51 protein-coding genes (1 of these 51 running past the window's edge) are annotated in these 57671 nt (G+C 37.0%); 14 read left to right on the top strand and 37 right to left on the bottom strand.

The window, feature by feature from the left end:
- Positions 1-1449, bottom strand: partial view of an OmpA family protein gene (locus ACUNWD_RS18210; protein ID WP_445589287.1) — the 5' portion only. Its footprint begins 489 nt before the window's first position; only the first 1449 of its 1938 coding nucleotides appear in the window; it begins with the start codon at positions 1447-1449; the stop codon falls past the left edge of the window.
- 181 nt (positions 1450-1630) lie between these two features.
- Between ACUNWD_RS18210 and ACUNWD_RS18205 the strand changes: the two genes are divergently transcribed.
- Positions 1631-2845, top strand: coding sequence for a hypothetical protein (locus ACUNWD_RS18205; RefSeq protein ID WP_445589286.1), 1215 nt, complete (start codon positions 1631-1633; stop codon positions 2843-2845).
- Here the strand turns inward: ACUNWD_RS18205 and ACUNWD_RS18200 are convergent.
- The 16 genes from ACUNWD_RS18200 to ACUNWD_RS18125 all read right to left on the bottom strand — a co-directional run bounded on the left by ACUNWD_RS18200 (position 2823) and on the right by ACUNWD_RS18125 (position 18693).
- The gene (locus ACUNWD_RS18200; protein ID WP_445589285.1) at positions 2823-3209 is read right to left on the bottom strand and encodes a response regulator; all 387 of its coding nucleotides are present in this window, start codon (positions 3207-3209) and stop codon (positions 2823-2825) included. The two genes, ACUNWD_RS18205 and ACUNWD_RS18200, sit on opposite strands and share 23 nt — an antisense overlap.
- Before the next feature lie 39 nt (positions 3210-3248).
- Complete coding sequence (locus ACUNWD_RS18195; RefSeq protein ID WP_445589284.1) at positions 3249-4829, bottom strand: response regulator; 1581 nt, start codon at positions 4827-4829, stop codon at positions 3249-3251.
- 5 nt (positions 4830-4834) lie between these two features.
- Positions 4835-5896, bottom strand: a complete 1062-nt coding sequence (locus ACUNWD_RS18190) for a protein-glutamate methylesterase/protein-glutamine glutaminase (protein WP_445589283.1) — start codon at positions 5894-5896, stop codon at positions 4835-4837.
- A gap of 9 nt (positions 5897-5905) precedes the next feature.
- The gene (locus tag ACUNWD_RS18185) at positions 5906-6370 is read right to left on the bottom strand and encodes a chemotaxis protein CheD (protein WP_445589282.1); all 465 of its coding nucleotides are present in this window, start codon (positions 6368-6370) and stop codon (positions 5906-5908) included.
- 2 nt (positions 6371-6372) lie between these two features.
- Entirely contained in the window at positions 6373-7257 is an 885-nt protein-coding gene (locus ACUNWD_RS18180; RefSeq protein WP_445589281.1) for a sensor histidine kinase, read from the bottom strand.
- An 11-nt stretch (positions 7258-7268) separates the two neighbouring features.
- Positions 7269-8108: a CheR family methyltransferase gene (locus ACUNWD_RS18175; RefSeq protein WP_445589280.1), complete on the bottom strand. Its 840-nt coding sequence runs from the start codon at positions 8106-8108 to the stop codon at positions 7269-7271.
- A 40-nt stretch (positions 8109-8148) separates the two neighbouring features.
- The gene (locus ACUNWD_RS18170; protein ID WP_445589279.1) at positions 8149-10167 is read right to left on the bottom strand and encodes a methyl-accepting chemotaxis protein; all 2019 of its coding nucleotides are present in this window, start codon (positions 10165-10167) and stop codon (positions 8149-8151) included.
- 10 nt (positions 10168-10177) lie between these two features.
- A complete protein-coding gene (locus tag ACUNWD_RS18165) occupies positions 10178-10663 on the bottom strand; it encodes a chemotaxis protein CheW (protein WP_445589278.1) in 486 nt (161 codons plus the stop codon).
- A complete protein-coding gene (locus tag ACUNWD_RS18160; protein ID WP_445589277.1) occupies positions 10663-12675 on the bottom strand; it encodes a chemotaxis protein CheA in 2013 nt (670 codons plus the stop codon). Before ACUNWD_RS18160 ends, ACUNWD_RS18165 begins: the two co-directional genes overlap by 1 nt.
- A complete protein-coding gene (locus ACUNWD_RS18155; protein ID WP_445589276.1) occupies positions 12672-13043 on the bottom strand; it encodes a response regulator in 372 nt (123 codons plus the stop codon). The genes ACUNWD_RS18160 and ACUNWD_RS18155 overlap by 4 nt, the downstream gene beginning before the upstream one ends.
- A gap of 5 nt (positions 13044-13048) precedes the next feature.
- Positions 13049-13363, bottom strand: coding sequence for a hypothetical protein (locus ACUNWD_RS18150; protein ID WP_445589275.1), 315 nt, complete (start codon positions 13361-13363; stop codon positions 13049-13051).
- A 43-nt stretch (positions 13364-13406) separates the two neighbouring features.
- The gene (locus ACUNWD_RS18145) at positions 13407-13589 is read right to left on the bottom strand and encodes a hypothetical protein (RefSeq protein WP_445589274.1); all 183 of its coding nucleotides are present in this window, start codon (positions 13587-13589) and stop codon (positions 13407-13409) included.
- 1 nt (position 13590) lies between these two features.
- Entirely contained in the window at positions 13591-13932 is a 342-nt protein-coding gene (locus tag ACUNWD_RS18140; RefSeq protein ID WP_445589273.1) for a hypothetical protein, read from the bottom strand.
- A 192-nt stretch (positions 13933-14124) separates the two neighbouring features.
- On the bottom strand, positions 14125-16932 hold the full coding sequence (locus tag ACUNWD_RS18135) for a M16 family metallopeptidase (RefSeq protein WP_445589272.1): 2808 nt from the start codon (positions 16930-16932) through the stop codon (positions 14125-14127).
- 49 nt (positions 16933-16981) lie between these two features.
- Positions 16982-17812 carry an HAD family hydrolase gene (locus ACUNWD_RS18130; RefSeq protein ID WP_445589271.1) on the bottom strand — a complete coding sequence of 277 codons (831 nt, stop codon included), beginning with the start codon at positions 17810-17812 and terminating at the stop codon, positions 16982-16984.
- 5 nt (positions 17813-17817) lie between these two features.
- Positions 17818-18693, bottom strand: coding sequence for a pyridoxamine kinase (locus tag ACUNWD_RS18125; protein ID WP_445589270.1), 876 nt, complete (start codon positions 18691-18693; stop codon positions 17818-17820).
- 237 nt (positions 18694-18930) lie between these two features.
- Between ACUNWD_RS18125 and dapB the strand changes: the two genes are divergently transcribed.
- The 5 genes from dapB (at position 18931) to ACUNWD_RS18100 (ending at position 23338) form a co-directional block, all read left to right on the top strand.
- Positions 18931-19647: a 4-hydroxy-tetrahydrodipicolinate reductase gene (dapB, locus tag ACUNWD_RS18120; RefSeq protein WP_445589269.1), complete on the top strand. Its 717-nt coding sequence runs from the start codon at positions 18931-18933 to the stop codon at positions 19645-19647.
- A 13-nt stretch (positions 19648-19660) separates the two neighbouring features.
- On the top strand, positions 19661-21001 hold the full coding sequence (gene lepB / locus ACUNWD_RS18115; protein WP_445589268.1) for a signal peptidase I: 1341 nt from the start codon (positions 19661-19663) through the stop codon (positions 20999-21001).
- Between the two features lie 86 nt (positions 21002-21087).
- The gene (locus ACUNWD_RS18110; RefSeq protein WP_445589267.1) at positions 21088-21417 is read left to right on the top strand and encodes a LapA family protein; all 330 of its coding nucleotides are present in this window, start codon (positions 21088-21090) and stop codon (positions 21415-21417) included.
- Between the two features lie 6 nt (positions 21418-21423).
- Positions 21424-22059: a WbqC family protein gene (locus ACUNWD_RS18105; protein ID WP_445589266.1), complete on the top strand. Its 636-nt coding sequence runs from the start codon at positions 21424-21426 to the stop codon at positions 22057-22059.
- A 64-nt stretch (positions 22060-22123) separates the two neighbouring features.
- Positions 22124-23338, top strand: a complete 1215-nt coding sequence (locus ACUNWD_RS18100) for an OmpA family protein (protein WP_445589265.1) — start codon at positions 22124-22126, stop codon at positions 23336-23338.
- Between the two features lie 30 nt (positions 23339-23368).
- Here the strand turns inward: ACUNWD_RS18100 and malQ are convergent, their stop codons facing one another.
- Both malQ and ACUNWD_RS18090 read right to left on the bottom strand, forming a co-directional pair.
- Entirely contained in the window at positions 23369-24850 is a 1482-nt protein-coding gene (gene malQ / locus ACUNWD_RS18095) for a 4-alpha-glucanotransferase (RefSeq protein ID WP_445589264.1), read from the bottom strand.
- Entirely contained in the window at positions 24850-25932 is a 1083-nt protein-coding gene (locus tag ACUNWD_RS18090; protein ID WP_445589263.1) for a Gfo/Idh/MocA family oxidoreductase, read from the bottom strand. Before ACUNWD_RS18090 ends, malQ begins: the two co-directional genes overlap by 1 nt.
- 136 nt (positions 25933-26068) lie before the next feature.
- On the opposite strand from ACUNWD_RS18090, the gene ACUNWD_RS18085 reads away from it, so the two are divergent.
- Positions 26069-26899 carry a CvfB family protein gene (locus tag ACUNWD_RS18085; RefSeq protein ID WP_445589262.1) on the top strand — a complete coding sequence of 277 codons (831 nt, stop codon included), beginning with the start codon at positions 26069-26071 and terminating at the stop codon, positions 26897-26899.
- Between the two features lie 53 nt (positions 26900-26952).
- Positions 26953-29160, top strand: coding sequence for a DNA topoisomerase 3 (locus ACUNWD_RS18080; protein ID WP_445589261.1), 2208 nt, complete (start codon positions 26953-26955; stop codon positions 29158-29160).
- Between the two features lie 158 nt (positions 29161-29318).
- Here the strand turns inward: ACUNWD_RS18080 and ACUNWD_RS18075 are convergent, their stop codons facing one another.
- From ACUNWD_RS18075 to ACUNWD_RS17990, 18 genes are all read right to left on the bottom strand, one after another.
- Positions 29319-30833, bottom strand: a complete 1515-nt coding sequence (locus tag ACUNWD_RS18075) for a GDSL-type esterase/lipase family protein (RefSeq protein WP_445589260.1) — start codon at positions 30831-30833, stop codon at positions 29319-29321.
- Between the two features lie 358 nt (positions 30834-31191).
- Positions 31192-32409 carry an aminotransferase-like domain-containing protein gene (locus tag ACUNWD_RS18070; protein WP_445589259.1) on the bottom strand — a complete coding sequence of 406 codons (1218 nt, stop codon included), beginning with the start codon at positions 32407-32409 and terminating at the stop codon, positions 31192-31194.
- A 414-nt stretch (positions 32410-32823) separates the two neighbouring features.
- Positions 32824-35946, bottom strand: coding sequence for a cytochrome c biogenesis protein CcsA (gene ccsA, locus ACUNWD_RS18065; protein WP_445589258.1), 3123 nt, complete (start codon positions 35944-35946; stop codon positions 32824-32826).
- A gap of 129 nt (positions 35947-36075) precedes the next feature.
- Positions 36076-36567 carry a multiheme c-type cytochrome gene (locus tag ACUNWD_RS18060; RefSeq protein ID WP_445589257.1) on the bottom strand — a complete coding sequence of 164 codons (492 nt, stop codon included), beginning with the start codon at positions 36565-36567 and terminating at the stop codon, positions 36076-36078.
- A gap of 144 nt (positions 36568-36711) precedes the next feature.
- Complete coding sequence (locus tag ACUNWD_RS18055) at positions 36712-38214, bottom strand: cytochrome c3 family protein (RefSeq protein WP_445589256.1); 1503 nt, start codon at positions 38212-38214, stop codon at positions 36712-36714.
- A 189-nt stretch (positions 38215-38403) separates the two neighbouring features.
- A complete protein-coding gene (locus ACUNWD_RS18050; protein ID WP_445589255.1) occupies positions 38404-41253 on the bottom strand; it encodes a cytochrome c3 family protein in 2850 nt (949 codons plus the stop codon).
- A 116-nt stretch (positions 41254-41369) separates the two neighbouring features.
- Positions 41370-41984, bottom strand: a complete 615-nt coding sequence (locus ACUNWD_RS18045) for a cytochrome b/b6 domain-containing protein (RefSeq protein WP_445589254.1) — start codon at positions 41982-41984, stop codon at positions 41370-41372.
- Positions 41985-41988: 4 nt separating this feature from the next.
- Complete coding sequence (locus ACUNWD_RS18040) at positions 41989-42921, bottom strand: cytochrome c3 family protein (protein ID WP_445589253.1); 933 nt, start codon at positions 42919-42921, stop codon at positions 41989-41991.
- Between the two features lie 125 nt (positions 42922-43046).
- Positions 43047-43979 carry a DUF5777 family beta-barrel protein gene (locus tag ACUNWD_RS18035; RefSeq protein WP_445589252.1) on the bottom strand — a complete coding sequence of 311 codons (933 nt, stop codon included), beginning with the start codon at positions 43977-43979 and terminating at the stop codon, positions 43047-43049.
- Positions 43980-44004: 25 nt separating this feature from the next.
- The gene (locus ACUNWD_RS18030) at positions 44005-44406 is read right to left on the bottom strand and encodes a c-type cytochrome (protein WP_445589251.1); all 402 of its coding nucleotides are present in this window, start codon (positions 44404-44406) and stop codon (positions 44005-44007) included.
- Between the two features lie 71 nt (positions 44407-44477).
- Positions 44478-45557, bottom strand: a complete 1080-nt coding sequence (locus ACUNWD_RS18025; RefSeq protein ID WP_445589250.1) for a collagen-like triple helix repeat-containing protein — start codon at positions 45555-45557, stop codon at positions 44478-44480.
- Positions 45558-45691: 134 nt separating this feature from the next.
- Positions 45692-46306 (bottom strand): Crp/Fnr family transcriptional regulator, encoded by a 615-nt coding sequence (locus ACUNWD_RS18020; protein ID WP_445589249.1) that lies wholly within the window; start codon positions 46304-46306, stop codon positions 45692-45694.
- Between the two features lie 482 nt (positions 46307-46788).
- Positions 46789-46998: a zinc ribbon domain-containing protein gene (locus ACUNWD_RS18015; RefSeq protein ID WP_445589248.1), complete on the bottom strand. Its 210-nt coding sequence runs from the start codon at positions 46996-46998 to the stop codon at positions 46789-46791.
- Between the two features lie 11 nt (positions 46999-47009).
- On the bottom strand, positions 47010-47186 hold the full coding sequence (locus tag ACUNWD_RS18010; protein WP_445589247.1) for a hypothetical protein: 177 nt from the start codon (positions 47184-47186) through the stop codon (positions 47010-47012).
- Positions 47187-47241: 55 nt separating this feature from the next.
- Positions 47242-47457 carry a hypothetical protein gene (locus ACUNWD_RS18005; RefSeq protein ID WP_445589246.1) on the bottom strand — a complete coding sequence of 72 codons (216 nt, stop codon included), beginning with the start codon at positions 47455-47457 and terminating at the stop codon, positions 47242-47244.
- A gap of 16 nt (positions 47458-47473) precedes the next feature.
- Positions 47474-48319, bottom strand: a complete 846-nt coding sequence (locus tag ACUNWD_RS18000) for an SPFH domain-containing protein (RefSeq protein ID WP_445589245.1) — start codon at positions 48317-48319, stop codon at positions 47474-47476.
- Between the two features lie 101 nt (positions 48320-48420).
- Positions 48421-48648: a hypothetical protein gene (locus tag ACUNWD_RS17995; RefSeq protein WP_445589244.1), complete on the bottom strand. Its 228-nt coding sequence runs from the start codon at positions 48646-48648 to the stop codon at positions 48421-48423.
- 69 nt (positions 48649-48717) lie between these two features.
- Positions 48718-49311 carry an RNA polymerase sigma factor gene (locus tag ACUNWD_RS17990; RefSeq protein ID WP_445589243.1) on the bottom strand — a complete coding sequence of 198 codons (594 nt, stop codon included), beginning with the start codon at positions 49309-49311 and terminating at the stop codon, positions 48718-48720.
- A 162-nt stretch (positions 49312-49473) separates the two neighbouring features.
- On the opposite strand from ACUNWD_RS17990, the gene uvrA reads away from it, so the two are divergent.
- From uvrA to ACUNWD_RS17960, 6 genes are all read left to right on the top strand, one after another.
- A complete protein-coding gene (gene uvrA, locus ACUNWD_RS17985) occupies positions 49474-52275 on the top strand; it encodes an excinuclease ABC subunit UvrA (RefSeq protein ID WP_445589242.1) in 2802 nt (933 codons plus the stop codon).
- A gap of 151 nt (positions 52276-52426) precedes the next feature.
- The gene (locus tag ACUNWD_RS17980) at positions 52427-54205 is read left to right on the top strand and encodes a hypothetical protein (RefSeq protein ID WP_445589241.1); all 1779 of its coding nucleotides are present in this window, start codon (positions 52427-52429) and stop codon (positions 54203-54205) included.
- Between the two features lie 994 nt (positions 54206-55199).
- Positions 55200-55613: a hypothetical protein gene (locus ACUNWD_RS17975; protein WP_445589240.1), complete on the top strand. Its 414-nt coding sequence runs from the start codon at positions 55200-55202 to the stop codon at positions 55611-55613.
- A 34-nt stretch (positions 55614-55647) separates the two neighbouring features.
- Positions 55648-55983 carry a hypothetical protein gene (locus tag ACUNWD_RS17970; RefSeq protein ID WP_445589239.1) on the top strand — a complete coding sequence of 112 codons (336 nt, stop codon included), beginning with the start codon at positions 55648-55650 and terminating at the stop codon, positions 55981-55983.
- A 194-nt stretch (positions 55984-56177) separates the two neighbouring features.
- Complete coding sequence (locus ACUNWD_RS17965) at positions 56178-56909, top strand: hypothetical protein (protein WP_445589238.1); 732 nt, start codon at positions 56178-56180, stop codon at positions 56907-56909.
- Positions 56910-57132: 223 nt separating this feature from the next.
- Positions 57133-57671, top strand: a 539-nt coding sequence (locus ACUNWD_RS17960; protein ID WP_445589237.1) for a transposase, incomplete at its 3' end; no start/stop codon positions are given.

Genomic DNA, 57671 nt, shown 5'->3' with positions numbered 1-57671 from the left:
CATCAAAAATTCCCCCCTCTCTAAACACGATCTGGCTTTTGATACCAGTTTATTTGCATCAACATCCATTAACTCAACCTGAGCACATAAAGGATGATTATCCTTTTTATCAATAATCCGTCCTTTCACATAAGACACTGGATTTGGTTGAGCATCCTCATACAGATTAAACTGATAAATATCCAAACCTTTGGAGCCAGGCCGATTGGAAGAATAATAGGCTGTATTTCCAGAGGCATTCACAATCAATCCCTGCTCATCTTTATGTGTATTAATTGGGTAGCCTAAATTTTTTGCTCTTTGCCATATAGTATCATTAACCTGACGTGTGTAAAAAATGTCGAGTCCTCCCATATTTGGCCATTTGTCAGAAGCGAAATACAAAGTTTTACTGTCTGCATGAATAAATGGTGACATTTCGTTTCCCTTGGTATTTATAGAATCGCCTAAGTTTTGCAGTTCTCCCCACTGAATTATTCCCAGGCCGACATTTTTCAGCTGGCACTTCCAAATATCCATTCCTCCCAAACCTCCTTTTCGATTACTCACGAAATAAAGGCTTTCGCCATTGGCAGAAATAGCGGGTTGCGATTCCCATGCAGCGGAATTAACAGGAGATCCAACATTCCGTGGCTTTGTCCATACTCCATTTATATACTGAGTGAAATAAATGTCGCAACTGCCATATCCATCAGACTGGGTACAAGCTGTAAAAAAAATCAGTTTCCCATCAGCTGAAACACTTTGAGCTCCTTCGTTGTATGGAGTATTAATTTCAACCAATGGCTCAGCAGGTTGCCAATCTTCACCATCATAAGCCGACCAGTAAAAATCTTCCTGCAATTGATTAAAATTATTTTGATGCCCATAATTTGAAGGACACAACCTTGTAAATATTAACGTCTTTCCATCAATGGTCAAGCTTGGCCAATATTCATCCAAATCGGAGTTAATTGCCTCTCCCATATTTTCAACGATGAAAGGCACCGGATTGTCAACTTGAGAAATTGCAAAATCGCATTGTTTTAATCGCTCCTGAGCTTGACGATTGAACTTATTGGAATCCAAACTTATGGATAAGTAATCTTCATAAGCATTCTTTGCTGCACTGTAATTCCCCGCTCTCAAATATGCATTTCCAAGAACGTACATCAGCTTTGGATACCTGGAACGATCAATTTCTACCGCTTTTTCCAAAACGTGTATTTGCAAAAACAAAGAATCAATATCCCGATAAATATCAGAAGCCAACAGATAAGCTTCATAAAAACAACTATCTTCCCCTATTGCTTCTTCAAGTTTATCAATTGCCTTTTGATTCTGCTCCTTAAAAAATTCCTCCTGTGCCTGCTCAAATAACTTCTTTGCCTTATTATTCTTCGTCGATAACTCCTGCGCAAATGAAGTCACCACAAAAAAGAAAAATATGACAAAAACACTTATTCTCATGAATTTAGAATGAAGATATCGATCGTTCTACAAATGTATACCCACTTATTTTGGCTTACCCCATTACATAACGATGTTTTTTTCAAATAATTTTACACCCAACTCCATAACTCCGAAGGAATAATCAATTAAAAACGATCAAAAATAAAAGACCTATTTTTGTGCAATTAAATGCTCAACCTTGAAAGAAAAAACAATATACTATTTTAACCCAACTTGTGAAATGGCTGTGGCCAATGGATCACCATACTATCAACCACCTGCTCTACTCAGGGAATTCGAAGAAACTCTTTCCTCCATTTTACTTTGCTATAGCAGCGATGGTGATTATTTGTTGAAGAATAGACCTATATGCCAAGAGTTAGTCGATAATTTTCAACAACTCGGCTGTGCAAAAACTGAAATTGGAAACAAAAAAGAAATTTTTGATTCGTTAAAAAATTCGAATCAAAAAGTTACATTTTGCCCTTGGGGATGGAGCCCTTCAGCATTGAACGAACTAAAAGATTTTCTGCCATTATGCGATACTAATATTGCTAAAAATCCTGAACATTTTAAAAAATATTATGAGCGTAAAAATGCAGTTGATGTACTTGCAAAAATTATAAAAAAGGAACCATCAGAGTTCATCCTTCAACAAGCAAAATTGCCAACAATTATTCTTACGCTAAAAGATGTAGAAGATTCGCTTCAAAAATGGGGTCAAATTATACTTAAGGCTCCATTAAGCTCAAGCGGACGAGGATTAGAAGTAATCAGGAAAAGTAATCTCAATAATTCAAACATCCAATGGATAAACACTTTTATTAAAAATCAAGGGTACTTAATAGCCGAACCACTATTAAACAAAGTTGTTGATTTGTCTTTTCAATACCAGGTCCAGTCAAATAGGCAAATTGATTTTTTAGGAACGTCATTTTTTGAAACAAACGCAAATGGACAGTATCAAGGTCATTTTTTAAATTCACATCCAGAAGTACATTCATTTCTTAAAAAGAATAGAATTGGAAATTACCTGGAGGAACTTGCTCAAAAAATAAAGGTAGAATTATCAGATATGCAATTTACAGAAAATGAAGGATTTTTGGGTGTCGATGCATTAATTTACAAGGAAGATAGCCAATATAAAATTCATCCCTGCGTGGAGATAAACGCAAGAAATAATATGGGTATTCTTAGTCTCAAACTTCAGCAATTAATACATCCGAATAGCACTGGTTTCTATCATGTTTTTAATAGCACCGGCATGACTTACTCCGATTACGATAAAAGTATGAAAATTGAAAATCCACCAATATTTAAAGATGGGAAATTTTGGAAAGGGTTCTTAAGCCTAACCGATTCTGGAGATAGTAATCGTTTTGGAGCTTACATTATTTTAGATGGCGATAAATAGCATCGAGTAAGTTATTCAACCTTATTGGTTTTGAAAGAAATTCGTCGCAACCAGCTTCGTAACTTTTTTGCTCTTCACCAGAAAGGATATATGCGCTTTGTACAATAATAGGGACATCTGAGTCCAACTTCCTAATTCTCCGAGTTGCCTCAAAACCATCCATTTCTGGCATATTCAGATCCATCAAGATTAAATCAATTTTATCCTCCTTTTGAAATACATCGATGGCTTCCCTACCGTTTTTAGCCCATAAAGCTTTTACATGGGTTTTTTTGAGTGCTGCTTCAAAATAAATTCTGCTAGTTTCGTTGTCTTCAACCACTAAGACTGTTTTTCCACTTAAATCGTTATTAGGCACAGACATAATCCAAATTTTTGACTAACAATTTAGCACTTTTAAATCTTATATCAAATTTCTTTGAATCACTAATTCAAGGTCACTCGGTTTAAATGGTTTTCCAAGGTGATCATTCATTCCACTTTTCAAGAAATACTCAACATCTTCTTTGAATAGATTTGCAGTCATTGCTATAATTGGGATCTTCTTTTCTTCGCCTTTTTCGTTCTCAATCTTACGTATTTCCTTGGTTGCCTCAACACCGTCCATAACAGGCATTAAAATATCCATCAAGATCAGGTCAAAGCTCAGCCTGTTGTAAAATTCAACTGCTTTTATACCATTATCTGCCAGCGTTACTTCATGACCCAATCTTTTTACGGTAAGCAATGAAACTTTCTGGTTTATAACATTATCCTCAACCAGCAAGATTTTTAATTGTCTCGGAATTTTTACATATTCCTCATCAACTTCATTGCTTTCAACAATTATATCTTCATCAATTTTGGCATCCATAATTCCCGCATCATCAAACACTGCTGTAAACCAAAATTTAGAGCCCTTATTTTCCTCACTTATCACACCAATTTCTCCACTCATCAAATTTGAAAGCTTCTTCGAAATTGCTAAGCCCAACCCGGTTCCACCATATTTACGGGTTGTTGAACTGTCAGCCTGTGAAAAAGATCGGAAAAGCTTACTTTGATTTTCAGGAGAAATTCCAATGCCAGAATCCTCAACTTCAAACAAAAGCCTGTATTTCTGACCATATTTTTTATCCAACTTTACAAACACCCTTACAAAACCTTCTCTGGTGAATTTTATAGCATTGTTACTTAAGTTTATAAGAATTTGTTTAAGTCGAAGCGGATCGCCAATTAGCATATCGGGTAAATCATCATCATAAACAATCGAAAACTCTAAATTCTTTTGAGATGATTTGTAATAAAGAAGCTTTTTCACTTCTTCAACCTCTTGCTTCAGGTTAAACTTAATTTTTTCAAATGCAATCTGCCCGGCTTCAATCTTAGAATAATCCAGAATATCGTTAATGATCATCAAGAGGTTTTCACTTGATATATCTACAATCTCGACAAACTCGGTTTGCTGTTCATCCAATGCTGTTTGTTTTAGAATGTCAACCATTCCAACAATACCATTCAAGGGAGTTCTAATTTCATGAGACATGTTGGCCAAGAACATACTTTTTGCTTTTGCTAAACCTTCAGCTTCATTCCTCGCTAAAAGTAACTCCTGCTGAGTCTTTTTAAGTGATAAATGAAGTTTCACCCTTGCGAGCAATTCTTCATCACTAAATGGTTTTAAAATATAATCTACTGCACCAAGTTTAAATCCTTTCACAATGCTTTCTTTTTCTCGCTGCGCAGTTAAGAAAATTATTGGCGTTTCCTTATTTTTTGAACCAGCTTTTATTTGCCTGCATATTTCAAAACCATCAATGTCTGGTAAAACGATATCCAGCAGAATCAAGTCAAAAACATTTGCATTGGCCTTTGCCATTGCAGAATTACCAGTTTTTGAAGTAACAATCAGATAATCTTCGCGAGACAATATTGATTTCATCAACTCTAGATTGACAGGCATGTCATCTACAATCAATATTTTCTGTTGTACTGTTTTATTCATAATTTCTAAGCAAATTTGTTAATCCAATCAATTATCTCTGAGGGGTTTCCAATAAAATCAACTGCATCCAGGTTAATAGCTTCTTTGGGCATTCCAAAAACAATCGATGAGGTTTCATCCTGCGCGATACAAACAGCTCCTTTATTTTTTAGCTGTAACATTCCATTCGCACCATCTTTCCCCATTCCAGTTAATATAATCCCCATTACATTTTTTCCCGCGATTTCTGCCACCGAATTAAATAAAACATCAACGGAGGGGCGATGTCTATTTACTAATTCACCTGGCTCAATCTTACATTTATACTGACTACCGGCACTTTTAACCAGTAGATGATAAAATCCATTGGCTATATAAACACATCCATTTTTCAACACATCTCCATCTTCCGCTTCTTTTACAATAAGCGAGCTTTCTTGATTTAATCGGTTGGCAAATGCACTGGTAAATTCTCCTGGCATATGTTGTACAATCAAAATTGGCGGAAGGTTATTCCTAACCGATTTTAAGATTGTAGAAATTACTTCCGTCCCTCCGGTTGATGCGCCAATTAAAATCAGTTTCGAGCCATTGGAAGAAGCATTAAATAGGTCCTTTTGGGGTTGGCTAACGATTGAATCTGATTCTGCCTTCTTTTTGCGATTGATCTTCTTTAAGGAATCGCCAGACATTGCAGCTGCTTTAACGGCGTCACATATCTTTATCCGATATTCATCCAGATTCCTGGCAAAATTCAACCTTGGTTTTGTTATAATATTAATAGCCCCCAGCTCCAATGCGCGAATTGCCAAATCACTGCGATCACCAGTAATTGATGAAATCACCACCACGGGTAGCGGATGTTGGTCCATTAATTTTTTCAGGAAGACCAAGCCGTTCATTCTTGGCATTTCTAAATCCAGAGTAATCACATCTGGAACTTGTTTTGAAATTTTCTTTACAGCTTCGTAGGGATCCGCTGCAGTATCCAGTACCGTAATGTTTGGATCACTGTCAAGAATATCAGTCAACGCACTGCGAACAATAGCTGAATCATCTACCACTAAAACTTTAATCTTATCTCCCATATCTATTAGCTACACACTTTTATTCAAATATTTCTGCAAAACCTCCCCGGTCGAACTTCTAAAAATTATCTTTCGCCCTCTATCTCCACCAGTACTAGATGCAAGCACAGGAATGCCTTCTTCTCCCAGTATTTTATATGCAATCGCGATATTTCTTTCACCAACATGAAAAGTATTGATATCATTCAAAATTTTACCTCCACCGAAAATCTTCGCAACAATATTCTCTTTTTTCACACCCAATTTAATCATTTCTTCGATTAATTTATAAATCGCTACGTTACCATAGCGTGGACTTTCCAATCCATCGCCATTCCATAATGGCAACATATAGTGATTCATCCCGCCAATAGCATTCTCAGGATCGTAAAGACAAACTGCCACACATGATCCTAATACTGTATGAATGAGACAATCATGCGCTACAACGTACACCCCTGATGGTTGCAAATAATATTTCTCGTACTTTGCCAAATCTAAAAATTCTCCCCTGAATCAATCATAAACCCATCCAAATCATCAATATCCTCAACACTTAAAGCTGGTAGTTTTAAAAACACAAGCATCCCCCCATCAGTTGGAAAATCAATACTAATATCCGCATTCAATAGTTGGCAATATGACTTAACAATCGCAAGTCCTAATCCGTGCCCTGTATTAATTGAATTAATTCGCTCATCAACTTGCCTAAACCGATCAAATATTATTTCTCTATCTTTTTCCGGAATTCCTTTACCAAAGTCACGAACAACGATCTCAACATTTTCACTACTTGCTTTCAAATCGACTTCAATCTTACCTCCTGCATGGCTAAACTTAATGGCATTACTCAGCAAATTCTTCACAACTATTTCAAGCTTAACAGAATCAGTGGAAAACTTCTTCAACAGACTATCCTCAGAACAGTTAAATGTCAACTGAATGTGCTTGCTGCTGATCTGCTCCGTAAAATATTCAATGATCGAATTTACAAAAGCCTTCATCGCAACATCACTCGGAATAAGCTGTTCTTTCCCTGATTCAATAGCTGCCGCTGCAAAAATATTTTTAAGTTGAAAATCCAGATGAAATGCTTCCTTATTAATCATTTCAGCCATCCGTTGCGCTTTATCCATATCTCCCTTAGCAAGCTTTTGGATATTTTTAGATAACAGCAAAATACTGGCAAATGGATTAATTATTTCATTTGTTATATTACTAATAAAGTGCCCTTTATAAGATTCTGCAGATTTCAGTTTTTCATTTACCTTGAATAACTTTTCGGTAAGTACTTCAATTCGCTCCTGAAGTCCGGAGGTATTCTGAAGACGTTCTTCCAGCAACCTCAATAATTCCTCGTTAGTTATGTTTTTTCCTTGCATGATTTAATTTTTCATAACACCTTTTGATATACACTAGGCCAAATAACTTTTAAAGGCAAATCCATATTTATCAATGATTCCGAATGACCGATAAACAGAAATCCGCCAGGCACTAACTTATTGACAACCTTTTTAAGCACCTCAAACTGATTTTTTTGATTGAAATAAATCAGGGTGTTTCTGATAAAAATAATCTGAAATTTGTTCTGAATATTATAATTATCATCCATCAAATTTGAATATCTGAATTCAATCTTTGACTGGATGGATTTCATTATTTTAATCTTGGGATTTGAAACATCTTTACTTTTTAAAACATACCTTTTAAGGTATTCTGAAGGAATTTGAGTGCTGGACGAAAATGGATAAATTCCGTTTTTTGCAATCTTTAGCATCCGACTAGAAACATCAGTACCTAGAATGTGATAATTTGACAATAGCTTATTTTTCAGCTTAAACTCTTCCAATATCATTGCCAAAGAAAATGCTTCCTGCCCGTTCGACGAACCAGCACTCCAGCAATCTATGAACTGTTTCTGTTCTGAAACCAAATCTGGCAGAATGGTCGAAAGCAATAAATCAAAATGCTCCTTTTCTCTAAAAAACTCAGTCTTATTGGTTGAGACCAAATCAATCATTGCTGGTAATTCAGTCATTTTATTTTCAGGCTTTAAGAGATAGCTGGCGTAGGTTTCGAATGAATTAAATCCCAATTCATTCAATCGAGATTGCATTCTGGATTGAAACATGATACGTTTTTCCGGGGGCAATTTAATCCCGATCGTATTGGTTAATAGTTCAGCCAATTGCGCAAACTGCCTTTCAGAAATTTCAATCAGTTTAAAGTTCACTTTTTCACGCTTTTATTTCAAAACCCAAATTCTATAGATCCTAGAATCTTTCAAATTCCTCATCACTCTCGTCACCGTCCTCTAAATCGATAAAAATGCCCCTCCCCTGTTCTGTAACTTTTTTCTCGGCCTCTTTCAATTCGGGAACAACCTTTCTTTTTTTCTTTACCTGTGATACATGATCATCCTTCATCACTTTAAAGAATGAAACAATCTCCTGAAGGTTCTCAGCCTGACTCGACATCTCTACTGCATTTGTGGCCAACTGCTCAGATGCAGCAGCATTCTGTTGTGTAATTTGGTTTAATTGTTGAATCGCCGAATTGATCTGATCTGCACCAGAACTTTGTTCTAAACTAGCAGCAGCAATTTGCTGAATCAATCTCGAAGTTTTCTGAATTTCAGGCACAATCTCTTTCATTAAGTTACCTGCTTCTTCTGCGTTAAATACACTCGATTTAGTTAACTCGTTAATTTCAAGAGCAGCGATTTTACTACGTTCCGCCAACTTGCCAACTTCAGCAGCAACCACTCCAAAACCTCGTCCGTGTTCTCCGGCACGCGCAGCTTCAACAGCAGCATTCAATGCCAAAATATTTGTTTGAAAAGCAATGTCTCCAATAATTGAAATCTTATCCGCAATTTCATGTATGGCCATTACCGTTCGATCAACGCGTTGCTGCCCAACCTGAATTTCAGTATTTGCTTTATTTGAAATTTGTTCCGTTTCCTTTGCATTCTCAGTGTTCTGTTGAATGTTTGCAGTCATTTCTTCAATAGAAGAAGACACTTCCTCTGCAGAAGATGCCTGTTCTGAAGAGCCCTGTGAAACATGTTGCGATGTTGAACTTAGTTCCATACTTGCAGAAGCCATATTGTCTGCAGCGACCGTTACCGCTGTAATAATCTGACGAATCTTTTCTCCCATTTGCCGTAGATTCTGCCCTAATTCGCCAATTTCATCCTTCTGATCAATGTCTAAATCAACAGTCAGATCACCTTTTGCCATTTTCTTCGCAAACTCAATTCCTTTGTATAGTGGAACAGTAATAATCCTCGCCATGAAAATTGAGGTAAATATGGCCACAACAATTGCAACCAATATCGCAATTACATTTTTAGAGATTGAAGAAACAACAGTTTTTGAGAAACCACCTGAAGTTTCAATTGCACTATTGATTGCTTCATCACGTAACTCCACTGCATTTGCAACTAATTTATCAGACAATTCGTGATGCTGTTTATCATACCCCTCTAACTCATGCATTTTGGAAATTAGCTCCGACAATAAACTTTTATAGTCCGTTTCTACTTCTCTAATTTCTTTCAATTGATTAATATTATCACTACGCTTTGTGTATGGAGTAATTACATCGAGTAACTCCTCTATTTTATCAAAAATTGCTAACGCATTTGAGATGATAGTGGGATTGTTTAACAACTGTCCTTCACTTGTCATCAGTTGAACTTCAGCTCCCACATCTATTAAACTCGAAATTGACATGATTGTAATGCGTCTAGAATCGGAGACAGCCCCTGCTCGAACTTCTCTACGTAATAAATCATTTTGCACTTGTAAAAATGCTCTGCAGTTCTCGGTATAAACTTTTGCATTCTGATTTAACCTGGAGCGCAAAATGGAAATATCCTGATTAATCTTAAAAGTCATCAGCATTACTTGTTCATATTTTGGAATTTCCATGCGCGCAATGCTCAGTTTCTGCTCCAAAATATCCATTCTTTTTGTAGAGGCAAGTAATTCTTCACCTTCCAACACAGTGCGTTTCAACTCTTCAAGATTATTCTTTGCCAACCGATAGTTTTCAGATTTACCTGTTGTCAAATATCCTTCCATGCTAAAAGCCAATTGTTGTGTATTTCTACTTGAATTACTGGCAAGCTCCATTACAGGAAGATATTCATCGGTTAGCGCACTAACATCACTCTCAAAAACGTACATCGTATACAATGAACTTATCCCCAACAATAAGGTGATGACAATTAAAGTAGCAAATGCCCAGTATAGTTTTGTTCTAATTTTTAAATCAACGAAGCGCATAAATTTTCTTTTAAGATTCAACTGAATTGATTAACTCCAAATCACTGGCATAAAACAGCTTATCCACATCGAGTACGATTATAAACTCTTCATTCACATTTGCAATTGACTCAATAAACTCATGATGAAAGCGTTTTCCAATAGTAGGTGGTGGCTGCAACTGATCCGATGATATTCCCATTACATGATGCACCTGATCAACCATTAAACCAACAGAATAAACTTCCTCTCCTGCTTCCAGCATCAGAACCACGATACAAGTTTTCTCTGTTTGCTCTGCCACCTCAATTCCAAACCTTTTACCAGCACTAATTACGGGCAGAACCTCTCCAAAGAGATTGATCACCCCCAAATAGTAATCCGGCACATGAGGCACCTTGGTTATTTCAGTCATTTCCAATATTTTCTTGACATGCCCAATATTTACGGCAAATCGTTCCTCTCCCAACTGAAAAGTAAGGTAGGAGTTTAATCCTTTGATAATTTGAGTTTCCATTATGCGGAGAATTTTTGAATTATCTTATTAATATCAATAACCAACGCAATTTTCCCATCGCCTAAAATACTGGCTCCGAAGAAAATATCATGCCTTTTCAGCATTTTACCAAGTGGCTTCACCACTGCCTGATACTCGCGTAAAACGTCATCTACAACTAAACCAAATAGCTGATTCTCATTCACCTTTACGGCAATTAAATATTGTTGTTGTTGAATTTCAGCATCCGGATTAAATTCTTTATGAAGGTTCAGATATGGTATTTCACGACCTTCGAAAACAACAACTTGTCTAATATTTTTTTCGTTAGGATTTGACTGAAGAGCATATATTTTTTCGATATTCCCCGTAGGAATAACAAAAAATTCATCACCCACTTTTGTCAACAATCCATCAATTATTGACAATGTTAAAGGAAGGCGAATAATAAATTGAGTGCCTTCTCCTGAAGTTGAATCAATATCTATTTCACCCCGAAGATTTTTAATGGCTTTTCGCACAACATCCATTCCAACACCACGCCCGGAGACTCCACTTACCGAGTTCGCAGTTGAGAATCCGGGTTCAAGGATCAATCTCATTAACTCAGTTTGAGAAATTTCAGCTTCAGCATCAATCATCCCTTTTTCAATCCCGCGTTGCTTTATTTTCTCAAAGTTCAATCCTGAACCATCATCACTAATTTCAATTTGCACAAAAGTACCAACGTAGCTGGCTTTTATATGTATCGTTCCTTTCGATTTTTTACCCGCGGCAATCCGCTCATCTTTTGTCTCTATTCCATGATCAATACAATTCCGGATAATATGAAGCAACGGATCGGTAAGTTTCTCAATCATATTTTTGTCAACTTCCGTTTCCAGCCCTTCCGTTTCCAACTCAATTTCTTTGTTCATTTCTTCCGACAAATCCCTCACTAATCGTTTGAAGCGAGCAACCATGTTGAACATAGGAACTAAGCTCATATCAAAGGCATTATCCCTAAGTTGACGAATCAATTTTTCAAAGGTTTCAGAGACAAGTTCGATTTCGGGATCTTTTCGGGTTTCCGATAAAAGCACCAGACGGGATTGAGCAGTTATCATCTCGCTAACGAGATTCATGTATTCATCAATTTTGGCAGAGCTAACGCGTATTGAAGAAATCGTTTGCCCCCCGGTGGTTGTTATTACTTTTTCCTCTTTCTCTTCAACTTCTTCAATTTCCAGTTCATTTCTCACGGCCAATTGTAAAGCCTCTTCTATCTGGATATCGAAAAGTTTCAACCGCTTGTCCTTATCCACCAGAAGAGATTCATTTTTAATCTCAATAATCTCCAACTGACTATCTTCCTTTACAAAAAGGAACACATCTTCAATATCATTAAATTCCTGATCTGTTCTTAACAGGCAACGCCATGAAGTATAACACTTCTCCGTTTCAATTTCTGCTAAAGGAGGAACTTCACTTAAATCAGCTCTCGAAACACATTCACCAAAAGTGTGGAGTTCTTCTATCAGGTATAATGGATTAGTGCCATTATCGAAAATTGTAGGTGCTGGTTTAAAGTAGATAAAAAAAGTATTCAACGAAATTTTTTTCTTATGCTCTTTTACTGGAAAATCTGAAGTTTCTTTTACCGAATCTGATTCTGCTACAGCGCCTGCAAGCAAGTTCGCGATATTAGCTTTTAATACAACAATATTCTTCTTCAGAGATTCATCTGGCTCCAGTTCTAATAACTGCTTTAACAGATCAAGAGATTTCAGAGTAAAGCTAATTATAGCAGAATTTAAGGGGATTGATCCGCTACGAATTAAATCGTAAAGCGACTCCATATCATGCGTTGCATCGCTCAACAAGGTAAAGCCAAACATAGCCCCACTTCCTTTTAGAGAATGCATACTTCTAAAGATTTCACTTATCAAATCAGCATTGGAAAAATTACTTTCCAAATTAATAAGAGCTAGTTCAATATTCTCAAAATGTTCCTTAGCTTCATCTATAAACCGCTGCTGAAATTTATCCATCATCTGATTAACCTGTGGATTGTTGAGATTAATTTATCCATTGAAAATGGCTTAACAATCCATCCTGTCCCCCCAGCATTTTTTGTTTGTTGTATTATTTCCCTTTGTGTTTCAGTAGTCAATACCAGAATCGGAACACGTTTATATTGTTCCAACGATCGCACATTGCGTATTAACTCCAAACCATTCATTTCAGGCATATGAAAGTCGGTTAATAACAAATCAATTTTTTTCCCATCGAATCGTTCCAACGCATCTGCACCATTAATTGCTTTTTCAACCTTAAAGCCGGCTTCTTCAAGTCCAAAAGCCACTGCTTCACGAATACTTTCAGAATCGTCGACTACTAATATATATTTAGAATTACTCATTACTTTTAATTAAAATTATTGGCAAGTCCGGATCTGTCGATCAAACCAACCAACTCAGTATCATCAGGCCAAGTTATCGAATACTTTATTTTGAGTTTTTTCAGATTCGATAAAAACGAATACAAAACTTGTAAAAACGCAAGATCTAAATCACTGACTTCACTCAATTGAATTTCCAATTTATTACAAGATGACAAATCCAATACCGACAAAGTCTCCTTTACCCTACTCTGATTGCCCAATAAGAGTTCGCCCTTAAAACTTATTTGCTGGACAACGTCCTTATCATCTGCTACAAAATCTATCTGAAACTCTTCCATCTATTTTGAATTATGAAGACAGCAAGTTAATATTTTTTGCGATTTATTCATCCAAGGCCTTTTCTATCAAACCAGACAATAAATGCTTATCCTTTCTTACGACAGTGATCATCATATCAAGCACAGAAGTCTTATTGATTCCCAGTTTCTGACCGGTTTCTTCAATAAACTTGACATTCCCCTCGGAAAGCCTAAAGCCTGTTAAGATTTTCTTCTGCTTACTCATATTAGATCAAAGTCGCCCTATAATTTCGGTTACCAATCGCTCGTCCTGTTTTTCGATCAAATACTGCCGATTTGTTTTTGTATCGCGCTTTCGCAATGAATGCAAATGTTGAGACATGTGAAACACGACATTCCGTCCCATTAACAAATACGATATCTCCGACACGCAAATCGTCAAAATTACGCACGGGTCGTTCAAACATTTTTTTCAACTGCTCATACTCCTTGTTGAGTTGCCCCATTAACAAGTCATTACCCCCGTGATCCGGATGATATTTTCGAGCTAAACGACGGTATTCTTTAACCAATTCTTCCTTGGTTTCGACATTATTCAAAAATGCCATAAGTGTTATATTTTGTTATACATTATTATACATTGTATAACAAATAAAATACATTTTTTAATGAAACACAAGCTTTGTGTTGTATTTCATTAAATATCAATAGGGCAATAAAAGCGGCAACACTGAAAAAAGGCAATAAAAAAAGGGTCTACTTTGACAGTAAACCCTTATTCGAATTTCTAAAATTATATTTTATTCAACCTTTTCAGGCTTGAGTGTTACACTAAAGTAATTATCAAAATTGAATAATTTCTTCATCGCTGCCTGAATGGTTTCTTTATCGAGTTCTTCAACAAGTTCATTATAATCATCAAATTTACTGAAATCACCATCCTTGTATAGATATCCATTACTCAATACTCCAAGCCAATATCCATTTTCTCTCAAATTGACTTCTCGTTCACGATATAATTTCTCTTTCACTTTTACCATGTCTTCATCACTTGGGCCGTTGTTTTCAATAACTCGGATTTCTGCAAAGACTGCATCTTGCAATTCCTTCACTTTATCCGGAGCAGTGCCATAATAAATTACGATACTATACTCTTCTTTGGGAAATTTATCGACCGAAGGTTTTGCACCAATGTAATACACACTACTTTTGTCTTCACGAATAACTTCCAACAAACGAGTTGTCAATATCTTACCAACGGCATCAATCTGAATGAGGTTTTCCTTATTATAATCATAATCACCATGGAATACGGTATAATGCACACTCTTATCTTCCTGTCCGCGATAAACAGTTTTCTCAACTACTCCATTTGGCGAAGAAATTCCCAAATCAACCCAATGTTCTTGTTTGTCGGTTGAAGGGATTCCTCCAATATACTTTTCTACAAATGGTTTAAATTGTTCCATATCAATATTACCAACAAAGAAAAATTTGAAATCGCGAGCATTTGAAAACCGTTCATGAGCAATTCTGCTAATAGCATCTAAATTAGCTTCTTTCAACAAGTCAAGCTCAAGCGGACGCTTTCTTGGGTGATGATTTACCGAAACAACCTGAAAGGTATCTTTAAATGCTGCTTCTGGTGACGCTTTCTTGTTTTCCAAAACACCCGAAATTCGAGACATGTAAGATGAATATGCCTTTTCGTCGACCCGAATATCCGTAAAATACAAATACAACATTTTCATCATCGGCTCTAAATCTTTCACTGATGAATTTCCTCTAAAACCTTCGGTCAAATCAGAAATATAAGGGGAAATACTAAACACCTTTCCCGCCAGCAACTTTTGAAGTGTTACATTATCAAAATCACCAATACCACTCATGTCAATAATGGTAGAAGCAATATCTGCAGATATATCATCACTTTGAGGATATAAAGAGTTTCCTCCCGGGCTGAATGCAGAAAATAAAATCTCATCATCTTTAAAGTCAGTTTGCTTAACAACAACTACAGCTCCATTTGAAAGCTTCCACTCCACAGCTCCGACATTCTCAAGTTGTTTCTCTCCAACAATTTTGCCTGGTACAATTTCGCCACTAATTAATGGCTTGTCTACCACCTCATCTTCATAAGCTTCAACTTCAGTATTCTCAACATCTTTTAACAAAGCAGTTATCTCCTCCTCTGTTGGCACCTTGACTCCCTCTATTTCTGGAGCGGTTATTACCACCACCTGATTGTTATCAATGATCCACTTCTCAGCTAACGCATTCACTTCTTCCAAACTAATTTCAGGGAGGAAAGTTGAATAATACAAATACTCATTTTCTATCCCTGGAAATGGCTCCTCTGTCATCAAAAAGTTACGCTTGTATTCATTTGCATAACCAATAGACTTTTGCTTATCCCTTTCATTATAAAGCTTCTCCATATAGGAAAGCATCGCCATTTTTTGTCGTTCCAATTCGGTTTCAGTGAATCCGAATCTTTTCACCCGCTCATTCTCAAGTAACACGGCTTTTAATCCATCTTCAATTTTGCCATTTTGAGTGACTGCCACCGAATTGTACACACTTGCAGGTCCAAATAACTCATCATAACTCGAAGCCCCATAAATAAAAGGAGGATTAGCCGACTGCGTTAGTTCCTGCAATCGCTTATTGATCATCCCGTTAAATAATCCTTCTTTGATAGATTCACGATAATCTCCAATAGTTTTACTCACTTTTAACGGGTGCTTATAAAACACTTGCGCGATAGGATATTGAGCTTCCTTATCTGTCACAATTGAAATTAACGTTTCTTCATGATCCGGGATATCAAAATATTTTTTCTCACGTGGATTTTGAACTGCCGGAATCTTTGAAAACGCATTTTTAACACGTTCCACCATTTCAGTCTGATCAAAATCTCCCACCACAACTATCGCTTCCAAATCCGGACGATACCAATCATTCCTGAACTTTCTTAATACTTCAGGTTTAAAATTGTCGACAACTTCCATTTTCCCAATTGGCAAACGCTCAGCATATTTACTTTCATGCAAAAAAACAGGAAGCCACTTCTGCATCATGCGCTCATTGGCATCCCTACCACCACGCCATTCTTCATGCACAACTCCACGTTCCTTTTCAATTTCTTCATCAGAATCGGTAACCTGGCAAGCCCAATCGTACAAAACCTGTAATCCTTTGTCCACAAACCCTTCTTCATCCAGCGGAACTTTAATCATATAAATGGTTTCATCAAAACTTGTATATGCGTTTATCTCAGGACCAAATTCCATCCCAATGGATTCCAAATAGTTTATTAACTCATGCTTTGGGAAGTTCTTAGTACCATTAAATGCCATGTGTTCGGCAAAGTGAGCCAATCCCAACTGATTTTCATCTTCATCAACCGAACCTGCCCGAACAACCAGAAATAAATCAGCTCTATTTTTTGGGGTGCTGTTAGATCGAACGTAATAAGTCATTCCATTTTCCAAAACCCCTTTACTCACTTTTGGATCCTCGGGAAGTGGATCATTCAAATTCAACTTAGTTTGTGCAATTGTAGAAACTACTACAAAAAAAAGTACAATACTTAGTAAATGTTTCATTTTATTGTGATGTTATTTATATGAATGAGTAACAATATTTCAATGTGCATTACAAATGATTTTTCAGGCTTATACTGAAAGCATCCTCTTCATTTGACGGGGCCGATAAATATTTGGCCTTCATCTCATCAGGGGCATTTGCCACCAAGTACGAAATTGATGTAAAATCGAGCAAATCCAGATCATTATAGTCATTACCTATTCCCAAAGTTTCATTCGGATGTATTTGAATTTGATCACATAAAAAGCGAATTGCATTCCCTTTTGACACATCTTGATGGAAAATTTCCATCCAAATATATCCAGTTCCTATAGGAGAACTCGCCCTAACTATTTTAATATCTCCGTGCATGCGGTGTAATTCTTCTTTTAACCGATGAAACAATTCCGGCTGATTTGGGAAAATCACTAAAAACTGACATACATCTTCTTCAATTTTTTGAGATTCAGGAATTGGTTCTGAAAATGAATGATGAAATTCAAAGTAACGTTCAAACTCCATACAAGGTTGACTTCCTCGAAAATACCAACACTTATGATTATTAGGAACCTGATGAAACAAATGAAAATTTAAATCTTGGCTTATTAATATCTTAATGATCTTGTTGGCTGTATCTTTTGATAAGTTTTGTCGATACAGCAATCGATGATTTTTCCAATTGTAAATACCAGCGCCAGAGGAAAAGGCGATGTAATCAAAGGGAACTTCCGGTGACAAAACTTCTTTTACTTTTTGAAGATTTCGTCCTGTCGCAGCAACACGCACAATTTCACGCTCGCCCAACAAATTAAGCATCCTCAAATCCTCGCTGCTTATTGTCTTATCGTTCCTTAAGAACGTTCCATCCAAATCGGTCGCAACTAATTTAATCGTTCTCATTTCTATTAATCCAACAACTGATAACTACTTATTTGTACCGGTGCATTGAGCGAAGGTAACACTTTCTCTAACAAAATTCCTTCGGCAGGGTTGTATCCATGACCAAAAGTTGCACGAACTCCAAGTGAAATAAATTGCACTGCTCGATCTAGCGCAATGGGCAAACTATCTCCTTGCAACAAGGCCCCTACCATAACGCTGGCAAATGCATCACCTGTTCCGGGATAGTTGGCTGGCAAATAATTGCAACCAACTTTCCAATAGCGATTGTCATCAATATTAAGAGCAACCACCGAGGTATTAGTTTGCTTTTCTTTATCGGGAACACTTGTAATAATTACTTTATTTGGGCCCATATCTGATAAGCGAACTGCCCATTCCTTAATTGTAGATATATCTATTTCTTTTGAATAATCTTCATTTAGAAGAAATGCAGCCTCTGTAAGGTTTGGAGTAATAACATCAGCCATGGAAACCAATTCTCGCATTTTATCAATCATCTTTTTATCAAATGCTGAATATAGCTTCCCGTTGTCCCCAAGCACAGGATCAACCACCACCAACTGTTCTGTATCAGAAAAGTCACTGATGAACTTCTTGACAATATCCACCTGCTCAGTTGCCGCAAGATATCCTGAATAGATGGCATTAAACCCCAAATTCATACTTTTCCAATGATTGATCATCGGCTGTAAATCAGCAGTCAAATCTCGTTTATGAAAGCCATTAAATGCACTGTGAGAAGAAAGAACTGCTGTTGGCAACGGACAAACCTGAATTCCCATCGACGACAAGATTGGAATTACGACAGTCAACGATGCCCTCCCAAATCCACTCAGGTCGTGAATAGCAGCAACACGCGGTATGGAATAGTATTTCATAAAGTGAATGTTTACGGGGTTCAATTTCGCAAAAAATCATCATAAAGATAACTCTTGACAATTACTAAATCGAATTGTAAAAATAAAAACTAGCATTTTTTGTGCTTTTGTCTATCTACAAAAACTGTTTACCGATTTTTTTAGGATGGATACCAGCATATTGATAGTTTTAGATCGTAATTTATATCTTTGTAAGCCTTAATTCACCACATACAAATTTTGGATAAAACAAACATTATGAAGATTGCACTTATCGGTTATGGGAAAATGGGTAAAACCATTGAACAAATCGCTAAAGAACGAGGACACGAAATTGTACTAACCATCGATATAAATAACCAAGACGAGTTAACGGTTGAAAACCTAAAAAAAGCAGATGTTGCTATTGAGTTTACCATCCCGGCATCGGCAATAGCAAATTATGAAGTGTGCTTAAAAAGCGGTGTTCCTGTTGTAAGTGGCACTACTGGCTGGCTTGATAAAAAAGAAGATGTTATTAAAATGATGAATGATAATGACGGAACTTTTTTCTATGCATCCAACTTTAGTCTGGGAGTAAACTTGTTTTTTGCTCTTAATAAACGGTTGGCAAAACTGATGGAAGGACGCTCTGAATATGACGTTAGAATGGAAGAAGTTCACCACACTCAGAAACTTGATGCTCCCAGCGGAACTGCAATTACTTTAGCTGAAGATTTATTTGATATACTTCCATCCAAAAATTCATGGACATTGGACGAACCTAAATCTGAAAGTGAAATGAATATCAAAGCAATTCGCGAACGACAAGTTCCGGGAATTCATCGGATACGTTATGAATCTGACATTGATTATATCGAAATTGAACACAGTGCTAAAAGTCGCCACGGCTTCGCGCTTGGTGCAGTTTTAGCAGCTGAATTTAGTTTTGGCAAAAAAGGAATGCTTACCATGAATGATCTTTTAAATATTTAATACGCCTCATAAAATGAAAGAAATCCTAACAAACAAATGGTTTAAGTTTATAGTTGTTGGCCTGATATATAGTCTTTGGGTCATCTGGCTAAAAAACTACTGGTGGTTTATCGGACTTGCCATTATTTTTGATATGTACGTCACTAAAAAAGTGCACTGGGCATTTTGGAAGAAAAAAAATCCGCCGGGAGGAAAACAAACCAAGGTTGTTGAATGGGTAGATGCCATCATTTTTGCAGTTATTGCTGCCACATTCATTCGGATGTTTTTCATTGAAGCTTATACCATCCCAACTTCTTCCATGGAAAAATCGATGCTGGTTGGCGACTTCTTGTTTGTGAGTAAAACTTCGTATGGCCCAAAACTTCCAAACACGCCACTGTCTTTTCCATTTGTGCATCATACAATGCCTCTTACCCAAAAGACCAAATCATATTTGGAATGGATCCAAAATCCATATAAACGAATCGCAGGCTTTGGTGATGTAAAAAATAATGACGTGGTTGTTTTCAATTTCCCTGAAGGTGACACGGTTGCGATGAATATGCCGACTCAAAGTTATTATCAGCTTGTTCGTTCTTATGGACGGGAAAGAGTTTGGTCAGATACTCGTTCTTTTGGTGAAATAGTCAGCCGCCCTGTTGACAAAAGGGAGAATTACATTAAACGATGCATTGGTATTCCTGGTGATGAAATTGAAATTAAAGATGCTCAGGTATATGTAAATGGAGAAGAGCAACATCATTTTGCAGGCGTACAATACGATTATATTGTGACAACTGATGGCACATCAATAAACAAAAGAACCCTTGAAAAAATAGGTATATCAAAGGCCGATCAGCAAGTGTTCTCCGGATCCCAATTTTTATTTCCAATGACTGATGAACAAGTCAAAGAATTGGAGAAACTACACAATGTTAAAACGATCAAAAAAGTGAACATGCCTGCCGGAAATTGGGATAAAAATATTTTCCCGCACAGCGAAAATTACCCATGGAATGTTGACAATTTTGGACCACTTGAAATACCACAAAAAGGAGAAACAGTAAATCTAACAATGACCAATCTTCCGATTTACGAACGGATTATTGACCTGTATGAGGAAAATGATTTGGAAGTGAAAGATAGTACCATCTTCGTGAATGGTGTTGCCACAGACAATTATACCTTTAAAATGAACTATTTTTGGATGATGGGTGACAACAGGCACAACTCCGCAGACTCTCGTTATTGGGGTTTTGTTCCGGAAGACCATGTTGTTGGAAAAGCTGTATTTATCTGGTTGTCGCTGGATAAAGAAAAAGGATTCCCAGCAAACATTCGTTGGAGCCGGCTATTTACGTCAGTAAAATAGATCTTAAGACATTTAAATATCAAAAGGGATTATGAACACTTGCTTCATGATCCTTTTTTTCGTTACTTTTCGTAAAAAATTTGCCTATGTCTGCTGCTGCAATAATCATTCTAATATTGGCCCTGCTTTTGGTCATATTCACGCTTCAGAACACCATGCTGGTAAGTCTTAAAATTTTCTTTTGGGAATTGACTGATGTTCCATTGGTACTAACCCTTATTGTCTGTTTAATTATTGGATTTCTGGTTGCCTTCATTCTATATTATCCTTCAGCCTGGAAAATGAAAAAGAAGATAAAAAATCTTCAAAAACAGGTAGATGATTTAGGAGGAAATACTGATTTTGAAGTTTCGACCGGCGAAGATTATGACTTAGGAAATGAAGAAGAAACAGAGGAAGGATTTTTCAAGGAATAGAAAAAGATGGATAATCAGGCTATTTTACTCAGTACTGCCTACTTACCGCCAATTCAATACATTAGCAAATTTTTGAGCTATAACACGATTTGGCTGGAGGCATTTGAAAATTTCACCAAACAAACATACCGAAACCGTACAATAATTCTTGGGGCCAATGGTCCGGAATCGTTGGTCGTTCCTGTTGAAAAAGGACGTAGCAAACAATTGGTTTGCGACTTGAAGATTTCATATGATACAAACTGGCAACACATACATTGGCAAGCGATTGTTTCAGCTTACAACTCCTCTCCCTTTTTTGAATTTTTAGAAGCAGATTTCATTCCCTTCTTTCAAAAGAAGTACGAATATCTTTTTGACTATAACTTGCAAATTATGCAGGTGATTTTCGAAATACTTGAAATTAAACCGAACATTAAGCAAACATTGGATTTTGAACAAGTTGAAGAATCCTGTCTAAATTTCCGGGAAGCAATTCATCCAAAACCAAAAAAAGCCATTATTGATCCGAATTTTAAACAAAACCCATACTCACAGGTTTTTGATGATAAATTTGGTTTTACTCCGAATCTCAGCATTCTGGATTTACTTTTTAATTGTGGTTCAGAAAGTTATTCTAAAATTTTGGAATATGTCCGGTGAAACTAGATGAAACTTTATAAAGTTTATCTTTATAATGACTGTCATACAATCAAAATACGTCCAAATGAAATTTCATCACATTCTCACAATCCTTTTTTTACTGATATTCTTTTCAGGTAATTCTCAGGAATACAAAATATTGCCAGATGATTTCAATAATCTTTCGATCGAGGGGAATATCGGTTTTACGAAACCAGTCATGAATTTTTCCGACGGATATTTTGACGATCGTATTAGTCCACTGGCAACTGAATTTGGACTAAGATACATGCTAAACGAATATTTTGGACTCAAGCTTGATCTGGCATACAACCAATATACCAGCGCCCCAAAAAGTATAGACTTTCGTACAGATCAGTACCGGATTAGCATGCAGGGAGTGATAAATGCCGGAAGATTATTAAAGTTTCAGCAGTGGACTCAAACTTTTAACTTACTTGCTCACGGTGGTCTTGGAATTGGCAGTTTGAAGTATCATGAGCCAACTTATAGCACCGACATTGATGATGTTGTTAATTTGGTTGGAGGGCTGACCGGACAAATAAGAATATCTGACCGAGTGGCCTTAAATATGGGAGTAAATGCAGTTGGAAATTTTATTCAAAATCATGCATTCGATGGTGGCGATCCAAATGGTCAGAAATTTGGGTTGATTGTAAACGGTACCGCTGGACTATCATTCTACCTGGGAAAGAAAAAGAAACACGCTGACTGGTATATTCGAAAAAATCAATCGATTCAGAGACTAAAATCTGAATCGATTGATTTAAATAAAAAAATTGATAAAAAGCACGATAATATTACCAGTACAAGTCTGAATACAAAACAACTGGAAACTGAGATTGCCAAGGTTAAAGAATATATTGATCATCGCGACTCTGCATCAAATAAAGACGATATTGAAAACTCAGAAAGTTCAGTTTTTAAGTTATTGGCTGAAAATGGGTATCTTAATTTCTACTTTGATTTTGATAGTTATAGCATTCAAAAACCGTCATTCTCAAAAATCTTGTTTTTAAGAAATTATTTAGAGAAGCACTCTGACACATCGATAGTTCTGGAAGGTTATGCGGATGAAAAGGGAGATGAAGAATACAATCTGGAGCTTTCAGAAAAGCGAGCCATTGCAATTAAGAAATATCTTATCGATTTTGGAATTGCGGGAAACAGAATTATTATCGAAGCAAAAGGAAAAGATCAAATTTTCAAAAATAGTCCTTCCAGAATACAACCTTTTGCAAGACGGGTAAGTATTCGAATTAATGAAATTGGATCTTAATATACTCTTTCAAGAATTAAAGCAATAAGACTATCTGTTGTATATTTCAGTAAGTTCTTTTAAATAACTTTTGTGCTTTTCTTTTATATCTGTCCATTTAAAGCGCCATTCCCAATTGTTAGCAGCAACTCCGGGTACATTCATTCTAGCTTTGGAGTCCAATCCCAACAAGTCTTGCAGAGGAATAACGGCTTTATTTGCAACTGAAGCCCAGGCCAATTCGATGAGTTTTGCTGCTACCCGTTTTGAATTCACTCCAAGATATCTTTTTACATTTTTACGTTCCCGCTTTGTCATGGATTTCGCCCATCCCAACGTAGTATCATTGTCGTGAGTTCCGGTGTACACCACGAAATTTGAAGTATAATTGTGCGGAAGATGCTCATTGGTTTCATCTGAAGCATAGGCAAATTGCAATACTTTCATTCCGGGTAAATTAAATTCATCACGCAAGCGCTCCACTTCCGGTGTAATTACCCCCAAATCTTCAGCAATAATTCGTAATTCGCCAAGTTGCGATTTCAATAAATTCAAAAGCTCATAACCTTTTGCAGGCTCCCATTTACCATTAATTGCAGTCTTTTCTGAAGCCGGTACAGACCAGTAAGATTCCAAACCACGAAAATGATCAATTCGAATTTCATCGAACATATTTAAATTGAAATGAACGCGAGCAACCCACCAATCAAATTTTCTCTTTTTTATATGCGCCCAGTTAAATACAGGACATCCCCATAACTGACCCGTTTCACTGAAATAATCCGGTGGAACACCCCCTACAAAAGTTGGTTGCCCCGTTTTATCCAGATGAAATAAATCCTGATTCGACCAAACGTCAGCACTATCCAAAGACACATACAGAGGAAGATCACCAATGAACGATACATTCATTGCATTCGCATATGCTTTTAAGGCAAACCACTGCTTAAAAAAGATAAACTGTACAAACCGGTGAAAATATATATCATCGGCATATTCGTGATGCACGGCTTCCAACTGCTTCGGCAATCGAAATCTTAATTCTTCCTCCCACTGATTCCAACACTTTTCATGATCACGCCCCTTTAATGCACTAAACAAAGCATAATCATCCAACCACCAGGAATTCTCTCCTAAAAACGTATAATAATCTTCTTTGAAATCCTCAAATCGCTCCTGAAATATCTTAAAAGCCTTTCTTAATAGATTGTCTTTTGCTTTCGCGACAAGATCGTATTCGACCTTTTTCACAGAAAAAGATTTCATCCCTTCCAGATCAGTAGCTTGCAATAAATCTTCCTCAACCAGCTTATCCAGGCTAATTAATAATGCACTGCCTGCAAACGCCGAAAAAGATTGATAGGGAGAATTTCCATAACCAGTGGGGCCTATTGGAAGAATCTGCCAAATCTTTTGTCCACTTTCGTACAAGAAGTCAACAAAACGAAATGCCTCCTCTCCCATGGTTCCAATTCCATAACGACTGGGAAGAGAGCTTATATGGAGCAAAATACCACTACTGCGTTTTATCATTACTGAAAGCGATTTCTAAATTCTAATAAATGAGCGGCTGTTTCACGCACAAGGCGTTGTACCTCTAATCCATGTGATAAATCTGGAACAAACGAAGCACCTTCGGGTTCAAGCAAAAATAAGTAATGACCGTGTATCATTGATCTCAACCATCCCGATGGAACATGCCCTGATGGGAAACTGGTATGCGGACTAAAGTCGCTACCAGCATAAACTTTCACCCAATTGCCCTCATCTTCGAGGTAATACTCAAAATAATCCTGTTGATGAGAATGAAAACGAATTGCTCCTTTTTCTGCATATATTTCAAAAGCTAATAAATCTCCGGTTCCTGAACTTACCCTACTTGCATTTAAGTGACCAACTGCTCCTGATGATTTGTCTATTAACGAAATTTCTGAAAACAGATCGGAACCTTTATCCACATCTTCAAAGTTACCCCCCTGAACTGCCGAAGTTATCGTCAACTCTTTTCCCAGAAAAGCTAGCATTAAACTGATGGCGTGAGAGCCTAAATCAGCCATCGCTCCACCATCAGGGGCAGGGGTCAATCTTGTTCTGCGTTTATCCCGATAGCTGAGTTTTAAATAATCGGCATGAAGATATCTAAATGAAAAATGAATGGGTTTCCCAAAATCAGTTTCGCTCCAAAATTTCAATGCTTTTATCATCGCAGACATTTGCAAAAATTGGAACCCAATTTGAATCTTTTTAGAAGATGATATCAATTCGGACAATTCCTGTTCTTCCTGCAAACTGGAACAAACTGGCTTTTCAAGATAAATTTTGGTAACGTTGGGCATTTCATGAACGGCCTTTAAATGTTCCGCATGTACCTTATTAGGGCCTAGAATCAAAACTGCATCCAATGATTCATTTTTTATAAACTGATCAAAGGTCTCAGCCTTTTCAAAACCAAAATCCTTAGCAAATTTAGTCCGGCTTTCTTCCCTTTGCGAACAAACCGAAACCAGCTTTAGTGTTGGTGTTTCCTGATAATAGAATTGTATCGAGTTTAAAGCAAAAGCATGAGCACGAGCAATTCCACCCGCTCCAAGGAAACCAATATTTAGAGTCTTCATTTGTTTATTTTTCCATTTGATTCTCAAAAATAAGCCTTTTATTCTTTTTTGCATATTTAAAAGAAAAGCAGAACGAAATCTTTTTACAGGGAGTGGTTCAGAAATATTACCTTTGCAAAAAATAAATGCGAATAATATGGCGGCAATTGGTGTAATCAATGAATTGGAAGTTGTAAAAGAAGTTGATTTTGGAATTTATCTGGATGGTGGTCCTCATGGAGAAATATTAATGCCTAAAAGATATGTTCCTGAAAACTGCAAGGTTGGTGACCGATTGGAAGTTTTCATTTATCTCGATTCTGAAGATCGAATAATAGCGACATCGGAACGTCCTATAGCCATGGTAGGGCAATTTGCCAAACTTAAAGTGGTTTCATGTACCGGAGTTGGGGCATTTCTGGATTGGGGATTGCCCAAAGATTTATTAGTTCCATTTCGTGAGCAGCAGCAAAAAATGGAAGAAGGAAAAACTTACCTGGTGTATATTTATCTGGATGATGAGAGTCAACGAATTGTAGGCACTTCGAAGTTAGACAAATGCGTCGATAATCTTCCGGTTGATTATGAAATTGGTGAAGAAGTTGATTTAATTATTGCCGGGCAAACTGATTTGGGATACAAAGCAATTATAGACAACAGCCACTGGGGAATGATCTATAAAAATGAAGTTTTCCAAACGCTAAAAACCGGGCAAAAGCATAAAGGATTCATCAAACACATTCGACCTGATGAGAAAATTGATCTGGCTCTTGAAAAAGCTGGGTACGAAAAGATTGATGATATCTCGCAAAGCATTTTGAACAAGCTTGCCGCCAATAATGGATTTCTGCCAATCAATGATAAAACAGATCCGGAAACCATTAAACAAACTTTTCAAATAAGTAAAAAGAATTTCAAGAAAGCTATTGGATCTCTATACAAACAACGCTTAATCAGTATCGAAGAAAAGGGTATAACCTTGTTGTAGGCAAATAACAACGAAATAATTCCACTTAATTCTAGAAAAAACAGACTCTCAGGATGAAACTTTGCATTGCAGAGAAACCAAGTGTAGCCAGAGAAATTGCGCAAATTATTGGAGCAAAAAGCCGTCGTGATGGATATTTCGAAGGAAATGGCTACCAGGTAAGCTGGACATTTGGACACCTTTGCACCCTCAAAGAGCCTCATGATTATACTGGCCGCTGGAAATACTGGAACCTTCACGAACTACCGATGATTCCCAAAAGGTTTGGGATTAAAGTCATTGAAGACGAAGGAGTGCAAAAGCAATTTAATATTCTTCAAAGTTTAATTGAAAAAGCAGATCAAATTATCAATTGTGGTGATGCCGGTCAGGAAGGAGAATTAATACAGCGCTGGGTACTGACAAGAGCAAAGAATAAAGCTCCAATCAAGAGGTTGTGGATTTCTTCACTAACTGAAGAAGCTATTCGGGAAGGCTTTAACAAGCTGATGGAAAGTGAGGATTTTGATAAACTTTATGAAGCAGGAAGTGCCAGAGCAATTGGCGACTGGTTGTTGGGAATGAATGCAACTCGCTTATACACCCTCAAATACGGACAAAACAAACAAGTTCTTTCCATTGGCAGAGTGCAAACCCCCACCCTTGCGATGATTGTAGAACGTCAATTGGAAATTGAGAATTTCAAGCCGCAACCATATTGGGAAATTAAAACACTATACAGGGAAACTGTGTTTTCTGCTACTTCTGGGCGATTTCAAAAGCCGGAAGATGCAAATACTGTTTTACAGGAAATTTCAGGTCAGGATTTATACATCGGGAAAATTGAAACTAAAAACAGCAACGAACACCCACCCCGATTATTCGATTTAACTTCCCTGCAAATTGAATGCAACCGAAAATTCAACCTGAGTGCCGATGAAACGTTGAAAACCATCCAATCTTTATATGAAAAGAAAGTAACTACCTATCCGCGTGTTGACACCACTTTCCTTTCAGATGACATCTATAAAAAAGTTCCGGCAACTCTCAAAAACTTAAAAGCATACGAAAACCTGACCACTCCCATATTGCAGGCCGGAAAGATTCGAAAGTCAAAAAAAGTTTTCGATAATAAGAAAATCACGGATCACCATGCAATTATTCCAACCGGAATAAGCAGGATTGATTTAAGCGATGCAGAAAAAAAAGTGTATGACATGGTTACCAGGCGATTTATCGCTGTTTTTTATCCCGATTGCAAAATTGCCAATACAACTATTGAGGCAACTATTGCCAACCATAAATTTAAAACTACCGGGAAACAAATTCTGAAGCCTGGTTGGCGGGTTGTTTTTCAAAATGACAGTACTTCTAACGAAGACCGTATCCTGCCTGAATTCAGGACAGGTGAACACGGCCCTCATCAACCAGACTTGCAGGAAAAGCAAACGCAACCACCCAATTATTTTACGGAGGCGACCTTATTGCGCGCCATGGAAACTGCCGGTAAAAATATGGATGACGATGAGTTGCGTGAATTAATGAAAGAGAATGGGATTGGTCGTCCATCCACCCGCGCAAACATCATTGAAACTCTCTTTAGAAGAAAATATATTCGGAAAGAACGAAAACGGTTGGTAGCCACCCCAACCGGAATTGATTTGATTAGCAGCATTGAAAATGAATTGTTAAAATCGGCAGAATTAACAGGACAATGGGAGCGTAAACTGAAACAAATTGAATCAGGTGAATTGGAAATTGCGCAATTTATGGATGATTTGAAGACAATGGTGTGGGAAGTAATCACACAGGTAAAACAATCTCCAAGGAAAGAAATAACGATTATTGAAGAAGTTAAGCCTGAACCGAAGAAAAAGGAAAAGAAGAAAACCACCAATCTGCCAATTGAGCAACTTAACTGTCCAAAATGTAAAACCGGAAATCTGATTAAAGGAAAATCAGCCTGGGGATGTTCACAATGGAAAGACGGTTGTAAATTTGTTGCTCCCTTCAAGTATTTCAATAAAAAACTAACAGACAAGCAAATACATGATTTGATTTCGAAAGGCAAATCGTCGTTAATCAAAGGCTTTCAATTTGATTCATTAAAAGCGGCAGGACGATTGGTTTTTGATGAAGAATTTACCATCAAACTGCACCCTGAAATTACAGACGACACCATATGTCCGAAATGCAATAGCGGCAAAATCCTAAAAGGAAAAACTGCCTGGGGATGCTCTAATTTCAAAAACTGCGATTTTAGGATTCCTTTTGAAATGTAATTTGATGATCTCGTGTTATTTTCAACTTACCAGGTTTATTTGTTCGTTTTTTTAATGTCTATCTGACTTTCTCAGCTACACGCAATGATTCATAACTTCCAAGTATTCAAGCACTCTTCCAACACTTTTTCAATCTAGTTGGCATACATAATCCAGTATCATTTATTCTTTAATTCAACATACCCTGAAAGAGCACATGAATTCAAACCTTTAAATTCTTTCGCCAGTATTAATGCATTTAGTTTGGCTCCCTTTGCATTGGTATGCACATCATCATTTGTGTAAAATTGACTGACAATATTTGATCCCATCACATCGTATTCAAGTGCAATCGCTTGATTAAGATCGAAAAATACAACATTTTCATTTTTAGCAATTTCTCGTAACCAACTAATATAATTGCTGCTCATAAGTTCATCTTTTTGACTTGCCCACTTATTTTCCGGAACTTGTGAAAGAAGAATGACATTCACACCTTTCGCTTTTGCCTCGGTGATATAATTTTTCATATACCAGCCATAGGTGTGAATTATCTCTTTCGAACCATCTTCCAGTGCAACCTCTCTTACTTCATTCCCTGCTCCTGGTAACGGAGCAAGCAATTTCGATTTATCAAGCTCAGCATTTTCTGAATACCCATATTGTATCAATAAAAAGTCTCCTTCCTTAAACTTAGACAAAACGTCATCCCACACCCCATCAGCTAAATAACTCCTGCAGTTTGCTCCAATCGTTGCACAGTTTGAGACATGAATGCGTGTGGTATCCAAATATTCGGATAATTCATCTCCCCAGCCAAAAGTTTCGCTACTGCCACCAATCACATTAGCATCTCCTATAGTGAATACATTCTTCTTAACAGGAAAATGAATCTCCGGACTTTTTAAAAGATAATCTTTCAGATAGCAATCTTCCGATTCGCGAATGCTTTCAGCTATCATAGAAGCAGCTAAAACAGCTCCATTAGCAGTAGTATGTTGCTCGTCATGTGCGAGAAAATAGTTTCCGGTGACAAAATCTGCCCCCATATCTTCCATTGCAGAAGCCATTTTTTCATTCAAATTAACGAATTCGATTTCTTCAAAATTGGCAACTTCGCGAGCCCATTCTCCATAGAGTGTGTCATTTCTTAGAACTTTTCCATTCTCCCATTCATTCTCAGGAATTGGTGATATCACAATTGGAATGGCCTCCTTCTTCTTTGCTTCAATAATATACTGTCTTAAATACCAACCATAGGAATGCACCACCTCAAGGGCTCCAGTCAACTCATTATGAATCTTTTCAGATTTTTCACTGATACCATCAAAAGTTCCCCGTGCTCTGAGCTTATCATTTATCGGCGAATCATCATTGTGCCCAAACTGAATAATGACGTAATCTCCGGGTTGTAAATTACGTAATATTGAATCCCATAGTCCCATGGTTCTGAATGTCCTGCTACTTGTCTCGTCCATTGCATGATTCTCAATATTTATCTTGCTGGTATCAAAAAACTGTACAAGCGGGTCACCCCATCCCCATAAGCCACCAGCACCATCGCCTCGTCCATTTTTTACCGTCGAATCACCAATAATATATACTGTAGGTTTTATATTTGGGATATCCTTCTCAGAAACCTTGCACCCGACAAAAAGGCTGATTAATATTAAATAACTGATTATTCGAGTCATAATCGTAGTATTTAAATTCAAATTCGCAATATTGAAATAACTAGTTCTTTATCAAGTGAAATTACAAATAAATAACAGGTTTAATAAACTTAAAAGATTAAATAATCTTAATTGCCTGTCGCGTAAAGATACTCTCTGTTTCAAACTCTGGTTAGACCATTTTAAACAGGCAATCCGAACCCGTTGCATCCAATTTGTAAATAGCACGACACCAGAACTTTTTACACCAACTACAATTTATAAAAAAGACTGCCCATGCTCTGGGCAGTCTTATAAAATTTTTGGACAACTGCTCTTAGACTCTGGAAGCTGAACTAATTACTTACTCAGCAACTCAATAGAGCATGATTAAGTTTATCTACGAACAACTTACGGTAATCTGCTTCAATTCCTTTTGTAATTCCTCTCCTATAACTTTTATACCTTTCTCAATATCCTGGAAATTTGCATTTGAAAAATTTAGGCGAATATGATTGCTTTTTTCCCTATTCACATAAAATGAATTACCCGGGACAAAAATAACACCTCTTTCCATGGTTCTATTTACTAACTCTTTTGAACAAATACCTTCGGGAAGAGTCAACCAAAGAAACATTCCCCCGGAGGGCTGGATAAAAGTAATTTCTTCAGGTAAATATTTTGAAAGCATTTCCTGCATAAAACAACATTGATCGGCATATTTCATTTGAACCTTTTTCAGATGCGCATCCAAATCATAGTGAGTTAAAAAGTGATGCAGTACATATTGTGTTAGGTTATTCGGATTTAAATCGGTGGATTGCTTGGCTTTATCAAAATGTGGAACTAATTCTGGTGGCAAAATCACCCATCCATTTCTCAATCCAGGAGCTACCATTTTGGAAAATGAGCCTGTCCATGCAACATGGTCTGGTGCCAATTTTTTAACAGGAACGGGGAATTCCCCTTCAAAACAAATTTCATTATACGGATCATCTTCCAACAAAAACTGGTTGTACTTTTTCAATAGTAATGCCAAATCTTGCCGCTTCTCCAATGAATAGCTTATGCCTGAAGGATTCTGAGCATTAGGAACCGCATACATCATTTTAACATCTCCATTTAAGAAGAATGATTCAATTCCGACCATATCAGCCCCATCTTTCCCAAGATCTACTTCACAAAAATTAGGCTGATATGCAGATAAGGCCTGAATTGCACCTAAATAACTTGGCTTTTCCAGAATAACTCCATCACCCTTATCTATGAATAATTTCGCCATAATATCTATTACTTGTTGAGATCCGTTAGTGATAACAACCATTTCAGGAGTAATATCCATGTTATATTTGGAGCTATATCTATTTGCAATCCATTGGCGAAGGGGGTAATATCCTAAAGAACCGGCATACTGCAAAATGTCCCTCCCACTCCTATTCATCACAATTTTTGCAGATTCGGAAAGTTCATCAACTGGAAATAAGTCAGGATTAGGTAAACCACCAGCGAATGAGATTAATTCCTTTTTTCCTGCAACATTTAATATACTGCGCACAAAAGAGGCAGGTATATTTTGATATTGATTGGATAGTTTCTTAAATAAAAATTCATTTTCCATAGCATGTATTTTAAGTTAAAAAAATAGCAAACAAAAAGCCCTCCCCGGAAACCTACCGGAAAGGGCTTATTAATGGCAAAGCAATCCCGATCCTAGGTGGTTTTCCCCACTAGAATAATCGCGACGGCTGCTAAAAGTGATGTATATCCCATATTACATAAAAAAGAAAGGCCATCCCCTTTTGAAGAGAATGGCCTTTGATTTATTCAATATTTTCTATTTATCCATACTCTTCTCTAATCCAACAAAAGGACCGCCACAAGTGCTGCAAGAATAATATGGATATATTTTTTCATCATAGTTCTACAAAGAAAGAATAATCTTTATGATTATTTATTTTTTTAAGTATCACAACTATCAATAATCAATAATTATTTAACTTTCGAAAAACCAGAAGCTCTATTGCCCGCCAATTCAGTCTTTTAACTTTTCATCCAACTTTACCAATGCTTCAGCTGTTCCATGCTTCTTTTCAGAAAATGCTCCGGCAATGATTAAAGCGAATATAAGAATGGCAGCAACATAAATGTAAGCAGGAATTGGAGGCGCTTCTCCCTGAGCATATGAATGCATGCCTGATAAGTAATAATTAACGCCAAAAAATGTCATTAGAACCGAGCTAATTGCCGCTAACGAAAAAGAACTCAAAACATAACTGCTATTCATCCCCGGAATTTTTCTAAGGTGAATAATAAAAGAGTACACCAATATAGTTACCAAAGCCCAGGTTTCCTTTGGATCCCATCCCCAATATCGTCCCCATGACTCATTGGCCCACACACCACCAATAAAAGCCCCAATTGTCAATAAAATCAGGCCAATGATTAGAGCCAATTCTATAATTATTGATATTTCAACAATTGTATACGACGCACTTTTAATCGTCCTGGGAGAACGTATCACCATTAAAATCAAATTTAGCAATCCCAACAGTGCTGCTATCCCCAAAAATCCATAACTGGCAGTAATCACAGCAACGTGAACAATTAACCAATACGATTTTAATACAGGTACCAGGTTTGTGATTTCCGGATTCATCCAGCTCAAACCTGCAACCATTAAAATTAATGAGGTCAATATTGTTGTAACCGGCAATGTAATTGGTGATCTTTTCATAAAGATAAATCCAGATAACAAGGTCGCCCATCCAACAAACAACATCGTTTCATATCCGTTGCTCCAAGGCGCATGTCCTGAAATATACCATCTAACAATCAACCCAAATGAATAGGCAATAAAAGCGAGCGTTATCAGGATTGTCCCGGGTTTTTGAAATTTATTCAGACGAGCTTTAATATTGAAAATCTGAATTAAATGGACAATCAACAGGTAAAAGCCAAGTAATCCGCATATCTTTTGCAAGAGACTGAAAATATTAAAGCGGTTGTACCAAATTTCCATTTTGACCTTCGATTTTGAAGGAATTATTTTAGCCCCATGCTGCATTTGAAGATCTTTAATTTCTTGCAAATAACTTTCGGCTTTTTGATAATTGCCGTTATCTATTGCTGCACTCACCGACATAAAGTAATTCGATAGAGTTGGTTCTTTTCCACTATTCTCCTCTTTCTTGTAAAATTGATCTTCTGTAATCCAGGTGTCATTTGCATCTTCCTTATCTGGAAATATGCGAAGGAAGTCACCATTAAAAATCTGGAAACAGATATTGACTCGTTCATCAACATTAATCACTTCTTTATCGTACTTATTTCGTTCCGTCGGTTTCTTCTTGTAGGCTGCATCTATAAACTGTTTCAATCTATAAACACCTGCCGACATATCTACCAAGCTATTGAAAGAAGCATACTTATCTTTCAAGCCCAAATCTCGCCGCAGTTCACTATTCCCAACTTTTATAATTGGTATATTTTTCCAGGTTGAAGGACGTACACTCATTCCTAAATAGACTTCAGAAGCAGACATCCCCTCATAAGTATTCTTCCTGGTAAGTTTTCGCAAAACTTCAGATGCCAGGGTATTTAATGGCTCTACACGCCCTTTATGATCCTGTACCAGTAATTCATCAAAAGAATGAATAATTTCCTTATCAATTTTTGCCGGCCGTATAAACTGTGCGGAGGAAAATTGAGGTATTAAGAACAAGCACAGTAAAAGACTCAAATTCAACGCTTTTTTCTTCAATTCTTTTAACCTGGAGCCGGAGCGAAGCAAAGCATGAAAACGACTTTTACGATTAAAAAAAGTAAAGACCATACCCAACGTCATTAAGAAATATCCCCAATAGGTGATCGCTGTTCCTACTGCATCGTGACTTACAGATAGAACAGTTCCCTTCTCATCCTGATCATAAGACGATTGAAAAAAACGATACCCTCCATAGTCCAATATGTTATTCATATAAATTCGATAGGGTAACTCAACATTATTTTTCTCGTCTACTAAAGTTACTTCACTTGCATAGGAAGATGGGCTCATTGATCCTGGATAACGATCTAGTTGAAAATCGTTTAAGTGAATATTAAATGGTAAATCAATGACTTTTGCTCCATATGATAACTTTAATTGAATTCCACCGACTTTTGCATTTACACTTCTACCCTCAATCCCATTTTTCCCAAAGAATACAATTGGTTTACTTTCCCCATTCGCACTTACCATTAATTGGATAGCATCCATCGCAGCTCCACGATTCGGACCTTGCACGGAGTTAATTATTTTTCGCCCTTTAGGAAAGTAGGATTTTAAAACAAAAACAGTCTCACCAATTTTGTACATCGAGCGAGGTGTTAATTCTATTGGTTCTCCCGGAGGTAATATATTTCCTGGGGTGCCATCCATGGAAAATGTTTGAATCGTATCAAAAGGAGTCAGTGCCAGATTGTTTGAAGAACGATCTAAATACAAGGTCTTTTCATCTCGCTGCCCTTCAAAACTTATTGAGAAATCGTTGAATTGGATGTCATTATTAATTTCAAGTATTTTGTCTTGTCTTTGAGTTGAAGCGTCAAGAATAATAAAAGAAATAACAGGATAGCCACCTTCGTCTGCAACTGCTGTTTCTTCGGCAGAAGGTACAAATTGAAGATCACTCAATTTTACTGAAGTACCACCAACCTCTACACTTTTATTAAAATGTGGGTATGTATATGGGGAAAGTCTCACGCCCCATTCATCAACCACTTTATCCTCACCGCTAAAAGCTTCCAATTGGATGAACGTATTTTCAGTAACAAGTTTATTATTAGACGCGCCTTCCCGAATATGAAGTGTCCCTTCGTAACTGAAAAAACGTGAAGTTCCGGCACCAATCAGTATGACAATAAATGCCAAATGAAAAAGTATCATGCTCCATCTTTTCAATACAAAAGCTTTATAAAAAAACAATCCACCAATAAGATTGATCCCTGTAACAATTAATAAAATATTGAACCACCAGGCATTATAAATTAATATTTTAGCTGTTTCTGTACCGTAATCATTTTCGATGAAAGTTGCGTAGGCAATTGAAGCTGCAAATACTACAATTAATACGGAAGAAGTAAACATCGAAAACAAAATAGACGCTATTTTTTTCATAAGACAGTATTCTTGAAATGAAAAATGTATTTTCTTTTATTGATAATCGCTTTCAATATAATCATTAAAAAAAACTCCTTTGCTTTTTCAAACAAAGGAATTTCTTTATGCTAACATTTTTGTTATCTGTTAATTTGTTGTTGGATCATCGTGAGCAATCTTGGCAGAATACTCAGCATAATTGAATCCTTTAAACGTTGGACTTTCTGAATTGTGACAAGTGATACAAACTTTCTCATCGGGAATAATCATTCCTTTGGACAACGCCAGCTTTTGATTTTTCATTATTCCCGCTGATTTGTATACACTACCTGGTCCGTGACATGATTCACAAGAAACACCTTCATCAGCACCCAATGTTGCTACCAAACTGGCATCAATACTTGCCGCTGTAGAGTGACATTTTAAACATTTTGGATTGGTTGCCTCATCTCCTTTTAACGCTTTCATTGCATTCGCATGAGGACCTGCTGCCCATTTATTATATTGCTCGCCCTTATCTGGTTTATTGTGACACATTTTACACTTCGTAGCGCCAATATATTTAAAATTCTGAGACATCGCTGCAGAACTAATCATTAGTGCCAACCCCAGTAGAAATAGAATCCTTTTGTACTTCATAACTTCCAATTTTAAGATTAGTATTTTAAATTTATTATCATTTTCTATGCCAAAGTAACTTCTTGCTAAATTTATCTTTCGTCCTAAGTTAACAACTTAAATTCTGATGTACAATATGCTAAAAAGTATGATTTCATTTAACAATTAATACAATGCGGAATGACACATCGAACAAGATTCAGTTTTCCAATCTTCTCCAATATCAACTGGATGAACAAACTCAAGTGGTTCCAGTGAACTTGAATACACCATGCTATCCTGAACAGTCTGAGCCAAAATAGTATGGCAGGAATTACAATCTTTTGAAATTACATCCCCCGATTCCGAAGCATGCCGATCGTTGTGACAACGGAAACACCCTTCGAATTCCATATGACCAATATTATTTGGATAGTGAATCCAACTTACATTCATTTCCGGGAAAATATTATTTGAATACCCATCTTGAATCGCAGCAATTGCCTGATCTATCTCAGACCTTCTATTTTCAAAAATCTCAGGTTCTACAGCCTCATAGTATTCTATGATCTGATTTTTAATGGCCGAATAAGCACTATCTTTAGATGGATATTCCTGATTGAGAGCTAACATGGCATTAAGCTTAATACTCGGAAGAGATTCTGGTATCTTCCCTTCACTCATTGCCTGATCAATAAAATTTTGAGGAACCTGATAATTATGAGAAGGCCTGTTATGGCAATCTAAACAATCCATAACTCTAACCTCCAGCGAATCTAGCTCTTCTTGAGTTAGCTGGTTATCGCTATCCGTAAAAATCTTTGATTCCCCTGTTTTTGTATTAGTATACTTCACCCAAGGAATGATTTGTCTGTCTTCGTCTGAAGACTTGTATTCAATCTTTACATCCGGGCTAATATGCTGGTGAATCCCTTTTTCAAGGCCATGAGATGTTTGCTTTGAGCTAATTTTCATTTTTAGATTGACGATCACTTCGGTATTCTCATCATCAGCAAGGAACGAATGTTCCTCTCTAAGTTTGCTGTCATAAAACTTATCTGGCCAATGGCATTCTTCACAAGTTTCCTGCGCTGGACGAAGATTCGCGATTGGGGTTGGGATTGGTTTTGGATATTTTTTTGCCAAAACAGAATAGACCTGGTACAAACCGGATAACTTACTCTTCACATACCAACTAGCTCCAGAACCAACATGGCATTCCACACATGCAACACGCTCGTGCGAAGATCCATGATAAGTTGTGTATTCGGGTTCCATTACCGTATGGCACATTTTACCACAAAATTCGACGGACTCTGTATAATGAAAAGCTTCATAACTGCCAATCGAAGATATAATTAACAAAAATACAGTACCAATAATAAATATCACTCCTGCATTCCGAACACCTAAATCATTAAAATCAACAATTGGCCAATTTAGTGTTCTGCCTTCACTTTCAGCTTTTCGTGCTTTCTTCCGGTTAATTCTCATCCCTATTGGAATGAGGATTAATCCTACAATCATGAAACCTGGTAATACAATATATATGAATAATCCTATATAGGATCCTCCAAATCCGAAGAATAAATTGAGAACCAATAATGATAAGATTGATGCAAGGTTAAACACAGCTAATACTGCACCAGTAATGGATATCCAATTCTTTATTGAAGAAGGTAATTTCATACTTTTCAATTTAGCAGTTACTGTTATTTATCGATATACAAGATTGTGAAAAAATACTCAATAATTCAATCTTGTTCTTTAATTTATATAGCGTCTAAACAATTGATTATTATCAATTTAAACACACATCAAAACAATGATCATTCGTTCATTATTACTAAAATTGAATCAACTATTTATGCATATTTCTCAATGAAAAATCAGTGAATAAATAATTAAAACCACCAGTATTATTCCTGAGAACAAGGCAACATAACCGAATAATCTCACCATCCTCATTTTTTGTTTTGAAAATTCTTTAACCACGGTGACTTTATCTAGTTTTCCTGATCTTTTAAGTTCATCATATTCCCGAGGCCTGTCTTCTTTATACTCTTCCAAGGATACATGCCCCGTGAATATTACTGTATCCATCGGGAATGATTCTGGACGCAAATGCGTATTGAAAAAGTGAATAGTGAAAATAAAAACAACCGCCAACAAAGCTTCATCACTATGTATGATTTGCGCAACATTGATAAACCATCCAGGGAATATCTTAGTAAAAAATTCAGGGAACCAAAGCATCAACCCGGTGGAACCAATTACCACAACTCCCCAGAAAACAGCAAAATAATCGAATTTCTCCCAATAAGTCCATTTACCATATGCCGGCCTTGGACCAATTCCAGTAAACCATTTCATTGATGCCCAGAAATCCTTAACATCCTGTTTGTTGAACATTAATGAATTCGCTCCAAATATGAATTTACTAAATTTTATACCTTTTTTGAATTTAATTCTAAGTAGGGAAATGATGTGGTAGATGAAATAACCGAAAGTTGCAACTGCTGCAAACCGGTGAATGATTCCAGCAACATACGCTCCACCTAATAAACGAGCAAAAAACTTAGCCCAATCCATGTAGGCGAACTTCAGAATCATTCCTGTTAATGCAAGTAAAATAAAACTAACAATAACAAAGATATGAGTAACGCGCTGGCTCTGCGTAAAACGTCTGATGTATACCTGCTCCCCTCCCTTTACTCTCTTATGCTGCTTTTTCTTAATCATTGCACCAATTGAGCGAGGAAACCACAATAAAGTGTGCAGCCCAAAGAAAGCAAATACACTTAACAGCAATCCTGTCATGCCCCAGAAGGTATAATAGAGCCACGGGAATTTGCTCTTATCGTAATGCGTCGCATGGGTTAAATATCCGGTAAACTTCATATTCGCATCATCATGGCATTTTTTGCAGGTTCTAATAATGTTGCGTGGACCAATCATGGAATTTGGGTTATCCATCCGCAAAATATTATGTGCCCCATGACAATCCGAACATCTGGCTGCTTCTAAATAGCCTAACTGATAAACCTTCCCATGATAGGTTTCAAGGTACGTCTCTGCAAGTTCCGAATGGCATTTACCACATTGTGCAGTAATTTCAGACATGAATTTATCCTGATGTACTTCAGAAATATGATGCGCTGTATGACAGGTCTCGCAAGTTGGAAATTGTATACTATCTGTGCTCAATCTATAAGCATGGTCGCTTTCTCGGTATTCGTCATAGATTCCTTTATGACACTTACCACAAGTTGCAGCAAGGTTAGATGGATATATTGATGAACGTTCATCCGATTCTTTTAACTCGAAGTGAGTTGTATGGCAATCCGTACAAACGGCTACTGACAACAAGCCTTTTTCAGCCAAACTTTTACCATGTACCGTTGTCGAATAATCATGAAGTGCGTCTTGCTCTTGTAATTCAGTTCCCTGTAATGCTTTCCCATCTTTTTGATGACAATTTCCACATAGTTGTGGAATCGATGAACGGAACACAGGTGAAGTTTCATCTGATTTGGGTTTAACCAGATGTGTTCCGTGGCAATCAGTACAGTAAGGAGCATTTTCCTGCTTACTAAAGTATGCTTGTCCATGACCACTGGAAAAATATACATCAGCCTCTTCTGCATGACAGTTTGAACAATCAACTTTATTAGCGGTCTCGCAAGGCCTTGCAATGTTTGCAGTTACATCGGAGTGACATTTCACACAAGTAATACTATTGTGTGAAGACTGTACTATTTCCGTAACATCTACACGAAGCGACACTTCCTCTCCATCAACCATCTTATGAATTCCTTCATTCTCGTGACAAACCAAACATGATTTATCCGTGATTGTTTCCAGAATGTTTTTTAGCTCCACTTTATGCGGTGGGTGGCAGTCAGTACATGCAGGAATCGCTCCGGGTCTTTTCTCCCAAAGCTCCTTGTTAATTACCTTAACATGCACATCTTCGATTCGAGCATGACACTGCATACAAGTTTCGGCAATATTTTTAGTAGAAGTACTTGACTTCAAATTAGTATGTGGTAAAACCAAGTGGTTCCCATGACAATTATTACAAGTTGCAGTTACGGTTAGTCCGCTTTTAAACAAACCCTGACCGTGAATACCCTGACTGTAATTTTCAATGATATTATGCTCTCCTATATTGTAATTACGTGAAACAGGAGCTCCTTCCTGATGACAACGTCCACACAATACAGGAATATTCATCTTATAGGTTTTCGACCTGGGATTAGAGGCTTTCAGAATCTGGTGAGTTCCATGACAATCGGCACAACTTGGCGCATTTTTATCATTATTCTTAAAAGCGGTGCCATGAACTCCCGCCATAAATTCGGACATTGGAACATCATGACACATTCCACAATCTACCTTCTGAAGTTTTTCCGGATGTGGATAATCTTCAACTAAAGCATCCCAGTGACAATCGGCACAGCCAATTTCCTCGTGAACTGAATTTTTAAGAGCATCTGGTTTTATATAGCGAGAAATTTGTCGTCCATTCGTATACGAATACAATTCCGGATCATCATGACACATCAGGCAATCATCATTGCCTTGCCCACTGACAAATAAATTGCATGAAATAAAAAAGGTGAATAAAAGTAAAAACCTAAAATTGCCCTTCAATTTTGATCCACATTTTTGTAGATAAAATTGAGTAGCATTCCTATTTGAAAACAATTCTCTTTTTTCCCTCATCATCATGTAATTTTATCAACACCTTTCTACTCACACGCTTTATTTCCATCTCCAATTCTTCAGAATCATATCTAAATGAATTACTGTCGAATATCAAAACAGCAAAATATTTTTAACTACACATGATGCCAGCCCGACAAGATACTCTTAAAGTTCTCCGCCGGGGATTTCCCAATCGAAGCAACATAAAGATGAATAATCAAAAAGATTGAAATGAAAAACCCGAGAGCTGAGTGCACCACAGCAGTAACTAAAACACCGCTAAGACTATATACTTTTTCAATAATTATTTCAGGAAACAACAAGGCAAAGCCACTAACAATTACGATGGGTAAAGCCAGATACATTACAATAATGTAAAAGTATTTTTGAAGTGGATTAAATTTCCTTTTTTCAGATAAAGGATACGGAGTTTTCATTCCATGAAACATTCCCCAGGCATAATAATAAGCTTGCTTCATCGGGCGTTTTAAAAAGCCTTTTGGCTTAACAATGTAAAACTTACCATTCGTTGTTGCAAGATTACCGATAAAGAATAAAAAATAATTTAAAGTAACAGCTATGCCGGATACATTATGAATATTCACAGCTAAACCAAACCCGATGAATGAATTCTCAACACTTGATTGCATTGAAATTCCAGTAACAATTAACAAGATAATACCAAGTGCATTAATGCCATGCCAAATACGTAGCCAAACCGGGTAGAAGTATATTTTTTTTGATTCCATTGAATTACTTTTTGAGAATTCTGAAGATTCCATGTATAATGATGCCAACTAACGTCAATATGAAAATAATCACACTTAACACCTTAAGAAATGGAACTTGATGGGTCCCAATCACATAAGACTCATTTGATATTACGGTACTGATAGTTCCATCATCTGACCGTTTCTGTAGATTCTGATATTTATATAAGGAAGCTTTCAATCTTGAATCAGCAGTATGGCATTCAACACATTTTCTTAAAGCCTTTTCTTTTGGTAGTATATTATGAGAAACCATCAGACTATCGACCACCTCGGTATGACACTCAATGCAACGGACGTGAGAAAAGTGCAGTTCCTGATTCGGAAGCCAATTGTGAATCTGAACCAACTGAGGATTCTCATGCCCCGCAACCAAATTATATTTGCTCATATTATTGTGACAGGATAAACACATATTGTTGCTATACTGTACAATCTCCAATACATTACTACTATTACGTGCCGTAGCAGCATACGTGTGTTGACTATGACATTTCGAGCAAGTAAAATTATCGCCATAAACCTGGTGGTGAATACTTTTTTGAGTTTCCTCCTGTATTCGTTCAAACTGATAAGAAGCAAACGATTCATCCCCACCATGACAATCAAGACAAGTCGCCATCGGTTCCAATTTAAGATTGGCTGCATGAGGATAGGTAGTATATTCGTATGAATGACAATCAACACAATCAAAAACCTTATGCACACCATTTTTCAGGGCAACTGTGTCTAATACAAAATAAGGATTCATCAGCCTTTTTTCCTCCGTGTCCATCAAATCATTATGGAATGTATAGGTTTGATTGGAGTGACACTTTAAGCATTGATGCTGCTGTGGATCATCATAATATTGTGCCTTTGACGATAACGAAACACAGCAATAAATAAAAACCAATATTGTAAATCGAAGCCTCATTGATATTTTTTTCAAATTGATTAGTCAAATCATTAATTGTCCTTAAATCCTATTTCTATCTATAGAAATGGTAACATCCGTGAGGACGTTACCATTCCATTTATCCTAATTCAGATATCTGTATTTTAAAACATCCACAAACGAGTAATGGTAAAACCAAAAGCCAATCCCTCGAAAGCATCATTCATATTATTCATCATATCATATTGAGGGAGAATTCCACTTGCATTTCCTACATAAATTTGAAATGCGTGCGTATATGTGGAAATTTCCAATCCGAATTTCAAACTTGGCTTTGGGTGATAGGGTCCATCCCAACCAGGTGTATTTTCAGCAGTCCAACCTGAATGTTGCTCAGAAATTTGATCAATTTTCAACGGAGCATCATAACTGAAAATAAAAGAGGATTGTGCTGAAAATTTAAGTCTACCGTTTAAATGCAAACCAACCCGATCATGATCGTGCCATGCATCAACTAAATTAGCATGAGAGAAACTAACTCCACCCTGTAACGACAGTGTTTCACCAAATTTTCTTCCAATGATTAACTGAGCAAAATAGGAATAACGATCACTACCTTTTAAACTGAATGTATCTGTTGGATTTTCATAGTTATTTAACTTCTCAAAATCCCCGCTTGGTCTTCCATCAATCGCGGCGTTTCCAAATAAGGTAACAAATACTGGTATTGTATTATTCTCTGTTTGCTCAAGAATTGTCCACTTGGCATTAAAATCTGTATACATATTGGTCTTTGTAACTCCAATACCCAATTGCAGGTTTTTATAAGGAACGTAATTCAATCCTAATCTTACATTTGCTCCCGGGGCATAGATACCAAACAAATCAGAGGTTCCATTCTCCATCGGGCCAAACTTATGTTGTATCAGAAACTCCAATGATTTTACAGACGGGATATATGAAGTTTGTGCATCAATCAAAGTACCATTTTCAAAAGCCGGACCAATCGGTTGATCTTTCTCAGAAGCAGAATCCTGCGCCCAGGAGTTAACACAAACCAACAGACTTAATATGACAATTAATAATATTTTTTTCATATTCATAGGTTCTTTAATTTAATTACTAATTGTTTTTCGCCCCTTCCTGAATCCAGGTAAGAATTAATTGGGCTTCTGCTGCTGTATACTTTTTCTGATTATGCGTACCGCTAGTAGGTGTTAAGTAATTATATATCATACTCTCTTCTGGAGTAGCTAAATTAACATATTTTGCAGTAGCGATCGTAGCATATGCAGTACCAGAAGTTAGATCCGGATTAGGTTTCAATCCACCAGGCTTATGGCATGCTGTACACTTTGACTCAAAAATAGGAGCAATGTCTGAAGCAAAACTAACAGTCTCCTCACCATTACCGCCATTATCAGGAAGTGGTTGCTGAACTTCCGGAGCAACAAAATCATACACGCAAGCACTTACCAAAAAACTTACAACAGCTAGAATTAAGAATATTTTATTTTTTTTCATATGATTATGCTTTATAGCTTAATTATTTAAAAAAAGCTTCCGGTTTCAGAAGCTTTTTTGATATAAATCTTCTATTCTAGTGCTGCAATCAAATTTTGGAGAAGTTTCTTTACATATTTAGGATTGTGAACACCCAAGCTTTTGTCTTCAACGAGCGCTTTGTAATCAAGACATGCTCCTGCAACCAATGCAGGATATGTTCCACCAACAGAATTATCACTTCCCGGATTTGTAATTCCCTCAGCATCCAATAAAGCTTTCAACTGAGTCAACAACAATTCTATCTCCAGTTGACTTGCCTCAACAAGAACCGTAATATCTTCACCTGCTGGATGACACTCAGTCGATTTACAACCTGCGTCATTAATAGCCATGTGTCCGTGGTAATCGTAATCCATCCACCAAGTATGACCTCCTGCCTGGGTACCATAAGCATCAGCCATGTGACAAGTAACACAAGCGTCTGCAATTTGAGTTGAGTGTGCAGAATTCACAAGGCCGTCGCCAACCTCGAACAATCCCATACCAACACCTGCTATGACATTACCCTGCGGTCCATGGTGCACACCATAACGAGTACCAGAGAAAGTAACATCTGGGCCACCCGCAACAGGGAAATCTTCAACAGTCCTGCCCTGATGACAACTCGCACAAACATCACCTTTGCCAAAATCATGGGTATTGCTTGTGTTTCTCAACGTTATAGCACCTGAAACTCTTAAAGCTAAATCAGCGGAAGTATATGTTTCATGAATATTATGACAGGTGTAGCAATTTTGTGGGTTGGGATTGTCTATTTTGGCACCAGCAACTGGAACACCATTCGCCTCCCAAACATATGAACCATCAAGGTTTCCTATGAACCCTTGACTCGTATGACAAACAGCGCACTCCCCTGTATTTCTTTCGAATGCAGCACCTATTCCGTGCCCAGAAACCGCCCATTGATTTTCAATAGCAAAAAGCTTTTGGTCATCACTATGACACTCTGCACAGGTTGCAGTACCATCTGCACCAGCAGCACCATTAATACCATTTGTTCCATCAGCGCCATCAGCACCATCCAATCCTGGAGGTCCCTCCTTTACGCAAGAAGGAATTATAAACAATACCATGGCAGCAATAAACAATAATCGGATTACTTCTCTCATTTTCATAAGCTTAAGTTATAATACGTTCAAACACGTTGGTTAAATTATTCTTTGCTATAAAAATATAACTGAAAAGTATTACTACCAGAGGAGAGAGCGTGACATTTTGCGAGCTAATTATTGATATATATCAATCAGCCGTTTTTGCTAATTTTAACAAGGTCGTCTTCGTTTAATATTTCAATGGTTTTCCTGTCTTGTTTTACTATTCCGGAAAGTTCAAGTTCACGGAAACTCCTGATAAAACTTTCTTTAGTCATTCCGGACATTTCAGCAAGTTCCTGCTTGCTTAAATTAAACGTAAAAGGATTGGATTGATAAATCTGATTTTTGAGATATAAAAGGGTATCAGCAACCCTTCCTGGCATATATTTCTGAGTGAGTCCTACCAGGCTATCCAACATCTGGATATTCTGCTTATTATTATATTTCAACAGTTCATATGCAAAAGCACTATTCCTTGCCAACAAAGTATGCAATCGCGAAGAATCAATAAAACAGCATTCTACTTTAGTAATGGCAGTAACAGTAAAATGCCGAACATCTTCGCTAATAATACCTCCGGCGGTAATAAGTCCGTGTGTTGAAACAAGTCTTAAAATTACATTTTTACCTTTCGCACTTTCTGCAACAACTTTAGCCAACCCATCTTTTATACACACAAAGTGAGTAGTTGATGTATTTTGTTTGATAATTGTTTCGCCTGGATTAAAGACAACGTTGCGCTTGCATGTCATCAAATACTCCATCTCATCTTTTGAAAGACATTCAAATATTGCAGTATCCGCCTTTGGCAAGCAATTGAGACAACACGCTTCCTCACAAGCGGTACAATTGTTTATTTTAGGTTCTTCAAACATCTCAGCATCAACTTATGTAAAAAATTACATTGTTGCATAAATATATATTTTTAATTTTAAAATCAATGTGTTCTATCACATCTTTTTGAGCTACTCAGATAGCCTGCTTATGTTAATTCACATACAACAATGAACATCAGTACATTTATGAAACCAAGAAACTTGAAAAATGTTTTAAAAAATATAAATCATGATGATGGAATGATAATACCCCTAACAATTTAAATTGTTAGGGGTATTATTTGTCTTCTAAAGAATAGAGCCAACGAACTTACATTATGAAAAATTGACCTATTCTTATTATCGTAGTACACTGCAAACGTTAGAGCTATTGAACACCTAATTTTACTACTACTATAAAACGACTACAATTAGTTTATTATAAAGTCCAGAACATTGCTTGCTCCTCCAGACCTGCCTCCTCTGTAGAATTCAGTAAAGCCGCAACTAGAGCACGAAATCGCTGTGAATTTACGGTTTTGAATGTTAAAATACTTTGTAAAACCTGAGCCCGTTGTGCGAATTTCATCTACTCCAGGTTTGCGTCCCCCACATTTAGGACATTGATACATTTTTTTCATTTCTGCCTATTTTATTTGTTATCTTTTCCTGTATTCTTTTTCGGACTTCTTCCTGCATTTTTTAATGCCTGGTTTATAATCCATTCCAATTGACCATTGATACTTCGAAACTCATCAGCCGCCCAACGTTCCAAAGCATCATACTGCTCGGGATCAACTCTCAATACAAATGATTTTTTCTTAGCCATCAACAACTATTTTTTATCTTCCTATTTTTTATGAAATCGTATTAGCCAGCTATTATTATAAAAGAAATTGACTTGCAACGAGTATCAATATCACCGCAATAATAATTACATATGAGTAAATACTGCCAAAATTCAATGTCCAGCCCATCATTGGATTAATCTTTGGCACCCGTATTCTCGGATCTTTCGGATTGTAGTTAAACACCCCTCTCCAATTAGCAGGGTTTCGACTCATTGCATTCAGAATTTCCTCATCAATTTTTCGTTTCATGCCAATCCATTTAATTTTAATACAAACTTCCTGTATTTACAACTGGAGCAGCTTCTTTATCCCCACAAAGAACAACCATCAAATTACTAACCATGGCCGCTTTTCTCTCCTCATCTAGTTCCACGATCTCCTTTTTACTTAATTCTTCCAGTGCCATTTCGACCATGCTTACTGCACCTTCAACAATTTTAAACCGAGCTGCAACAATCGCAGTTGCCTGTTGGCGTTTCAACATTGCCTGTGCAATTTCCTGCGCATATGCCAGGTAATTTATCCTCGCTTCCATCACTTCAATACCTGCAATAGCCAAACGCTCTGTCACTTCTTTTTCGAGTTCATCATTTACTTCTTCGCCTCCACTCCGCAAGGTAATTTCAGCTTCCTCATCCTCAAAATTATCATACGGATATAGTCCGGCAAGCTTCCTGATTGCAGCTTCTGTTTGAATATTTACAAAATGCTCAAAATCATTTACGTCAAAAGCTGCTTTAAAAGTTTCTTTCACACGCCACACCAATACCACACCAATCATAACCGGGTTCCCAATTTTATCATTGACCTTAATTGGCTCACTGTCCAGGTTTCTTGCACGAAGCGAAATTTTCTTTTTCACAAAAAAGGGATTCACCCAAAAGAACCCATTTTTCTTAATTGTTCCTTTATAAGCACCAAAAAGAACTAGAACAGCACTTTCATTCGGATTTACAATCACGAAACCCGGCAAAGTAAAAATAAAGGCAATTAAAAGAAACACAGCAGGAATGGCCATGCCCCGCATAAAGGCAAATAAAACAACTCCCAACAAGACCACCTCAAGAAAAACAAAAAGGTAGCCAGATTTTGCAGAATAAAGTTTTTCCATGATATTAATATTTACTATTTTGATATTATTTTGATATCACTAAAGTAAATAAAAAAAGCACCTTTGTCAAGATGCTTTCTAAAAAAAATAAGAAGTTTTCCCTAATTTTTGATCATTTCAATACAACCTACAGCTTTTGAATGCATTACATCATAAGATTTTGCAAAATTGAGTATTGCATTAACGGACTTAGCTGAAGGTGAAAAAATAGTTTTGTTATCATGTTCTGATTTCACTTCCGACTCCTTTCCAAACAAACCCAACTTCTCACATTCATCGTTGTCGTTCTGATAACTTTTTACGAAATAAATTAAAGTAGAATTTTTCATCATAGGCAATTTCAAAATTGATATTTCTTTCAACTAGAACGACCTATGAATTTAAATATTGTCTGATTATTAAATTTTTGTTAGTTGTAAATTATTTTTCTCAATTAATTTCCTCAGGTTAATTAATGCGTAGCGCATTCGTCCCAGTGCAGTATTAATGCTCACATCGGTTTGATCAGCTATTTCTTTAAAGCTTAAGCCCATGTAGTGACGCATTACTATTACCTGCTTTTGATCATCCGGTAGTTCATCGACTAATTTTCTCACATCGGCTGTGATTTGATCATACACCAACCGATCTTCAATATTCTCGTCAGAAAATTTTTGTGAGTTAAACAAATCAAATTCAGAATCATCATTAGAGGTAGTACTCAGAAGTTTCTCTTTCCTGAAATGGTCAATGATTAAATTGTGGGCAATGCGAAGCACCCACGATACAAATTTCCCATTCTCAGTATACTTGCCTAATTTCAACGATCGAATAACTTTTATAAACGTATCCTGAAAAATATCCTCAGCAAGCTGATTATTTTTCACAATTAAAACAATGTATGTATATACTCTGTTTTTGTGTCGATTAACAAGTTCTTCGATTGCTGACTGGCTGCCATCCATAAATTGTTGAACGAGCATATTGTCGTTCAATGGTTCTTTACTGAACATTACTTTTCTATTTATGTGTAACTAAACTAAAAAGTAAAATTCGTCAATAGGCAAACAGTTTTTAAAGTGGATAAAACAATATTATTAATTTTGCACGACGTAAATTTGAAATATTTTTGTTAAAAAAGCAAATTTATTTTAAGCAAAAAGGAAGATAACGGGATGACAGACAAGAATAAAGCTACCCATGAGATACATATAAAAGGTGCTCGCGTTCATAATTTGAAAAATATTGAACTCAAAATACCTCGCAATAAATTCCTAGTAATCACGGGGCTTTCAGGTTCCGGCAAGTCATCTTTAGCATTTGACACCCTGTACGCCGAAGGACAGCGTCGTTATGTAGAAAGTCTGTCATCGTATGCTCGACAATTTTTAGGTAGGATTAATAAACCTGAGGTTGATTTTATTAAAGGAATCCCCCCAGCAATCGCTATTGAGCAAAAAGTAAACACTCGAAATCCACGTTCAACAGTTGGAACTTCCACTGAAATATATGATTATCTAAAACTTCTATATGCCCGAATTGGGAAAACGATTTCACCGGTTTCAGGGAAAGAAGTTAAAAGGCACCAGGTGAGTGATGTTGTGAATTTCATCACTTCTTTTTCGGAAGAGACACGAATCCTGATTTGCTCTCCCCTGGTTCCCAAAAATGGAAGATCGGTAATGGAAGAAGCCGAGCTTTTGCTACAACAAGGGTTCTCACGGATTGAAACAGCAGAAGGCATTCAACGAATTGACCAACTTTTGGAAGAAAACAAAGAAAACCTGTGCTCCGGCTCGTGCAACCTGGTTATCGACCGGTTAATGGCTTCAAAAGATGAAGATAACGTTAGCAGGATGGCGGACTCGGTTCAAACTGCATTTTACGAGGGACATGGAGAATGTATCATCAAAGTGTATCAGGAAAAAAACACGTTGGAAGAAAAATTCTCCAGTTTGTTTGAAGCAGATGGAATCGAGTTTGACGAACCAACTGAGCACATGTTTAGCTTTAACAACCCGGTTGGTGCTTGTCCTAAATGTGAAGGATATGGAAAGGTAATCGGCATTGATGAAGATCTGGTTATTCCGAATAAATCGTTTTCACTGTATCAGGATGCTGTGGCCTGTTGGAAAGGAGAAAGCATGAAAAAATGGAAAGAACGATTTATGGAGCATGCTGTAAATTACGGATTTCCAATACACAAACCATATTTTGAATTAAGCGAGGAGCATAAAACGCTTTTATGGAAAGGTAAAAGAGGCATTAAAGGAATCGACGAATTCTTTAAAATGCTGGAAGAAAAAAGTTATAAAATTCAATATCGGGTGATGTTGTCCCGATACCGTGGAAAAACAACTTGCCCGGATTGTCGCGGAACAAGGCTAAAGAAAGAAGCAGGATATGTAAAGGTTGGAGATCATTCCATTCAGGATTTGGTACTCATGCCGATTAATGAACTGCTCGATTTCTTTCAAGCACTCAAGCTAAGCGAAAATGAATTAAATATTGCCAAGCGAATTCTGATTGAAATTAAAAGCAGGCTTCAGTTCTTGTTTGATGTTGGCCTGGGTTATCTGACCATTAACCGCCTATCGTCATCACTTTCGGGAGGGGAGTCACAACGCATAAACCTGGCAACTTCTCTCGGATCGAGCTTGGTTGGATCACTTTACATTCTGGATGAACCAAGCATTGGGTTGCACCCCAAAGACACTGAGCGATTGATAACTGTTTTACGAAAACTACAAAAGATTGGAAACACTGTTTTAGTGGTCGAACATGATGAAGATATCATCCGTGCATCTGATGAAATCATTGACATTGGCCCAAAAGCGGGTGTTCATGGCGGAGAATTGGTTTTTCAGGGCAACCACAAAAAGTTACTTAAAGCAAAAGACAGCCTTACCGCTGACTATTTGAATGGCACAAAAAGCATATCAACTCCCAAGGTTCGTCGTAAATGGAACAACTACCTTGAAGTACTTGGTGCGAGAGAAAACAACTTAAAAAACCTGAATGTCAAGTTTCCGCTTAATGCGATTACGGTGGTAACAGGCGTAAGTGGGTCCGGCAAATCAACACTGGTTAGCAAAATACTTTACCCGGGAGTAGCCAAAATCATGGGTGGGTATGCTGAAAAAACTGGTCAGCACGATGCTATTCGTGGCGAATTTAAACGCCTGACTTCGGTAGAATTTGTGGATCAAAATCCGATTGGAAAATCATCGCGTTCCAACCCGGTGACCTACCTGAAAGCATATGATGAAATCCGAAAGTTATTCTCGGAATTGCAAGCCTCGAAATACCAGGGATTCAAACCCGCTCACTTCTCTTTTAATGTTGATGGCGGACGTTGTGAAGAATGCCAGGGGGAAGGTGAAATAAAGGTGGAAATGCAATTTATGGCAGACATCAACCTGCTTTGCGAAAGTTGCAATGGCAAGCGATTTAAAGAAGAAATATTGGAAATTGAGTTCAACGGTAAAAACATCTATGATATACTTGAGATGACCGTTAACCAAGCCATTGATTTCTTTAAAGATGGCAAAACAAGCACGGAAAAGAAAATCGCAAAAAAGCTTCAACCACTTCAGGATGTTGGCCTTGGATACGTCAAACTGGGACAAAGCTCCTCTACCCTATCCGGCGGAGAAAGTCAGCGGGTAAAACTGGCCGCGTTCCTTTCCAAAGAAAAAGATTCTCCTTCGTTATTCATTTTTGATGAGCCTACAACCGGGCTGCACTTTCATGATATCAAAAAGTTGCTCGATTCATTTAATGCGCTGATCTCCAGAGGACACAGCATCATTATTATTGAGCACAACCTGGAAGTTATTAAATCTGCCGACTGGATTGTTGACCTGGGGCCGGAAGGTGGAAAAAACGGAGGTCAATTGGTGTTTGAAGGTACTCCTGAAGAGTTGGTAAAAATAGAGAAATCGCACACAGCCAAAGCACTTGCCGGAAAATTATAAAATTGAGCGACCGATTAGTATCAATTTATTTTTTCATGGGCAAACAAAAAGCTATCTTTGCCCCCCTAAACTGGTGACGTTGGGATTGATGTGCTGCTCGAATTAGCAGGAAATGTTTGCTCTTCAACTCTCCACTACAAAATTGTAGAATATGAATTTTTCGAACCATACTTTTAGCATCCCTGTCATGGGATTAGGCTACACTGTTGACACACCTGTAAAGGTTGCACATCTTGGCATTTCATCTGTCATTTCATTGGTAGATGACATTTTGATGGAGAAGATGCGTGAGTTTTACAGCATTAAATTCAACTTTCCTTTCAACGAGATTTCCACCAAAGTGGAAGATTTCAGGGCTAAGCGTATCACTGCTTACCTGAATATGATTGATAAGTTGGTTCACGAAAAATATGATGAGCTTATTCAAAACTTCCATAAGAAGGAAAGCGAGTTTGAAAAGCTGTTGGAGCTACTTCCTGAATCAAAACAAATACGTGAAAAAATTAATCACCTGCTTGAAAACAAAGGATTAAAAGACGTAAAAAGTTGGATTCGCACCAATTTACTTCCCGGAAGTATTGATGTAAACATCATGACCAAGCTCGATCAGCCACGTTATGACAAAGGCGAAAAATTACCTACAGAATATAATGATGCTCATGCGGCCCTGCGTGGTTTTGCAAACAGTACACTATGCTCGTCGCTTGTTCTTTCAGCAGGAATGAACCCAAGGCTTTACAGTTACCTTGAAAAATTCGACGATTTCTATCCAAATGAAAATGGGGAAATCAAAAAGAAAATCATTTTGAAAGTGAGTGATTATCGCTCAGCAATGATTCAGGGTCGCTTTCTAGCAAAAAAAGGAATTTGGGTTTCAGAATACCGGGTTGAATCTGGTTTAAATTGTGGTGGACATGCTTTTGCCACACAAGGATATTTATTAGGACCTATTCTCAATGAATTCAAAGAAAAGAAACAGGAACTAATTGATGCGACTTTCCAGGTCTATATTAAAGGCTTGGAAGAAAAAAACATTGCTGCTCCAACGGAAGCACCTTCAATGAAAGTGACAGCACAAGGTGGTGTTGGATCGAATGAAGAGCACAACTTTCTGTTGGACGAGTACCAACTGGACAGTATTGGCTGGGGAAGCCCTTTTATGCTGGTTCCTGAGGTTTGCAACATTGATGATCAAAGTCTAAACTTATTGAAAGAGGCTGACGAAAAAGACCTTTACCTGAGTGAAGCTTCTCCTTTAGGTGTTCATTTCAACAATGTAAAAGGAAGCAGTCAGCAAACGTACATTAAAAAAATTGGCGAAGAAGGTAAACCTGGCTTCCCTTGTACAAAACGTTTTTTGGCGTTTAACAATGAGTATACTGAGAAGCCCATTTGTACGGCCAGCAAACAATACATCCGCAAGAAAATAGGTGAAGCCGAAGAGCAGAATGCTTCTGTGGAAGACATCAAAAACTTAAAGCTGAAGCTTGAAGAAAAAGAATGCCTTTGCGAAGGCTTATCCAACTCAACATATCTGGCGAATAATCTTGAACCGGAAAGTGCACGCACAGGCGTAAGCATTTGTCCTGGCCCAAACATTGCCTATTTCAAACAAGTGGTTTCTCTAAAAGAAATGGTTGACCATATTTATGGAAAAATCAATCTTATAAAAGGCATTAAACGTCCTAACCTGTTCATAAAAGAGTTGAGCATGTATACCGATTACCTTGAAAAGAAAGTCAAGGAACTCGGCGAATCGGAAGAAAAGCAGTTGGCATACTACCGTGTATTCCGCAAAAATATGCAGGACGGTATTTCATACTACCAAAAGCTTTTCACCAAATACGAGAACAAGCTCAAGGAAATGAAGGAAGGCGTTTTATCAGATTTGGAGCAATTCAGCAAAAAGCTGGAAAGCTTTAAAATATAGCCATCAATTAAAGAAACGATCCCTACGGTTTCGACTAGCATTATTCAACATGTAATTTGAAAGAGCCCTTTTAAATTACCCTCGCTCTTTGCCGACAGACGCGGCTTCTTGAATACTTGACCGGAGTATCATCTGGCAAGTGCGGAACTACATCTGGCGAATGTAAAATAATATCATACACCTTCGTAATTCAATCTGACATGGTCGGAAATGAATCTGATGGATGCGGATTTATATCAGACGCGTTCGGAAATGCATCTGACGTGTACAGAATTGGATCTGACAGATGCGGAATTGCACCTGGCAGGTGCGGATATGAATCTGGCAAGTAAGGAAATGAATCTGATGAACAAGGAAACGAGAGTGTCCAAAAAAGTGTGTAAATGTATTATCTTCTTTCAAACAAATTTACCTCATTAATTGAAAGTTTTTAATAAAGGTTGTCAGCTTACTATTCTGGCTTACAGGCATCAGCTATACTTTCATTTAAAATCAATCCAAATTAGTTAAGCATAATATTATTTTCTAATCTATTTCCTTAACTTGTATCCGAAATTTTAAAACCACAAAATGCCCCTTGCCAATACCAAACATTTAAACTACTCAACCTACAATATTGGACGTGGCGTTAATATTCGTTTTATACAAGCATGGTTGGGGCATAAGAGCATAAAAACTACCAGCGATACGACCAGGTCTCAAAACAAGGTTTTAAGAACTTTAAAAATCCGTTTGATGACCTTGAGATATAAGATAACGAAGTTACACATATCACTGCTTACGTTGCGATATAAGATAACTTTATTACACATATAAACTAGTTGTGGCGCATTCCCCACATGAGCACATCCAGATTAGATTCCAGAATAAGATATCTAATCTTCCAGAGCTGATTAAATACTGTTGCTAACGATAAATTTTAAAACATTGATAAATAGTAATTTATGATTTTATAAATTTACCGTTAGTCATAATTAAAACAGACCGTGCAACAATGAAAGAACTGAGAAGAGAATTATTTAAAATATTTGCAATTGTCTTTCCTCTTGCTATGGTCTTGACTTTTTTGATTCAATTAAAATGGCACTCATCTAGTATTATTGATTGGCCAAATCTTTATGGATTATTTTATCCTGTTACATCTGATGCAATTGGATATACATTCAACTTTGAATACTATATTAAAGGATTGGTAATCCATCTTGTGATTTTTGGATTAGTCGGTTACTTTTTAGTTAATGTCCTTGACACAAAATTAAAAATCAAAATTCTCAGGAAAATTTTAATTATAGTTGTCTGGATTGGATTTATAATCGTAGTTCTTCCTAGGATTATCATTGTTCAGGATGCCGATTTCAAGTGGGATTATGACAAAACAACAAAGATTGATGAAAAGACTTTAAACTAACAATCCTACAATATGATTAAAGAAACGATGCAGAATGAACAGTTGGATAAAAAATAGAAAACTACGTAGATTATTAAAAAAACAAATAGTTAATAGTCCACCAGAACTAAATAAGTTCATCGCTGATTTGAAAAAGTGTGATTACAGTGTTATTCAGAGTATAGGAGTTTTATGTAAAAAACTGCATATAGGACTAAATGAATCGCGAGATATAGTTTTAAATTCACCTTCATGGATTCATGACAAGGATAGAATAATCGATTTAAATAATAAAGCATGGGAGACACTTAAACAAGAAGCTGATGAAGTAAAACTAAACGATGACGGGACTGAATCTTTAGTCTTTAATGTGAAAGAAAATGAAAAATAACGACGCCACAACAATGTATAAAAGTAATAGCGGTTTCTTTAGGTATGCTGGTTGTAGTAGTTCTTTTCAACCCCGCCAAATCTACCGATTTGACTAATTTGATAATGTGTATATTTGGCTACTTTGTAATTTGACACGAAACCGCTTTAAAATCCGCTACTACTCTTATACTAACCGTTAGGCGTAATTATAAAATGACAGACATAGAATTTTCATATTGCAAAGTTTGTAAGAATCGGGGGATAAAATATCCTCTTGGAGTTATATGTAAAATCTCACAGGATAAACCACAATTCAAACAAGACTGTATGCACTATGAGTTTGACAACGAAGAGTACCAAACTCTAAAAAATAATTGTAGAAAATATTACAGTGGTTTAAATGAGAAAGGAAATAGTTTGGGAAGAAGAGTTAATATAAACACCATAACCTACGAGCAAACTCATATTTCAGACAGAAGCCAATCTAAACTCGGTTCAAGACTTCCACTATCAATGGAATTTAAAAGGTCAGCTACTCATTATTTATTTTCTCATATCATTCCAAGTTTGTTTTTTATAATTGGAATTCCTTACTATTTCAAGAATAAAATGAATGATGATATCATAAAAATTTTAGTTATCGTCTCTGTTATCTTTTTTATTGGAATAATGATTTGGGCAGCTAAACAAGTCATATTCAATAAACCTAAGATAATTCTAGACAATAAAGGAATTAGGATAGATGGAAAAGATTTGATTATTTGGAGAGATGTACTTATGACCCAAATTAAAACGAAGCATGAACAATTTACTCACGAGTATTTATGTATTTCCCAAATAAGCACGACCCAAAATATAGAAGTGAATATTCAAAACTTAAATGTCATGGGTTGGCAGTTAGGGCATTATATTGAAACATATAAAATGAAGTATCAAAAATTATAAATAACTACGCCTAACAAATTGCAAATTGCATTGCGGGTGCAGTGGTGTGCGTTGCCGCTGCTCCTTTTTTGACCGTCATGTCCTATCGGACACTGACGCTCTTCGAAATCCGCAACGACAACTTGCAAGTGACCGTCAGACTGTCTAAAAACCTAACATCATTTTGTTAAAAACTCGGGGAGGTATTAACACGACTGAAAATGAATCTTTTGTATCTTCAAACATGAAGTATATCAAAGGACAAAACAGGGAACAAACCTACCTTTTCCCGGTCTCAATGGATGATGCTATTGACGCAGAGAATGAAGTCCGCCTAATCGATGTTTTTGTTGATGCATTAAAAATCACTGAATTCGGCTTTAAGCTCGACTTCACTGAAAATGGCAGGCCTGCCTACCATCCAGCCGATTTGCTAAAACTTTTCATCTATGGCTATCTAAACAGGGTACGCTCATCCAGGCAGCTGGAAAAAGAGTGTAACCGCAACATTGAGGTAATGTGGCTGATGAGAAACCTTCGTCCCGACCACAATACCATTTCCAACTTCAGGCGAGACAATCCCAAGGCCATTAAAAAGGTTTTTCGCGAAACAGTCAGGATAGCCAAATATTTTAACCTGATTGGAGGAACATTGCTTGCTGGCGACAGCACCAAGCTGCGTGCGCAGAACAGCAAAAAGAACAACTACAACCAAAAGAAGATCGACCGCCACCTGGAATACATCGAAAACAAACTTTCGGAATATGAAAAGGCATTGGCAGA

The organism is Sunxiuqinia sp. A32 (assembly GCF_052690465.1).
This window is presented reverse-complemented; position numbering and strand designations above follow the sequence as displayed.

Bases quoted from the DNA above. Each gene is read 5' to 3' on its own strand.
- ACUNWD_RS18000 (WP_445589245.1), bottom strand. From the start codon at position 48,319: ATGGAAAAACTTTATTCTGCAAAATCTGGCTACCTTTTTGTTTTTCTT.
- ACUNWD_RS17995 (WP_445589244.1), bottom strand. From the start codon at position 48,648: ATGAAAAATTCTACTTTAATTTATTTCGTAAAAAGTTATCAGAACGAC.
- ACUNWD_RS18085 (WP_445589262.1), top strand. From the start codon at position 26,069: ATGGCGGCAATTGGTGTAATCAATGAATTGGAAGTTGTAAAAGAAGTT.
- ACUNWD_RS18005 (WP_445589246.1), bottom strand. From the start codon at position 47,457: ATGAAACGAAAAATTGATGAGGAAATTCTGAATGCAATGAGTCGAAAC.
- ACUNWD_RS17970 (WP_445589239.1), top strand. From the start codon at position 55,648: ATGAACAGTTGGATAAAAAATAGAAAACTACGTAGATTATTAAAAAAA.
- ACUNWD_RS18180 (WP_445589281.1), bottom strand. From the start codon at position 7,257: ATGCAAGGAAAAAACATAACTAACGAGGAATTATTGAGGTTGCTGGAA.
- ACUNWD_RS18075 (WP_445589260.1), bottom strand. From the start codon at position 30,833: ATGACTCGAATAATCAGTTATTTAATATTAATCAGCCTTTTTGTCGGG.
- ACUNWD_RS18020 (WP_445589249.1), bottom strand. From the start codon at position 46,306: ATGGAGTATTTGATGACATGCAAGCGCAACGTTGTCTTTAATCCAGGC.
- ACUNWD_RS18140 (WP_445589273.1), bottom strand. From the start codon at position 13,932: ATGGCATTTTTGAATAATGTCGAAACCAAGGAAGAATTGGTTAAAGAA.
- ACUNWD_RS18110 (WP_445589267.1), top strand. From the start codon at position 21,088: ATGTCTGCTGCTGCAATAATCATTCTAATATTGGCCCTGCTTTTGGTC.
- ACUNWD_RS17965 (WP_445589238.1), top strand. From the start codon at position 56,178: ATGACAGACATAGAATTTTCATATTGCAAAGTTTGTAAGAATCGGGGG.
- ACUNWD_RS18165 (WP_445589278.1), bottom strand. From the start codon at position 10,663: ATGGAAACTCAAATTATCAAAGGATTAAACTCCTACCTTACTTTTCAG.
- ACUNWD_RS18135 (WP_445589272.1), bottom strand. From the start codon at position 16,932: ATGAAACATTTACTAAGTATTGTACTTTTTTTTGTAGTAGTTTCTACA.
- ACUNWD_RS18190 (WP_445589283.1), bottom strand. From the start codon at position 5,896: ATGGGAGATAAGATTAAAGTTTTAGTGGTAGATGATTCAGCTATTGTT.
- ACUNWD_RS18200 (WP_445589285.1), bottom strand. From the start codon at position 3,209: ATGTCTGTGCCTAATAACGATTTAAGTGGAAAAACAGTCTTAGTGGTT.
- lepB (WP_445589268.1), top strand. From the start codon at position 19,661: ATGAAAGAAATCCTAACAAACAAATGGTTTAAGTTTATAGTTGTTGGC.
- ACUNWD_RS18170 (WP_445589279.1), bottom strand. From the start codon at position 10,167: ATGCGCTTCGTTGATTTAAAAATTAGAACAAAACTATACTGGGCATTT.
- ACUNWD_RS18060 (WP_445589257.1), bottom strand. From the start codon at position 36,567: ATGAAGTACAAAAGGATTCTATTTCTACTGGGGTTGGCACTAATGATT.
- ACUNWD_RS18055 (WP_445589256.1), bottom strand. From the start codon at position 38,214: ATGAAATTACCTTCTTCAATAAAGAATTGGATATCCATTACTGGTGCA.
- ACUNWD_RS18050 (WP_445589255.1), bottom strand. From the start codon at position 41,253: ATGAGGGAAAAAAGAGAATTGTTTTCAAATAGGAATGCTACTCAATTT.
- ACUNWD_RS18035 (WP_445589252.1), bottom strand. From the start codon at position 43,979: ATGAAAAAAATATTATTAATTGTCATATTAAGTCTGTTGGTTTGTGTT.
- ACUNWD_RS18025 (WP_445589250.1), bottom strand. From the start codon at position 45,557: ATGAGAGAAGTAATCCGATTATTGTTTATTGCTGCCATGGTATTGTTT.
- ACUNWD_RS17980 (WP_445589241.1), top strand. From the start codon at position 52,427: ATGAATTTTTCGAACCATACTTTTAGCATCCCTGTCATGGGATTAGGC.
- ACUNWD_RS18040 (WP_445589253.1), bottom strand. From the start codon at position 42,921: ATGAGGCTTCGATTTACAATATTGGTTTTTATTTATTGCTGTGTTTCG.
- ACUNWD_RS18160 (WP_445589277.1), bottom strand. From the start codon at position 12,675: ATGATGGATAAATTTCAGCAGCGGTTTATAGATGAAGCTAAGGAACAT.
- ACUNWD_RS18010 (WP_445589247.1), bottom strand. From the start codon at position 47,186: ATGGCTAAGAAAAAATCATTTGTATTGAGAGTTGATCCCGAGCAGTAT.
- ACUNWD_RS18100 (WP_445589265.1), top strand. From the start codon at position 22,124: ATGAAATTTCATCACATTCTCACAATCCTTTTTTTACTGATATTCTTT.
- ACUNWD_RS18030 (WP_445589251.1), bottom strand. From the start codon at position 44,406: ATGAAAAAAAATAAAATATTCTTAATTCTAGCTGTTGTAAGTTTTTTG.
- malQ (WP_445589264.1), bottom strand. From the start codon at position 24,850: ATGATAAAACGCAGTAGTGGTATTTTGCTCCATATAAGCTCTCTTCCC.
- ACUNWD_RS18080 (WP_445589261.1), top strand. From the start codon at position 26,953: ATGAAACTTTGCATTGCAGAGAAACCAAGTGTAGCCAGAGAAATTGCG.
- ACUNWD_RS18070 (WP_445589259.1), bottom strand. From the start codon at position 32,409: ATGGAAAATGAATTTTTATTTAAGAAACTATCCAATCAATATCAAAAT.
- ACUNWD_RS18150 (WP_445589275.1), bottom strand. From the start codon at position 13,363: ATGGAAGAGTTTCAGATAGATTTTGTAGCAGATGATAAGGACGTTGTC.
- ccsA (WP_445589258.1), bottom strand. From the start codon at position 35,946: ATGAAAAAAATAGCGTCTATTTTGTTTTCGATGTTTACTTCTTCCGTA.
- ACUNWD_RS18015 (WP_445589248.1), bottom strand. From the start codon at position 46,998: ATGAAAAAAATGTATCAATGTCCTAAATGTGGGGGACGCAAACCTGGA.
- dapB (WP_445589269.1), top strand. From the start codon at position 18,931: ATGAAGATTGCACTTATCGGTTATGGGAAAATGGGTAAAACCATTGAA.
- ACUNWD_RS18130 (WP_445589271.1), bottom strand. From the start codon at position 17,812: ATGAGAACGATTAAATTAGTTGCGACCGATTTGGATGGAACGTTCTTA.
- ACUNWD_RS18105 (WP_445589266.1), top strand. From the start codon at position 21,424: ATGGATAATCAGGCTATTTTACTCAGTACTGCCTACTTACCGCCAATT.
- ACUNWD_RS18195 (WP_445589284.1), bottom strand. From the start codon at position 4,829: ATGAATAAAACAGTACAACAGAAAATATTGATTGTAGATGACATGCCT.
- ACUNWD_RS18045 (WP_445589254.1), bottom strand. From the start codon at position 41,984: ATGGAATCAAAAAAAATATACTTCTACCCGGTTTGGCTACGTATTTGG.
- ACUNWD_RS17990 (WP_445589243.1), bottom strand. From the start codon at position 49,311: ATGTTCAGTAAAGAACCATTGAACGACAATATGCTCGTTCAACAATTT.
- uvrA (WP_445589242.1), top strand. From the start codon at position 49,474: ATGACAGACAAGAATAAAGCTACCCATGAGATACATATAAAAGGTGCT.
- ACUNWD_RS18145 (WP_445589274.1), bottom strand. From the start codon at position 13,589: ATGAGTAAGCAGAAGAAAATCTTAACAGGCTTTAGGCTTTCCGAGGGG.
- ACUNWD_RS18090 (WP_445589263.1), bottom strand. From the start codon at position 25,932: ATGAAGACTCTAAATATTGGTTTCCTTGGAGCGGGTGGAATTGCTCGT.
- ACUNWD_RS18125 (WP_445589270.1), bottom strand. From the start codon at position 18,693: ATGAAATACTATTCCATACCGCGTGTTGCTGCTATTCACGACCTGAGT.
- ACUNWD_RS17975 (WP_445589240.1), top strand. From the start codon at position 55,200: ATGAAAGAACTGAGAAGAGAATTATTTAAAATATTTGCAATTGTCTTT.
- ACUNWD_RS18155 (WP_445589276.1), bottom strand. From the start codon at position 13,043: ATGAGTAATTCTAAATATATATTAGTAGTCGACGATTCTGAAAGTATT.